Source organism: Yinghuangia sp. YIM S09857 (assembly GCF_051388915.1).
Lineage (GTDB): Bacteria > Actinomycetota > Actinomycetes > Streptomycetales > Streptomycetaceae > Yinghuangia.
The window spans coordinates 65565-123077 of record NZ_JBPKBH010000027.1 but is presented as its reverse complement, the minus strand read 5'-3'; the positions used below and the strand labels follow the sequence as shown (position 1 = coordinate 123077).

The following is a 57513-nucleotide window of genomic DNA, read 5'->3' as shown; positions in this document are numbered from 1 at the left end:
GGCCCGCGGGGTCCGGGGACACCGCGGGCCGGGCAGGGTACGTCAGCGGTTGCGCGCCGGCGCGATCCGCTTCAGCGCGAGGCCGGCGCTGAGCAGCGTGAACGCCGCCACGAAGGCCCACATCAGGCTGACCGCTCCGGTCGCGGCCAGGGCGCCGCCGGTTCCGGCCGCTGCGGCCCCAGTGCTCACGTTGTACACGTCACCACTTCCTTTCCTTGTTGCGTACGGCATCCCAGAACGCCTTCGCCTGGGCGGCTTGGAGAAACAGGTCGAACGCCATCTCGACGACGATGAGCGCGCCGAGAAGCATCTGGAGCGGTCCGCGGCTGCGCACGGTCACCGCGCGTTCAAGGGAGAAGATCGCCGTCACGGCCATCCAGACCGGCTGCACCGTGACGTGCCCGGTGGCGATCAGCGAATAGGCCAGTGACGACAGGTAGATGACGATGACCAAGAGGCCGATGAGGGACAGGAGTTGGCGTCCCCAGTAGCCGCGGGTGACACGTGTCCACCCGTAGTCGGTGAGGTTCTCCAGGGCGCCGCGCTTCCACCGCAGGCGCTGGTTGAACAGGTCGCGCCAGGTGAGCATCACCTCGGTCTCCAGCGTGCACTTGGGCGGGCAGATGATCCGCAGCCCCAGGTGCAGGATGGCCAGCGTGAGCTCGTTGTCCTCGGTCAGCACACGGGTGTCGTAGACCTGTGCGCTGCCCGGAAGTTCGCGGGTACGCCGGGCCTCGACGACCTCCTGGAGCGCGACCGCGCGGAACAGCGTGGCGGTGCCGGTGAGCACGAGCGCTTTGCCCTGAAGACGCTGCACGTCGCGGACGTACCTGGCGTACTCGTTGCGCTGCAACATGCCGACGAACCCGCCGCCGGGCTTGCCGGTGAAGGTGCCGCCGACGCCGCCCCAGTTGCCGGTGGCCAGGCGCTCCAGGCCGTGGCTGAGGAACTCGCGGCCGAGCGTCGAGTCGGCGTCCATGACCAGGATCGCGTCGAGCGGGCCGAGTTCCGGCAGGATCCTGTCAAGGACCTGGTTGAGGCCGCCGGCCTTCTTGTGCTTGTTGTCGACCGTCTCGTAGACCTCGACGCCCATGCCGAGGGCGATCTCGACGGTCCGGTCGGAGCAGTTGTCGGCGATGACGATGATGCGCTCAGGAGGGCGCTTCTGGGAGAGCAGCGACTGGATGGTGTCGCCGATCTGGTCCTCTTCGTTGTGCGCGGGCACAAGCGCGGTGATGCGCATCTCCGCGACGTCGACGGCGGGCAGCGAGCGCCGCCGGCGGCGCTTGGTACGCAGCCGGAACGGCTCGGCCCGGCGCGGCGCGTGCTTGCCGCGCGAGCCCCGGGGCTTTGCCGCAGCGGCGTTGGGGGCACTCGGCGCCTCAGCCTCGGGCAGGGAGGCCGGGGGGCTGTCGAGTCCGACGGGGCGGGTCAGGACCGCAGTGGAGGTGTCCTCCGACAGTCGGGGGACTGCGGGGCGGGTCGCGCCCGCGCCTGAGCCTGGCCGGAACCAGGCGTCAGGTATGGAGTCGGCGACAGGCTGCGTGCCCGCCGTCTGCGCATTTTGGTCCACGTGTCTGCCCCACCCCGGTGATGCGACCGTCCAGTTGGAAGACGGTCGAGAAAAGCCGGGGAATCAGGAAAAGCGGACATGCGATGCACAAGCCCCACAACATGTGCAAAGAAACGAACGATGCCCCACGCCCTCGGGGCGCTCCCCAGGAACATCAAACAGGGGAAAGTATGCGGGTGCCCAACGCTCATGTAAACGTGATCGCGATCACCGGCATCGGAAGGCGGCGCGGTCCACGGTGCCGCGACTCAGGCACGGGGCCACATTCCGCACACAGGAACGGTCGGCGTCACCGTTGACCACAACCGCCAGGGTCGTGGAGGCGCGAACTCCAACCGACGTCCGCGCCACGGTCATTGAGCCCAGGGCCAGGGGCCGGGTCATGGCCTGCTGGGCGCCTGGTGCCGGGTCGCGTGCGGCGGTACGACCAGCAGCGCGACGAGGCCCCGGTCCTCGCGCGTGAACAGCACCGTGTCGTCGCCCGGCGGAAACCAGTCGACGTGTCGGTGAGTAAGTTCCCGGCTTCGGCGACCCGTTGCAACCGGGCGGATTCTCGTCGGTTGTGAGAGGGCGGTTCGTGAGTTGATGTGCGTTTCAGGGCTTGCGGGTGATCGCGAGGTGTTCGAGGGGGGTCTCGGCCTGCCCCGGCACCGGTCCGGCCCTGGTTGAGGACCGCGTTGACGATCTCCCGCCATCTCATACGCGCCCTGGTGGCCGCCGGCCGAGCGGTGCCGGGCCTTCCACGCGGTGATCACCGGCTCGATCCCTCTCCCCGTCCGACAAGTCGCTCGGATACGGCTTGCGTTCACTCGCCCCGTCACCCCAGCGGACCGCACACGGCGGAGCAGCGACTGGCGCCCACCCCCACCCCGTCAGGCGACGAGAGAACCGCTCAATCACTCATGAACCGCCCTCTCAGGGGTGTCGCCGAAGCGCGCTTCCGGCGCTCCCACCTGTGTTCTGACGGAGGGTCCGGTGTCCCGTGCTTTACGCACCGGCCCGTGGGAACCGGCTGGGGGGCCGCGGCGTCCCACCCAGCGGCGGGTCCACGGGCAGTCTGTCGACGCGGCGCGGACCCGCCGACAGCACGCCATGCGAGGCCGGTCCAGGGGGGAACGGCCTGAAGTACCGCTTGGCGACACGACACCGAACTGGGGGGTACGGTGCCTGTCCTTACGTCTAATTCCACTGTCCGATCGCGCAATACGCGGTGGCCGGCTGCCGCAAGGCTCGCCGCCGTGCCAATGCTGGCGCTTGCGCTGTCCGGCGGAGTCCTCGTCGGCTGCGGGACGGATGACGACAAAGCCGCTCCGCAGGACGGCCAGTCGTCCCCGGCCCACGACCGCAACCAGGACAAGGCCCGGCAAACCGTCGCGCCCAGCACCGAGGAGCTGACGGCGATGCTTCTCGACAGCGGCGAAGTCCCGTCCGGCTATGAGGCGCAGGACGAACGCAAGCCGGACAGGCACTGGTCCGACGAAACCCACGTCACGCCGGACAAATGCCAGGCGGTGATCGACCACAGCTTCGGCAGCGGCGCGACCGCCGACATCGAGCGCGTCTATCGCGGTTCCGACGGCGTCACCGTCGTCAACCTCATCGGTTTGGGACACGGTGAACTCGTCGAACGCGTAGGCGCGCACACCGACACGCTGCGCGGCTGCGGTTCCTTCCACGAAGCCAACGGCAACGACTGGTGGGACTACAGGATCAGCGAGGTCAGAACCGGCACCCACGGGCCGGACAGCGTCTCCTGGCGGGTCGACTACATCAGCGAGGGTGAACTCGCGGCGTACGAGCACCACGTCTTGACCGTCAAGGACAGCATCGGCATCGAGGTGACGGTGCAGACGGAGCCGGAGAAGGGCAAGCCGAACGCCCCCACCGCTCTCGTCGACGCCCAGCTCAAGAAGATCGACGCGGCGGACTGGACGGGCGGCTGAAGACCCGGACGCCGACCTGCGCAGCACGTCTGGCATGTCCTCGATCGTCGGTTCCCGGCTGCGGCTGCCAATGGCCCTGACGGGTTCGGTGCTGGTAGCGGGCGGTGGCCGCCGCTGAGGCAGGTCGGGTGCCTCGGGATCCTCGGAGAGGTCCCCGTGGGCGGGGGTCGGGATCCCTGATGCCTGGGACTGTGGGAGCTGAACAGTGACAGGGTGCGGGCCACGCGGGGGCGCGGTCCGCACCCGTCAGCACCGGGTTGCGGGGGCAGGCGCGGCGGCAGAGGGGGGCCGAGCAGCGGCCGCCGGTGGACGTTCCAGGGGCCCGGCGGCGGCGTACCGACGTGTTCGTCACGCAGCGGACGGCACGCGCCTACTGGTCGGGGGCAGCGGCCGGAAGCGCAACAAGCGGCAGAGGAACAGCTATGGGTGAATCGGAAAAACCCCGAGAGCCGACCTTTCGGCTGCCGACGGTCTTGGCCTTCCTGTTCTTTCCCTTGGGTCTCGTGGACCTGGCACTCTGGGCATGGGCGCAAGCAAGGTGGGGCTGCGAGTACGCGGTCGGGACCGACGACGTGTGCGACGGTCCCATCACGAATCACAGGTTGCGCTTCTACGTTTCGCCCCTGATGTTCGTGCTCTCGTTCGCGCCGGTCGTCCGGTTGTTCTGGACCGACCTTGTCCGCGACCGCCGCCGTAGGCAGGTGGAACGCCTGTGCCTCCTGCTCTGCACGATCCTCCTCCAGGTGGGGGCTGTCACGTGGCTGTGGTGGGGCGCGCCCGACGTGTGAGGCTGATGGGCGACCGGTGGCTGCCGGACGCGAAGCTGCGCGGCCATGGAACGGTGCCGGGCCGGTCGCGGTGACCGGCTACTGCACAGCCGGCCTCCCGGCTGGGCCCATCGCCTCGGCGTACCCCGGCTGGGCGGTGCCATAGCGAACGGCCCCGGTGCCTGTGGCCGTTGCCGTGTCGAGCCCATGCGGGAGTCGGGAGTCGTGACATCGCGGGGCCGTCCACCGCGCCGTGCCACGACCGGCATTCAGTCGGCAGTCCACTGCTCCAAGGTCGCGTCCTCCCACGAGTCGGGTCCGTACACCGTGCGCGGGAGCGGGGTCATGATGTGCGTGTCACCGCCGGTGACGAACTTCGCCGAGAGTCGGTCCCATTCTTGGATGCGGTCGTCTCGGGGCTCGCCCTCGTCCGCGAGGCCGTATGTCGCGTCGCGGCTGCGGCGCAACCTGGTCTGCGCGGCGATGTTCGTTGCCCAGACCATGACGACCTCATGCCGGTTGCTCAGGACCTCGTACAGCCCGGTGGCCCGGTGACCGAAATCGGCCATGAGCGGTATGCGCTCGCGTGCCACGTGATCGAGGAACTCCAGTGTCGTGCCGGGGCGCACGGTCAGGACCTCGTGCACGAACAACGTTCCCGTGATTCCGGCGGCGGCGATCTCCTCGGTCGTCGGGCTGCCCGGGACTCCGCCCAGCAAGCGGTCGAAACCGCCGGTCCGCCACTTCGCAGCCTCGTCCCACCAGTCGCCGTAGAAGGCCGCGCGCCGCTTGAGGTTCATCCGGTCGACGTTTGACGCCCACCCTGCCCAGCCCTCCGCCCCCACATCCCAAATGTTGATCACCTGCGGCCAACGGCCCCCACCCGCCGCGCACACGTAGAACGAGCCCTGAAGGCTGAACATTTCCGGCATTCGCAGGACCGGATCACGCCAAAGATGTTCCATGTACTCATATTGTCCCTGACCGACGACGTCGACGGTCTCGTGAAGAAACAGGGAACGATTCGGCATGTGCCGCCCCTTCTGAATGTCGTCATCACCTGCGCCGCCACGTGGGGACGCGCTCTCTGTGGATGAATGCGGGGGATGACCGCCAAGCCCGTCACGAGAGACAACGGCCCGATGTTCTAAGGCCGGTTCGGAGGACGGACTCGCGGACGATCGGCGGGACTTGACAACAGATGGCCCGCCCACCGGGTACGGGCGGGTATGCCTCGGTCCGCGATCCGTCGGCCGCGGGCGCCGCTCGGGCTCACCACCGGGCGGTATGTCGGTGGATTTTGAAATACTGAAAACAATTCTCTGTTTTGAGAAGAATCATGCAGCACCTGACTTCATGGAACAAGGTCGCGTCCGGCGTGGTGGTTCTGAACGGTCGCAATGCGGCGGATCATCGGACCTGCTGACCATCGCCCGCAGTTCGCCGCGAGCAACCGTGTCAGTGGCCCCAGGACGTCCAGGTCTGTCAAAGGACACGACAAGCCGGTGCCACCGCTGTTTCGGGAGCCACGGTCAACAGTGACCAGACCCCGTAAGTCATCGAGATGTCGGGCAGCCTCACCGCACACCGCGCGAAAGTCCCGGCGGGGCAGCGGAAACCGACCGGCGACACCCCGACTCCGACGTCCTTGACCTGCCGGCGGGCGGCTTCGCTCTTAAGGGGGTTTCAGCATCGAGATACGACCGTGTCACCCGACACCGCTCGGCCCCGGTCGGGCGCGGGCTACGCGCCCTGTCCCAAACGGCCGGACGGCTCCGGCTCCGGCTCCGGTGGCGAACCGCGAGAGGTCCGGATCGGGGAGAACGGGTGCGCTGCGCCGTCTGGTGCCGCGTGCAGAACGGCGAGTCGGGCGACGGTGCGGGGGGCGCCGGGCGTGCGTCGCGCACCGTCTCGGGCCGGCGATTGCGGGGGCGGGGGTGCGGCCCGGTTGCGATACGATCTGTAATGTAACGGGCGATGTGGCAAGGCTCCGAGTGCGATTGCGAGAATCCCGGCGTGTCCCCACGAAGCGCACCTGCCGACCGGTCCCTCGGCGGCCGTCCTCGCGATCCGCAGATCGACGGGGCGATCCTGACGGCGGTGCGTGAACTGCTGGCCGAGGAGGGGTACGTCCGGCTCAGCTTCGAGACCGTGGCACGTCGCGCCGGGGTGACCCGCCCGACGATCTACCGGCGCTGGCCGTCGAAGGCGCATCTCGTGCACGACGCCGTCTTCCCGTCCAACGGCGCCGGCCTGGTGCTGATCGCCGACACCGGCGACTTCGCCGCGGACGTGCGCCGGATGATCTCCGACACCGTCACGTCGTACAGCCGTCCCGAGGCCCGCGCCGCGCTGCCCGGGCTGTTCTCCGACCTGCACCCGAACCGGGAGTTGCGGGCCGAGGTGGTCGACGGTCTGCGCAACCACGCGCTGGCCGAGTTCCGCGCCCTGGTCGCCCGGGCGCAGGAGCGCGGCGATGTGCGCGAAGGCGTCGACCCCGACGTCGTGTTCGACACGATCGTCGGGGCCGCGTTCACCCGGGTTGTGTCCGAGGAGGACGTTCCGGCGGGGTACGTCGAGGCGCTCACCGAGGCGGTCGTCCTCGGCGCGGCGAGCCGCCCGTAGCCGCGTGGCGGCGCCGGGCCGCCGCGGCGGTCATGCGAGGCCGATGCGGTCCATGAACACGGTGCCGACGTTGTAGACGGCGACGCCGGTGACCTTGTCGGTGTGGATCGGTCCGACGACCGAGGTCGAGTAGACGATCACCGGCAGGTCGGTGACGACCGCCTTCTGGAGGTCGGCGTACGCCTTCTTGCGCGCCTCGGGGTCGGCGGTCGCCCGGCCCGCGGTCAGGGCGCGGTCCGCGTCCGGGTTGTTCCAGCCGCTGAAGTTCTGCGGGCTGGCCGAGTGGTAGAAGGTGTACAGGTCCGGCTCGGGTTCGGCGAGCCACTGCTGGGTCAGCGCGGCCTGGAAGTCGTGCTGGATCGCGTACTTCAACGTGAACGCGTTGACCTCCAACGCCTCCATCTTCATGGACACGTTGCGGAAGCTCTGCAACCGGGTCTGGAAGTATTCGGCGACCCGCTTCGACTGCGGGGTCGCCGGGACCAGGTAGGTGAAGTCGACCGCCTTGCCCTCGCTCGCAAGTTCGTCGAACAGGCGTTGTGCCTCGGCCTGGTCGGCCGCGGGTTGCTTCGCGGTCGGGTCCTGGAACGGCGACGAGACGAACTGGCTGTCGGCCGGGTGGAAGCCGTTGTCGAGCGTCTTGGGGATCAGCGCCGGGTCGATCGCCAGCGCGAACGCGCGGCGCGCGCGGACGTCGTCGAACGGCGGGCGGCGCAGGTTGAACAGCACCATCTGCCCGCCCAGCTTGGTCTGTTCGATCACCTTCAGTTCGTCGTGCGCCTTGGTGAGGAAGCCGGGGTCGGAGCTGTGGTACAGATCCGCGCCGCCCGCCTTGACCGTGCTGTACTGCTGGGCGAGGTCGGACACCACCTTGATGGTGATCTTGTCCAGCTTGGGCAGACCCTTGTCCTTCTGCCAGTAGTTCGGGTTCCTGACGAACACCTGCTCGCTGCCGCGCGTCCAGCTTTGCAGCATGAACGGGCCCGCGCCGACCGGCTGGGTGCCGGCGGCGTCGAGGCCCTTGGCGATCGCGGACGGGGCTTCGATGTACGTCAGCTTCGTGGCCACCGTGCGGTCGAACGTCGGACTCGGCGCCGGCGGGGTGATCGTGAGGGTGAGCGGGTCGACGACCTGCGTCTTGACTCCGACCGCGTACGAGACGAGGTAGGAGCGGGTCTCCGGCTTGGCGTGCGTCTCCCAGTTCAGCTTCACCGCCGTGGCATCGAACGCGGTGCTGTCGGAGAACACCACGCCCGGGCGCAGTTTGAGCGTCCAGGTGGCACCGCCGTCGGCCGTCGTCAGACTCTCGGCCAGGTGCGGCTTGACCTTGCCGTCGGCCGGGTCGATGTACAGCATCGGGTCGTACAGCGCGGACATGCGCGGCTCGTCGGTGACGGCGAGGTAGAGCGTGCGGAACGGGTCGAGCGACTTGGAATCCGACACCGCGACCATCGTCATGGCGCCGCCGCCGTCGGACTTGCCGCCCGTGTCCGACGAGCCGCAGGCCGCGAGGGTGAGACCGAGGGCGAGCGCGCCGCCGAGTGCGGCGCCGCGCGTGCGGAGTCTGCCGAGCAGCGAGCGACTGAGCGGGGTGGTACCTGGTCTAGCCAAGGTGCTGCCCTTCGGGAGTCCGCGTGCATCGCCGCGAGGGATCGCCGAGGCGATGCGGAACGGAGCGTGAACGGACGGTTGAGTTACAGGTCGTGTTGTAACTCAACCGACATGCGGAGTCAATGCACGCAGGGGCGGTCGACCGTTCGCCGGACCTCGCGGATTGGGCGGCAGCCCGCCCCGACGTGAAGATCACCGGCGTCCACGCACGCCGAGACGCGTACCGCGCGAGCCCGCGGCCCGTTCTCACCGTGGAGGCGCCGTTCGAGAAACGGCAGATCCTGGTTCGGGATCAGGTAGGCCGATACGGCCGCATCAACTGTCCGGCTAATGTGGGCACATGGTCAGCCTCCGGCAACCGCGGCTGTCCGGGCTGGGGCGAAACCCGGCCGCCGCGGTGGACGTCCTGGTGCGCTTGGCCGCCCACGCGGCCGGCCGACACGGACTGAGAATGCGCAGCGGGCCGGTCGCGGACACGGTGGCCGAGGCGATGCTGACCCACGGCGGGGGCGATTCGGCAGTATCCCTGAGTTGGCGCCAGGTGTCCCCGGCGATACGCCGCCGGATCGCCGAGTACCCCGACCCGGCGGTCCGCGACGCCCATGCGGACTTCGTCAAGAGGATGGTCGAGCGTGGGGCGGCGACCAGCATCGAGGACCTGGCCGAGGCCTACGGCCGACCCCCGGCGGAGCTCGCCGCCGCGTCTGACCCCAAGCTGCGCGCGGCGGTCGCGCACACCTGGCGGGACCGGCCGATGACCATCCAAAGGGCTCTGCTCACCGATCCGGACCCCACCGTGCGTGCTGCGGCCACCAGGGACGCACATCCGGGCGTCCCTGCGGAGTACCACGAGCGTTGCCTCGCCGATCCGGCCGTCCAGGCCAACGTCGCTCGCCGTGTTCCGCTGACGTCCGACCAGTTGACCCGCCTGCTGGCGACCGGAGACGACGACGTGCTGTGCGCGGTCGCCTCGAACCCGCACCTGACCGCCGATATGGTGGCCCGCCTTCAGGACAGCGAGATCCCGGTCCTGCGCGTCGCGGTCGCCTACAGCCGCCACTGCTCCCCCCAGACCCGCGACCGGCTGCTCGCCCTGGTGGAGGCCGAGGGCGCCTCCGGAAGCGACGCCGCCGCCATCGCTCTGCACTGGCTGGGCTTCGAGCCGCGCTGGCTGCGGGACGCACCACTCGCCGAGCGGCTGACCTACCTGGACTGCCAACACGCGGTGTTCCGCCGCGTGTTGGCCACCAGCCGGGATCTGCCACGGCACGCCTGGCAGCAACTGGACGACGACCCGGACGTGTCCGTCCGCCGCGCCGCCGCTCGTCGGCCCGACGCACCACCGCAGGTCCTGCTCCGGCTGGTCCGCGCCCACGGCGAGGTGCACCACCGCCCGCCGCTGCTGGTGGACCACCCCAACTTTCCGCGTCAGGCGCTGCGCGGCTTCGTCGACGAGCCGGACCCGGCAGTGCGCTTCCTGGCACTCGAAGACGCCACGCTGCCCGTCGCGGAGCTGCGGCGGCTCGCCGACGACAAGGAGTGGTTCGTGCGCGCCGGCGCCGCGCGACACCCCAATGTCACCGCGGTACTGCTCGAACCGCTGCTGACGGACCCGGAACCGCGTGTCGTCGACGCAGCAGCTGCCAATCCCGCGCTGCCGATCGCCTGGATGTACCGCATCCTCGCCGAAAGCGGCCTCTGACAACCACGGGCGCACGCTGCCGACGGTGTTCGCGCTCGTGCGGCATGCCCCAGGCACCTTGGCGGACGGGGGCGTCGGTGTGTTCGCGGGGGCGGGCAGGCGCAAACACTACTGGCGGCACCGGAGTTCGGAAAGCAGTAGACGTCCATGCCCATCAAGGGGGACCACACCTTCACATACACGGCCGTGATCTGGCCGATGAACGCCTCGATGCGCCGGACCGCCGGGTCGTCTTCCACAGTGCCTGCCACGTCTCCAGTCATACATGCATCAATACAACTATAAGGCGGGGTGGCGTGGTGCCCGGGGCCGGACGGCTCAACATTTTGCGCAGCGCGTACGAAAAAACTGACGAGCGTCATTGATGTCATGCATCCATGCATGTATGTGTTGCCGTGTGAGCCGCAGCCGACATTCGGTCCGCACCAGCCGCCCGCCCCGTCGCATGACCGTCAAGGCCGATTCCGCACGACTACCCGAGGAGCAGCGCGTGACGGCCCACGACCAGCTTGCCGCACACCAGCTCGTCAACCGCTGCCCCTTCCCGCCGCAGGAGGTACCGACAGTGTCTCTCGGACGAACGCACAGTCGCAGAACGGGCGGAACACGCCGTGGCTGCACGGCGGTTGCCGTTCTGGTGGCGATCGGCCTGTCCCTCGGTGCGTGTGGGGGCGGTGGTGAGAGTTCCGACTCCGGCGGCGACGGCTCGCAGCCGCCCGCGAAGGCCGGCGGCAAGTTGACCATGCTCGCGGTGCAGGACTCCACTGTCCTGGATCCCTTCCGGGCGGTGAACTCCGCCATGGCGGACGAGCCGCGTCTGTCCGCGCTGTACGACCCGCTGTTCTACGTCGACGGAACGAGCCGCAGTGTCAAGCCGCACCTGGGGGAGTCGCTCACCAGCGCGGACAACGGTGCGACGTGGACCATGAAGCTGCGGCCCGGCGTGGTGTTCAGTGACGGGACACCGTTCGACGCGGCGGCGGTCAAGCTCAACTACGACACGCACGCCAATCCGGCGACCAGGTCGGTGCACATCGCCGCGGCCATGGGTTTCAAAGCCGAGGTCGTCGACAGCCTGACCGTGAAACTGACGGCGGTCGGCGCACCCAACCCGAACCTCGATCGCGCGATCGCTTCGGAACTCACGTACATCATGGCGCCTTCGGCGATCGCCAAGGGCCCCGAGACCTACGGCGCCCAGCCCGTCGGGCCGGACCGTTCGTGTTGAAGGACTGGGTGCGGGGCTCGCACCAGGTGTACGGGCGCAATCCGAATTACTGGCAGAAGGACAAGGGTCTTCCCAAGCTCGACGAGCTCACGTTCAAGAGCGTTCCCGACATCAAACAGGAGTTCAACACCGTCAAGTCCGGCCAGGCCGACCTCTTCCTCAGCTCCGACGGCAAGGTGTTGGAGCAGGCGGAGGAGGAGTTGCGCCTCAAGCGTTTCACCACCGACGGTGGCCAGATCGTGCAGTTCAACCTGCGCAAGGCACCCTTCGACGACGTGCGCGCCCGCCGGGCGATGACCCTCGCGCTCGACCCGGCCGACATCCCCAAGACCCTGAACAACGGGTACGTCCCGGCGAAGAGCTTCTTCACCGCGTCCAGCCCGTTCTTCGACCCGGCGGTCACCCAGCCCGCGCAGAACAAGGCCGAGGCGCAACGGTTGTTCGACGAGCTCGCCGCGGAAGGCAAGAAGGTGGACTTCAGCTATCTCGTCCCGCAGAACCCTTCGTCGGTGGCGGTCGCCGAGTACATGCAGAGCAGGCTCAAGGAGTTCTCCAACGTCACGATGCGCATCGAGCCGTTGGAGATCGGCACGTACATCGTCAAGTACGCCATCCAGCGCGAGTACCAGGCCACACTGACCCAGATCTGGGCCGTCGACCCCGAGCCGATGCTTTACGCCTACTGGCAGTCGCAGAGTCCGTTCAACCTCAGCGGCTGGAACAACCCGCAGGCCGACGCCGCCCTTGCCGCCGGACGTGCGAGCACCGACCCCGCGGTCCGCAAGCAGGCGTACTCCGAGCTCCAGAAGGCACTGGTCGCCGATGTGCCCTTGTGGTCGTACGCCGAATCCCTGACCGGCGCGATCCACAGCGACAAGGTCACCGGACTTGAGCACTACAACGCCGGAGTGATCTTCATGGACCGCGTCGGCCGCAAGTAGCACGGGGCAGCGTCCGGCTGTGTCAGGCGGTGGTTCTGTGGTGCGCGCCGTCGCCGAGTTGGGCGCGCACCGCAGGGCACCCCACCTCGGCACAGCGCACGATGCGCGTCGCGCGGTGCCGGGGCCGGTTCCAATACAACGCACACACCGAGGAGTTCGCCGATGGGCAGCAGCAAGCGACTGGACGGCAAGCGGGTGCTGGTCACCGGTGCCAGCCGGGGGATTGGAGCAGCCGTCGCGCACCGTGCCGCGGCCGAAGGGGCCGACGTCGCCATCGTGGCTCGCACGGTCGATCCCGAAGAGGCGTACCTGCCGGGCACGCTCGGCGAAACCGCCGAAAGCCTACGGCAGTTCGGTGGCCGGGTGACGCTGATCCAGGCGGACCTGACGCAGGAGGAGGCCCGTGCGGGCGTCATCCGCACCGCGGAGGCAAACCTCGGCGGCCCCGTGGACGTGCTGGTGAACAACGCCGCCGTCGCCCTGTACGGCACAGTCGCCGACTACCCGTTCAAGCGCATGCGGCTGATGCACGAACTCAATTGTGTGGCGCCCCTGCACCTCGCGCAGGAGGTCGTCCCGGGCATGGCCGCGCGCGGTGAAGGCTGGATCGTCAACGTCTCCAGCGGCACGGCCCGGCACTGGCAGGGGCCCCCGTTCCAGCTCGGCGGCACCGGGACCGGCACGACCGTGTACGGCGCTTCCAAGGCGGCGCTCAACCGCGTCAGCAACGGTCTGGCCGCCGAACTGCACGGCACCGGAATCCGCGTCAACACGGTCGAGCCGCGGGCTGCGGTGATGAGCGAAGGGGCCAAGGACCTCGTCGGTCACATTGTCCGTCCCGACCAGATCGAGTCCATGGAGGAGATGGTCGAGGCCATCCTCGCGCTGTGCGACTGCCCGGCCGACCACACCGGCCGCACCCACGTCAGCCTGGACCTGATCGACGAACTCGGCCTGACCGTACACAACCTCGACGGCACGCCGGTTTGACCGGAGTTCGCCGGCGGATCTGGGCACCCGTCGGACGCATCGGACTCCCGGGCGACGCCGGCTCGCTGTGCGCCAATTTGGCCTTCGAGCAGGGTTGTACCTGAAGCGGTGGAAGGATCACGCCGCGGCCGGTGTGCTCGGCCCGCGCCCCGGTCGGGTGCGGGTGGCGCCCCGGGCACTGGCCTCGGGGCGCCACAGTTGCGGTCAGACGCCGAAGGCGGCGGGATAGTGGATGGTGCCGGGCGGGGCCGGGCGGTTGTCGAGGGTCATGGCCATCATGGCCTCGTCGGGTACCTCGAAGGACGCTTGGATGCCGAAGCGGGAGGCGGGAGTGAACCCGAACCGCGGGTAGTAGTCGGCGTGGCCGAGGACGAGGACGAGGTTCTCGTCCATGGCGCGGGCGGCGTCCAGGGCGGCACGAATGGCGGCGGAGCCGGCTCCGGTGCGTTGGGCGGAGGGCAGTACCGCGCACGGGGCCAGGGCGAGGGCGGGTGTGCCGTCGACGTGGCAGCGGGTGAGCAGCGCGAACCCGACCGGGGTGCCGTCGGGGGTCGTGGTGATCATCGACAGTCCGTCGATCCACGCGTCGGGGTCGGCGCGCAGGGCGTCGACGAGGTCGGCTTCCTGGACGGTGGGGAAGGCCGCGGTGAGGATCTCGCGGATGGCGGGGACGTCGTCGGCGGTTTCGGGGCGGGCGATCCAGGTCGTCATGGGTCCGCTCTCGGTGGTGTCGGTGGCTGCGGGGGCGTGGTCGAGGGGGCGCAGGACGTACGCGGCGTAGTTGTAGTCGCTGCCGTGTTCACGCCGCATGGCGATCTCTGTCCGGTGCGCGGCCAATGCCTCGGGCATGCCGGGGCGCCCCGGGTCGGCCCGGTCGATCCGCTGGATGAGCGGGATGTAGTACTCGTCCCACCAGTCGCTCTCAGGGAGCGGCCAGTGCGCGGTCACCCGGTAGCCGGCGCCTTGCGCGGCGGCGGTGTTCGCGGCGTGGGTTCGCAGAGGGTAGACCGTGTTCCAGTAGGCGCGCGCCGGGGCGGCAGGGTTCGGCACCGTCCATTCGACTTCGGTGACGGCGACGACGCCGCCCGGGGCGAGCAGGCGTCGCCAGGCACGCAGGGCCGCATCGAAACCGATCGTGTACACGGACCCCTCGGCCCAGATGACGTCGAAACTGTGGTCGGGGACGGGAAGTTGGTCCATGGAGCAGTTGACGGCCACGACTCGGTCACCGAGGCCGCGGCGGGCCGCCTCGGCGGCGAGGTGATCCAAGAAGGGCTGGTGCACGTCGACGGCGGTTACGTGCGCGCCGAGTTCGTCGGCCAGCAGCAGGGCGGATCGCCCGGGGCCGCAGCCTGCGTCCAGGACGCGCGGGTGTTCGGGCAGCGGACCGGCCATCTCCAGCATGCGGCGTGTGGTGGTGTCCGAGCCCGGGCCCTGCCGGGGCAGGTCGCGGTGCAGGGTGAAGAAGGCCCCCGTCACCGGGTCGCCGGCGAACGCGTGGCCGGGGGTGTCGGTGTCGTTCACTTCCGGCCCTCCCGGAATCGGTAGGTGGCACGCAAGTGCCGCGTGATGTCCTTCTTGACGGCTTCGCGATCTGCGCGCATCCGCGCGTCGGTTCGGGAGGCGGCGTAGGCGTTCTCCCGCATCAGTTGGTGGTAGCTGTCCAGACGGCGGCGGGGAATCTCACCCGCCTCGACCGCGGCCAGCACCGCGCAGCCGGGCTCCCTCAGATGGCTGCAATCCGCGAACCTACAGTGCTGTGCGTGCTGTTCGATCTCGGCGAAGGTCTGCTCCAGCCCGTCCTGGGCGTCGTGCAGGCCGATCGCACGCAGACCGGGGGTGTCCAGAAGGACTCCGCCGCCAGGCAGCGGAAGCAGTTCCCGCCAGGAAGTGGTGTGTCGGCCCTTGCCGTCCACCTCGCGCACCGCACCGGTGGCCAGCCGGTCCTCGCCCAGCAGTCGGTTGCCCAGGGTGGACTTGCCGGCTCCGGAGGGGCCGAGCAGGACGATGGTGCCGTTCAGGGCGGTGGCCAGGGCGTCCAAACCCTGTCCGGTCGCGGAACTGGTGACCAGCACCTCAACACCGGCGGCCACGGCGGACATCTGCTCCAGCGCCGAGGGAACGTCCGCGCACGCGTCGGCCTTGGTGAGCACCACCACCGGCTGGGCGCCGCTCTCCCAGGCCAAGGCGAGCATGCGTTCGGTCCGACCGTGCTTGAGCGGGGCCGCCAGCGACACCGTCACCACCACGGTGTCGATGTTGGTGGCCAGGACCTGACCGTGCGAGGTACGGGAGGAAGACGCACGCACCAGAGCGGTGCGGCGCTCCAGCACCGCGTGCAGTACGGACGTGCCACCGGCGAGAGGGCGCAGCGCGACCCAGTCACCCGTGCACGGCGCCGAGAGCGGATCGCCGTGACCGGCGGTGCCGGGAACCTCTGCACGGGTGAACCCGGCGTCGGTCACCGCTTCGCACGAGCCGCGTTCGGCCCGCACGACGCGGGCCGGGGTCAGCCCGGCGGCGCGATGGGGTGCGAAGGCGCGCTCACACGCCTCGTCCCAGCCGTAGTCCGTCAGGGAATGCGGTCGGGGATGTTGGGAAATGGGTTGAGACAACGTAGAGACCCTTGAACAGGGGCCCGGTCGGCACGAGAGGAAGCACTGCCACCCGCGAGCGTCACAGCTCTTGCGGGGGCACCGACGTCAGGTCAGACCGAGGCCCGGGACGTGAGGATGATCCGGCGGGCACTGCACACGGCAGCGGCCTTTGCGACGGTCATCAACTCACCTCCCACTTCTGTCCCGCAGTCGACCTGGTTGTCCCTGCACCCCAGACCCTAACACCCCCCGACCGTGTTCAGCGCCGAAGCCTCGCACGCGGTCAACGCTCAGGTGATCGGCTGCGCCCCCGCCCTCGTCGCCCGGCACTTTCTCGTCCACGGCACCCTCATCCCCGACAGGTGAACGCCGCCGCGCCTTACCCGCGGGCTGGGCGCGATGGACTTGTCCGGACGCTCAGCGCACAGCTGGTGCCCCTGGTCTGCGGCGGACGGCGGGGTCGATAGCCTGGCCTGCCTTGCGGGGGCGGCGCGTGGCAGGCAGAACGCGTCGACGCGACGATGGATGGGTGCGCGGTCCGATGAGCACGACTCCGAGTCACGAGAGCTGGTCGGCCGCGGCGTCGCCGCCCACGGAGCGCGTGATCGCGGTCGTGGAGTTCCTCGCCTCGCGGCCGACCGAGCCGGCCACGGTCGCCGACGTGGTTCGCCACCTCGGGTTGAGCCGTGCCACCTGTCATGCGATTCTCGCGTCCCTGGTCGGTGCCGGCTGGGTCCTGCGTGATCCGGCGAAGAAGACCTTCTCCGCCGGCCCGGCGCTCATCGCCGTCGGCCGTGCCGCGGAGTCGGGGGCGCCGGCCGCGCACGCGGCCGACAGTGAGCTCGCGGCCTTGGCGGCGGATCTGGGCATGCCGGCCACGATCAGCTATCCCATTGGGGACCGGCTCGTGATCGGTTCGCGCAGTCCCGCGGCCGTCGCGGCGGACGATGAGGTACGCGTCGGCCAGCGCTTCCCGTTCGCGCCGCCCTTCGCCGCGGGCCTGGTGGCATGGGGCGCGCCCGGCGATTTCGAGCGGTGGGTCTCCCGCGCGCCCGACGGGGGCCTGGAAAGCGTCGAACATCTCCGCGGTGCCCTGGCCGCCGTTCGACGCCGCGGCTACAGCGTCATCAGCATGTCCGCCGCGGCTTGGCGCCTACGCGCTCTGCTGTCCGAACTCGACGCCTTCCCGTCCCGGAAGCGTCCTGTGATCGCCGGGCTCCTGCACGACATCGGCGCGGTGGATCATCTCAGCGAGGACCTTGCGGAAGGGATGTCCTGTCCCGTCGGCATCATGGCGACGCCGGCGTTCGGCGTGGACGGGACCGCCGTCCTCAACATCAGCGTGCATGTGTGGAGGGAGCGCGACGCCGCGGCCATCCGCGCTCTCGGCGATCGGCTTCTCGCCGCGTCGAGAGCGGTCACGCGGCAGATCGGCGGTCGGATGCCCGACGACTTTCCCATCTGAGGGTTCCCCGGGGGACTCGACAGCATGTCGAATATTCGACAGGCAATTGTCGAAGTTCCGTCATCTTTCTTTGCTTTGTTAGTCATCATGGCTATAAAAGGCGGGTAGCGACGCGCCGGGCCGGGGAGAGCCCCTGGCCTGCGACGTCCGACGGAGGCCCCCATGACAAATCAGAGCCCGGTCACCGGACTCACCGCGGAGGAGGTCCTCACCACCACCCGCACCGTCCGTCGCAGGCTTGACCTGGGCCGGCCGGTGGAACGGGAGGTCGTCGAGGACTGCCTGCGCATCGCGTTCCAGGCGCCGAACGGTTCCAACGTGCAGAGCTACCGCTGGATCGTGGTGGACGACCCGGCGACCCGCAGGGCGATGGCCGAGGTGTACCGGGCCGCCCTCGGCGACCAACTCGCCGCCTCGGAACGCGCTCGCGCCGCGGGTGCGCGCTCGGTCTATCCCACTGGGGCCGCACAGGACCGCATCTCGCGATCGGTGACCCACCTGGTCGACCACATGCACGAGGTGCCGGTGCTGGTGGTCCCCACATTCACCGGACGATTCGACGCGGCCGGGATGTTCGACCAGGCCAGCGCATGGGGGTCGGTACTGCCCGCGGTGTGGAACTTCATGCTCGCCCTGCGCACCCGCGGTCTGGGCAGCGCGTGGACCACGCTGCATCTGCACCGCGAGCGGGAGATGGCCGAGGTTCTGGGAATACCGCACGAACACACCACCCAGGCCGGGCTCTTCCCCGTGGCGTACACCCTGGGCACCGACTTCCGTCCCGGTCCGCGAGCCGACCTGGAGCGCCTTGTCCACTGGAACCGTTGGCCCAACGAGGACCGGCCGGAAGCGGTAGCTTTCGGGCACAAGGAAGGCTGACCATGGAACGGCTCGATCTGATGGACCCCGGCCTGTTCGTGTCCGGCGTCCCGCACGACTACTTCGCCTACCTGCGCGAGCACGACCCCATCGCCTGGCACGACGAATCCGACGGAACCGGATACTGGCTGATCACGCGGTTCGACGACGTGGTCGACGTCAACCGCGACTGGCGGCGCTACTCCAACTGGCTGCGCGCCTCATCGCTCGAAGACCCGGCCACCGAGGAGGAACTGCGGGTACGCCGCCTGGTGTTCGTCAACCAGGACCCCAAGCAGCACACGCGCACCCGCAAGCTCGTGCGCGGCGCGTTCACCCCGCGCCGCCTCCAGCAGCTGACCGACCAGATCGAGACCATCTGCACGGACCTGGTCGACGAACTGCTCGCCGCGCGCGAGGTCGACTTCGTCACCGACGTCAGCCGCCACCTTCCCTTCCGCATGGTCGCCCGCATGTTCGGCGTCCCGGAGGAGGACTGGGACATGGTCCTGCCCTGGGTCGAGCAGATCACCAACAACCACGAGCCCGAGCACAATCCGGGACTCGCGTCGCGGTTCGAGGTACAGCGCAAGGCCCTCGACTACGGGCACGAACTCATCGCCCGCGCGCGGCGGGACGGCGGCGACGGCATCCTGGCCGAACTCCTCGACGCCCGCATCGAGCGCGAAGACGGAACCGTCGACCGGCTCTCCGACGACGAGATCGCCTCCTTCATCCTCATCGTCGTGATCGGCGGCGTCGAGACCACGAGCCACGCCGTCGCCGAAGCGGTCGGCCTGTTCGCCGACCACCCCGACCTGTTCGACCGACTGAAGCGTGAAGGCGGCTGCCCCGGCAGCCTGGTGGAAGAGATCGTGCGCTGGGGCAGCCCCGCGATGAACTTCCGCCGCACCGCCACCGAGGACCACGTCCTGCACGGCCGGCGGATCAAGGCCGGGGACAAGGTGGTCATCTCGTTCTCGTCCGCCAACCGCGACGAACGCCACTTCCCCGACCCGCACGCCTTCGACCCCTGGCGCACCCCCAACGACCACATCGGATTCGGCGGAGGCGGCCCGCACTTCTGCATCGGCGCCCAACTCGCCCGCCTCGACATCCGCCTGATGCTCGACGAACTGCTGCGCCGCGTGGACCGTTTCGAGCGTGCCGGGGAGCCGGTGCGCCTGCGCTCCAACGCCTTCGCGGGCTGGCTCCACCTGCCCGTGACGGCCGAATAGGTCGTTCGGTCATGGTGCCGCCGACCTGCCCGCGGCGGGGCGGTGGCCGCGCCGCGGGCAGGTGAACTGCTTGTGGTGCCGGCTCTATTCGGCCTGCACGGTGACGGTGGCGTCGTGGCAATCGGCCGCTGTGGCGGTCACGGTGATCTCGCCGGGGCCGGTGGGGCGGATGACGGCGAGGGCGCGGCCTTCGTACGTCGTGTGCGTGTCCGCGGTGAATGGTTCCCGGGTCAGCGGGTCGGCGCTGCCGAGCCCTTGGAGGACCGCGGGGCCGGTGACCCGCACGGCGACCTGCCGGTCACGGTCGCGGTGGACGTTGCCGTCGGCGTCGGTCAGGGTCAGGGCGACGTACGCGAGGTCGGTGTCGTCCGCCCGAAGCGTCGCGCGGTCGACGTCGGCCACGAGAGCGAGGGGTCCGGTGGCGGTGGCCAGGCGGTGCCGGCCTTGCTCGACGCCGTCCTTGTAGGCCACCGCGATCAGTTCCCCGGGGTGATAGGTGGTGTCGAACTCGGCGCGGAAGCGGTGGAGTTCCCCGGCCGGGGCTTTGCCGACGACATCGCCGTTGCACAGGATCTCGACCTCGTCGGCGTCGCTGTAGACCTCGACCTTCACCGGCGATCCGGCGGGGTGGTCCCAGGTCCAGCTCGACACCGTGTCCGTCCACGCCCACGGCCCGGAGACGGTCTCGCGTCCGTACCCGGACGGGGGCTGTACCGCGATGTAGGGGTCCTTCCGCAGCCCGAACACGATCTCCCGGTAGTACGAGGCCGGGCGCCGGTGGCCGGTGATGTCGATGTCCCCGGCGCGCGCGGTCAGCAGCAGGAACTGCGCCGGCGAGGTCTCGGCGGTGATCCGGTCCGCGTAACCGACCATGCCCAGGCCCGGTTCGCCGAGGTAGTCCCAGCCGGTCCAGGTGAAGTCGCCCAGCACGTGGCTGTTGTCCAGGACCAGGCGCCAGTTGGTGTCGATCTTCTTCGCCACCGTTTCGCTGCCGACGATGATCCGGTTGGGGAACAGCTCGCGGTCCAATTCGTACCGGGAGTCCGCGTAGTTCATGCCGGCGACGTCCAGGACCGCGAACGCCTCCGCGGTGCGGGTGGTCACCATCTCGGACGCGCTGACGGTGTTCACCGCATCATCCATGGCGGCCATCATCGCGTTGAGGTTCGCGTGCTGCGCTTGCGCGGGGGCGCCGTCGTTGACCATGGCGACCACCTCTTTGAGGAACGGCAGCATGAGGTTGACGCCGTTGGTGACGTAGCGGGTGTCGTCCAGGGCGCGGACCTTCTCCGCCAGACGCCGGGCCCACGCCGCTCCGGAGGGGTTGCCGAGTTCGAGGATCTCGTTGCCGATCGAGTACATGACGACGCTGGGATGGTTGGCGTCCTTGCGGACCATGGCTTCCAGGTCGCGTTCCCACCAGGTGGGGAAGTCCAGGCCGTAGTCGCCGTCGGTCTTGTTGTGCGTCCACATGTCGAACGCCTCGTCCAACACCAGCATGCCGACCCGGTCGCAGGCATCGAGCATCGCCCTGCTCAGCGGGTTGTGGGCGCTGCGAACGGCGTTGAAGCCGGCGTCCTTGAGCAACTGCACGCGGCGTTCCTCCGCGCGGGCGATGGTCGCCGCGCCGATGACGCCGTTGTCGTGATGGACGCAGGCGCCGCGCAGCTTCACCGGCACGCCGTTGATCCGCAGTCCGTGGTCGACGTCCAGGCGCAGCGTGCGGACACCGAAGACCGCCTGGTCCCGGTCGACTTCGCCGGAGCCGTCCCGCAGGGCGACAGTCGCCGTGTAGAGGACGGGAGTGTCGACGCTCCACAGTTCGGGACGCTTGACGTAGAGGCGCTGGCGGACCGTGGCCGGCTCCCCGGGGAAGACGGAGGCGACGCTGCGGTCGGTGGCCACGACGGCGCCCGCGGCGTCGCGGATCTCCGTGACGACGTCGACGGTCGTCCGGGTCGGGCCGTCGTGCTCGACGAGCGTGGCGACGACGACCACGGCCTGGTCCGTGTCGACGTCCGGGGTCGTGACCCGGACGCCGTCCAGGGGGATGCGCGTCATGTTGCCGACCGCGAGGTGCACGTCGCGGTAGATCCCGGCGCCGCTGTACCAGCGCGAGTCGTGGTGGGTGCGGCACTCGACGCGCACTTCGTTGTCCTCGCCGTAGCGCAGGAAGTTGTCCGCGGGAACCACGAACGCCGAGTATCCGAAGGGCCGTTGCCCGGCGAACTCGTCGTTGATGTAGACCATCGCGCCGCGGTAGACGCCCTCGAACTCGATCGCGACCCGCTTGCCGCGGTACTCCTCGGGCACGTGGAATGTCTTGCGGTACTCGTAGGCCCCCTCGGGAAAGAACCCCAGGGTCGCGGTGCCGCCGGGGCTCCGCTCCCGGGCGAGCATCGCGTCGTGCGGGAGCGTGACCTCGACGTACGGGTCCGGAGGTCCCATGAACTCCGCGAACGGTCCCGACCTCGGCCGGACTTCCCAGCCCCGGTTGAAGGCACTGCGAATCATGCTTTTCCTCCCTGCGCTTCGAAGCGACTTGGTACTGGCCCGGTCCGCCGACCGCGCAACCGCACGACGGTGCCTCGGCCGGGCACCGGTGCTCGGCGAGCCGAAGAACGTCGGCTCACTGCCGCCGGAGATCCGCCGTCAAGGTGGGAAAGTGGAAGCGTTCGGCGATGCGGCGGTAGCCCGCGCCGTCGGGGTGCAGGCCGTCCGGCAGGTCGGCGGCGTCGGCCGGGCCGAACAGGTCGAGGCCGTCGATGATTTCGAGCGCGGTGTCGCCCTCGCCGCGGCGTATCCCGGTGTGCTGGTGGAGCAGCTTGCGGATGCGGTCCAGGGAGAGCGCACCGACCGCGAGGGCTGGGTCCCGTTCGACGGTGCCGATTCGGTGGTCCGTCGCGGCCGTCGTGCCGGTGGTGGGGCCGGGGTGATCCTCCACGACGGGGCAGACGATCGGCGTGATGATCGAGATCGGTGTATCGGGGTGCTTTTCGCGGATGGTGTCGAGGAATCCGTGGAACGCCGCGACGAACGCACGCTCCCGCATGGTGTCGCCGTTGACGATGTTGATGCCGACGCAGACGCTGATCGCGGCCGCGGGCAGGTCGCGGATGGCCCGCGCCATGAACGGGTCCAGGTGGCACTGCCCGCCGAGGCCGAGGTTCAGCAGTGACGCACCCGTGCGGCGCGCGACGATCGCCGGCCAGGTCCCGGTGGGGCGGTCGGCTTCCGAGCACTGGCTGATGGAGCTGCCGTGGTGCACCCACAACGGCCCGCTGGCCGGTGCCGGCCGTAGCGACGCGTCGGCCGGGATCCGCACGTCGAGGAGCCGGAGGTGCGCGGCGGCGGTCAGCCAGATCTCCACCCGCCGTTCCGCCGGTGTGCCGTCGATTTCGAACCGCAGGGTCGCCGGGCCCGCGGGTTCCAGGTTGAAGGCGCCGGTGGCGGCGTCCATCCGGACGAGGGTTTGCCGCGCTGTGCCGACGGGCTCACGCAGGACGCCGTCCACCACCAGGTCGAAGACGGTCTCCGACGCGGGGAGGCCCGCCGGAACCGTCTTGGTCAGCGCGACGTCCAGTTCCACCTCCGTGGCGTCGGTGAGCATTTCGATGCGTACCCCGGACGGGGTCGCGCTCATGAAGTCGAGAGCCACGTCAGCCATGCGGGCTCGCGCCGCGGCCGGCGCGCGGTGGAACGTGACGCCGGTGGCGTCGACAGCGATCTCCAGGGCTCCGACGACACAGTCGAGCACCGGCGTGAGGACGGACGGCATGGCGGGTCCTTTCGAGAGAGCGGCCGGGATCGGGAGACCGGACCCGAGCGTTTGCCGATGACCGATGACCGATGACCGATGACCGATGACTGCGGCGCCTCGCTCATCTGACGCATGCCGTACAGGCCCACCGCACGCCGCGCTGCCGCCGGATTCGCCACGTGGGCGTACAGCGCCGGCTGCGACACTCCGAGCCTGCGGGCGAGATTGGTGGTGGTGAGCGCGGCGCCGCCCTCGCTGTCGACGAGTTCGACCGCGGCGCGGGTGATGACGTCGGGGTCCAGGCGACCCTGCGCGGTGCACGCGTGGCCGGAGTGGTGGCGTCGCCCGAGGTACTGCTCTTCGTGGCCCTCGGCACTGCCGGCCCGGTCCATGTCCGGTGAACGGCTCGGTTGCCGCCCGTCCGGCCATCTCATAGGCGTTGAGCGCACGGGCCTCACTCGGGCGGCGCGGTGAGCGGGGCGTAGCTGAACTCGGCGAGCACGGCCCGGGTTGCCAGTGCTTCGACGCCGATGACGCGGCCGGTGAAGCCGCTGGCGACTTCTGTGGAGAGGTAGCGTCCGTCGATGTCGGCGAGCCGTTGGAATTCGTTGCCGACGAGGTAGCCGAATTCGAGCCTGTCCGGGCCGTTGTGCGGAGTGGGGATGTCCTGGTGGTCCACGCTGCGTACGGCCAACGGATGCTCGGGGGAGACGCCGGTGGCGGTTGCGAGCCGTTGGTCGAAGGGGCCGACGACCGCGCGTGCGGTCAGGACGTCGCCGACCCGTTCCACACCCGCCCAGTGCGCGTCGTCGATGCGTACGACGAGCGCCGCGTCGCCGGCGGGGAGGGCGGCGGCGGCCTGCCACCGGGTGTCCCGGGCACGGACGGCGAGCAGGTGCCGTGCGTCGCGTGTTTCGGGAGAACGTCCTCCCGCGAGGACGATCCCGGCCGGAGTACCGGGGTCACGGCTGACGAACGTGCGCGGGTCGGTGCCGGGCGAGATCCACCGCGGGTGCAGGTGGACGCCGGTGAAGTGGTCGGTGAAGGACGTCTGTTGCGGGGGCACGTCGAAGGCGTCCTCCGCCACGACGGGCCAGTCGTCGACCCAGTCGACGCCGGCCAGGAACGTCTCGCGGCCGTTGACGTGGAACATCGGGGTGCTGCCTCGCGGGCGCACCCCGAGATATACCGCCGCCCAGCGGCCGTCGAACAACTCCACCAGGTCGGCGTGGCCGGTGTTCTGCACCGGGTGGTCGGTGCTGCGGTGCGACAGGATCGGGTTCGCCGGGTGTGCCTCGAACGGCCCGCTGATCGCCCGCGAGCGCGCGACGGACACGCCGTGGCCGCGCTCGGTGCCGCCCTCGGCGATCACGAGGTACCACCACCCGTTCCGGGCGTAGAGGTGCGGCGCCTCCGGGAAGGCCAGTCCGGTGCCGCCCCACAGCACCCGCGGTTCGGACAGCAGTCGGCCGGTGTCCGGATCGACCGCCACCTGTGTGATCCCGTCCGGACCGGCCCACGTCAGATGGCAGGTGCCGTCCTCGTCCCAGGCCAGATCCGGGTCGATGCCCGTCGCGCCTTCGGCGTACACCGGGTCGCTCCAGCCCTTGGCCGGGTCGGTGGTGCGCACGATCAACTGGCCCTTGCCGTGTTCGAGCACGTTGGTGGTGACCAGCCAGAACACCCCGTCGCGGTAACGCAGCGTCGGCGCGTAGATCCCCGTACTGGCCGCGAAGAGACCGCCCATCACCCGCAGTTGCTCCGGACGGTCGAGGGCGTTGCCGACCTGCTCCCACCGGAGCAGGTCCGTGCTGCGGAACACCGGGACGCCGGGGAAGTACTCGAACGTGGACGTCGCCAAGTAGTACGCGTCGTCCGCCCGGCAGATCGTCGGGTCCGGGTAGAAGCCCGGGAGGATCGGATCGACGTTCACACGTATCTCCTTCGCGGTGGCGCGGACGGGCTGCCCGGCGCCCTCGAACTTGAGGCAGGCTACGCGCTACAGGTAGCGCGCGCAACCAGCGGACTGGCATGCTCCTTCGTGCGGCGTCGAGAGGATGCAGCGGGACGGGCGGGCGCGTACGGACGTGGGCGCCGGCGGGCTTGCCCGGCTGGTGATCGCGACGATGGACGGCATCCAGATGCAGGGGCTGGTGGACCCGGACGCCCGAACAGGCAACCCCCTGCGGGTGGTGCCTCGGCGGGACGTGCGAGGGCGAAGCCGCGTGGTGAGCGTTTCGGCCGCCGCGCACACTCGCGATGCAGTGAGGCTACTCACTAGACAATATGTCCAGTGAATCGTTTACTGGTGCGGGCTGACTGGATCATGTTGTGACCATGTCGGCGCTACATGACTTCGAATGCCGCGTGCCACGGGCGAACTCAAGTCCGGGCGGTCCCGGACTGTGCGCGTCGTGTGGGATGCAATGACGAACAGAGGATCACATGTCACGACTCGCCGGAAAGGTGGCGCTCGTCACCGGCGCGGGACGGATGGGGAACATCGGCGTCGCCGTCTGCGAGGCCTTCCTGCGGGAAGGCGCCGCGGCGGTCGTGGGGACGGACATGCGCGACGACGAGGCGTCGGCGATCGCGCGGCGCCTGGCGGACGTCTCGGCCGGCGGCCGCTTTCTCGGGCTCCGCCACGACGTCACGAGTGAGGAGAGCTGGCGCTCGGTCGTCGACGAGACGGTGCGCGAGTTCGGCGCACTCGATGTGCTCGTCAACAATGCCGGCATTTCGGTGCACGGCAGCGTGATGACGACGTCGCTGGAGGACATGCGCCGCGTGATGGCCGTCAACCACGATGCGCTGTTCCTCGGCATGAAACTGTGTGCCCCGGAGCTTGAGAGGAGCGGCACCCGCTTTTCGGGTGGGGGCTCGATCATCAACAACCTGTCCATGGCGTCGTTCATGCCCAGTGACGCCAACCTCGGCTATCAGGTCTCGAAGTCCGCCGCGCGCATGCTGACGCTGTGCGCCGCAGTGGAGTTCGGGCCCAAGCGCATCCGGGTCAACTCCGTGCACCCCGGTCTCACGATGACCCCTCTCATCGAGGAAGCGGTGGAGGACTATGTCGCGCAGGGGCGTTGGGCAAGCCGGGAAGCCGCGGTGGACGGCATCTCGCAGCTGTCCCTGTTGAAGGCGTCCAGCAAGCCGGAGGACACCGCGCATGCGTTCGTCTACTTCGCATCCGAGGAGGCGCGTTTCGTGACCGGGGCGGCGCTCTACCACGACGGCGGCATCGGACGGCACTACTGAGAGATCCGCTCCGGGGCTGCGGACCGGTGCGGGCAGCGCGGCTGTCGCGCTGTCCGCGCCCGCCCGAGCGCCCGCCCGCCCGAGCGCCCGCCCACGATAAGGGGCGCCCAGAACCGATGATTGCGCGTGCTACTTGGGGTGGGTAATCTGCCGCTCAGTAGCGCGCGCTACTCGCGCTGCGGACGACTCGGGAATGGGACAGCCAGGAAGTCACGAGGTTGAGCGACGAACCGCTTCGCCGACATCACGTCCGTGGCAATCGCCGCTGCCTGCCTTCCTGCTTGCCCGACACGGCACGGTCGTCCGGGGCACAGCCCCCAGTGAACGACAAGGGAGACAGCCGTCCATGACCCGTACCTTCCCGAAGGGCTTCCTCTGGGGGGCGTCGACCGCGGCGCACCAGATCGAGGGCAACAACATCAACAACGACTGGTGGCAGCTCGAACACGCCGCGGCCGACTACGGCGTCCAGTTCAGCGGTGACGCACTGGACAGCTATCACCGGTACGAAGAGGACATGACGCTGCTGGCCGAAGCGGGCCTGAACGCCTACCGCTTCAGCCTCGAATGGTCGCGGATCGAACCGAGCCCCGGGAAGTTCTCGCGCGCCGAACTCGCCCACTACCGCCGCATGATCGAGGCCGCGCAGCGGTTGGGGCTGACTCCGGTCGTGACCCTCCACCACTTCACCCACCCCGTGTGGTTCGGGGACAAGGGGGGATGGCTGGCGGACGATGCGACCGCGGTCTTCACCCGCTACGTGGAACAGGCGTGCAGCATCCTCGAAGGTGTCGCGTGGGTCTGCACGATCAACGAGCCCAACGTCGTGGCGGTGAACCACGGCCAACTGCGACGGGTCGCAGAAGGCAAGGAGTACCAGTTGACCGGTGCGCTGCCCGACTCCGAATTCGGTGAAGCCCTCATCACCGCGCATCGCGCCGTCGCGCCGCTGGTCCGCGAACGGACCGGCGCGAGGGTCGGCTGGACGGTGGCCAATCAGGCGCTCGTGCCCGTCCCCGGGAGCGAGGCCATGCATGCCGAGGTGCAGCAGGTCTGGGAGGACATGTACCTCGAACCTGCGCGCGACGACGACTTCGTCGGCGTCCAGTCCTACACCAGCCAACTCGTGGACGACGAGGGGGTCGTGCCGCACCCGGAACACCCCGACAACACCTTGATGGGTTGGGCGTACCGGCCCGACGCGCTCGGCATCGCGCTGCGGCACACCCGTGACGTCGTCGGCGACGTCCCGATCATCGTCAGCGAAAACGGTATCGCCACCGCCGATGACGAGCGGCGCATCGCGTACACGACGGGGGCCCTGACCGGCATGCACGACGCCATGCAGAGCGGCATCGACGTGTGCGGCTACCTGCATTGGAGCTTGCTGGACAACTTCGAGTGGGGGCGCTGGGAGCCGACCTTCGGGCTCGTAGCGGTCGACCGGACGACGTTTGAACGCCACCCCAAGCCCAGCCTCGCGTGGCTCGGAAAGATCGCCCAGGCGAACGCCATGTGAGCGAAGGAGGGCGCCGCGGGACACGCGGCGCCCTCCTTCGGCTGTGGCGCCCCGCGACTGCCAGGAGTCCGTCACGATGCGGACCCGATCCGCGTACCCGCTCTGGGGTCAGGTCGGAGAATGAGAGGACCGCGACGTCGTGCGCCTTGTCCTTCAGTCGACTTCGGCCGTCGCATCGGCGAACTGCGCGGCGTAGAGGCGGCTGTAGGCACCGCCGGCGACCACCAGCTGGTCGTGGGAGCCCTGTTCGACGATGGTGCCGTTCTCCATCACGACGATGGTGTCGGCGTCGCGGATCGTGGACAGGCGGTGGGCGATGACGAACGCCGTGCGGCCTCGGCGCAAACGGGCCATCGCCTGCTGGATCAGCACCTCGGTCCGGGTGTCGACGGAGCTGGTTGCCTCGTCGAGTACGAGGATCGTCGGTTCGGTCAGGAACGCCCGTGCGATCGTGAGTAGTTGCTTCTCGCCGGCGCTGATGCCGGAGCCGCTCTCGTCGTCGACCACCGTGTCGTATCCGTCGGGCAGCGTGCGGATGAAGCGGTCGGCGTGCGCGGCCTTCGCGGCGTCCACGACGTGATCGCGCGTCGCGTGCTCCGATCCGTACGCGATGTTCTCGGCGATGGTGCCGCGGAACAGCCAGGTGTCCTGGAGGACCATCCCGATTCGCGAGCGCAGGTCCGCGCGGGACATGGACGCGGTGTCGACCCCGTCGAGCGTGATGCGTCCGCCGGTGACGTCGTAGAAGCGCATGAGGAGGTTGACCAGCGTGGTCTTGCCCGCGCCCGTCGGGCCGACGATCGCGACGGTGTGCCCTGGTTCGGCGACCAGCGAAAGTCCTTCGATGAGCGGCGTGTCGAGTACGTAGCGGAACGACACATCCTCGAAGGCGACGCGGCCGACGCCCGCGGTCGGCCGGTCCGGTTCGGCCGGGTCGGGCGCCTGGTCGGGAGCGTCCAGGAGCTCGAACACGCGCTCGGCTGAGGCGACTCCGGACTGCACCATGCCGAGCATGCCGGCGAGCATGCCCAGCGGTTGGCTGAACTGGCGCGAATACTGGATGAACGCCTGGACGTCGCCGACCGTCAGTGCTCCCGAGGCCACGCGCAGCCCGCCGACCGCGGCGACGAGCACGTAGTTGAGGTTGCCGAGGAACATCATCAGGGGCTGGACCAGCCCGGACCTTTCCTGGGCCCGGCGGCTCGCCTCGTACAGGCGTTCGTTCTCCGCGTCGAACGCCGCCTGGGACTGCTCCTCGCGGCCGAACGCCTTGACGAGCGAGTGCCCGGTGTACATCTCCTCGATGTGCGCGTTCAGGCGTCCGGTGTGCTGCCACTGCCGGGTGAACTCCGGCTGCGACCATCTGCCGATCCACGCGACGGCGAGCACCGACAGCGGGACGGTGAGCAGCGCGATCAGCGCCAGCAGCCACGAGACCCAGAACATCACCGCCACGACCCCGACGATGGTCAGTACCGAGACGACGAGCTGGCTCAACACCTGTTGTACGCATTGGGCGAGGTTGTCGATGTCGTTGGTGACCCGGCTGATGATCTCGCCGCGGTGCCTGCGGTCGAGGTAGCTCAACGGGACACGCGCGAGCTTGGCCTCGACGTCCCGGCGCAGCCGCTCGGCGGCGTCCTGTACGGCCACAGTGGCCATGCGGGCCTGGAGCACGCCGCACAGCCCGGCCACGAGGTAGACGGCGATGGCGTACGCCACCATCCGGGCGACCGCGGGGAAGTCGATGCCCTTGCCCGTGTCGTCGAAGGAGCCGGACACCACGAGGTCGGTGGCCCGGCCCAGGAGCACCGGCCCGGCGACGGTGAGCCCGACGCTGAGAGCGCCGGTCGCCAGCACCCCCGCGAACAGTCCGCGCCTGCGCGTGACCAGGGCCGTGATCCGCCGCGCCGTCGCGCGAAAGTCGGATGACTGGTCGGGGCGTCGAGGCGCGGCACCGGACTTGGGCGGGGTGGCCGGAGGATCCTCGCGCCTCGGGGACCGCTCGCCGTCGCTTCCGTCGGTCATGCCGCCTCCGCCTCGGTGAGCTGCGACAGGACGATCTCCCGGTACGTGCCGTCGGATTCCAGGAGTTCGGCATGGGTGCCGACGCCGACGATCCGGCCCTCGTCGAGTACGACGATGCGGTCCGCGTCGCGGATGGTGCCGACGCGTTGGGCGACGACGATGACGGCCGCCTCGGCGGTCTCCTCGGCCAGCGCCGTGCGCAGCCGCGTGTCTGTCGCGTAGTCCAGGGCGGAGAAGGAGTCGTCGAACAGGTACACGTCGGGTCGGCCGACCAACGCGCGTGCGATCGCCAGGCGTTGCCGCTGGCCGCCGGAGACGTTGGTGCCTCCCTGCGCGACGCGCGCATCCAGGCCGTCGGTCAGCGCCTCGACGAAGTCCCGTGCCTGCGCGACTTCCAGGGCACGCCACAGATCGTCGTCGGACGCGTCGGGGGCGCCGTACCGCAGATTGGAGGCGATCGTGCCGGAGAAGAGGTACGGCCGCTGTGGGACGTACCCGACGGTGCGGCTCAGCAGCGCGGGATCCAGGTCGCGTACGTCCACGCCGCCGACCAGGACCGTCCCGGCGGTGGCGTCGGACAGCCGGGGGATCAGGCTGAGCAGGGTGCTCTTGCCGCTGCCGGTGCCGCCGATGATCGCCGTGGTCTCGCCGGGCCCCGCGGACAGGGTGATTCCGTCCAGGACACCCGTTTCGGCGCCCGGGTAGTGGAAGCCGACGCCGCGCAGCTCGACGTGGCCGCGGCGGGTGAGGCGGCGCACCGGACAGGACGGGAGAGCGACCGAGCTTTCGGTGTCGAGGACTTCGAGGATGCGGCCCGCGCAGACCTCGGCCCGGGGGATCCACAGCAGCATGTACGTCGCCATGACCGCGGCCATCAGCAGTTGCAGCAGGTAGCTGATGAAGGCGGTCAGCGCGCCGACCGTCATCTCGCCGGAGTCGACGCGCTCGGCGCCGAACCACAGGACGGCCGCCCCTGCGATGTTCACGATGGTCATGACGGCCGGGAACATCAGGGCCATCAGCCGGCCGACGCGTACCGAGACGTCGGTGAGTTCGGCGTTGGCCGCGGCGAAGCGGCGGCTCTCGTGGTCCTCCTTGACGAAGGCGCGGATGACGCGGAGCCCGGTGATCTGCTCGCGCATGATGCGGTTGACGGAGTCGATGCCGCGCTGCATGGCGTTCGACAGGGGGGCGAGGCCGCGCAGGATCGCCCCGATGGCGATGCCGAGCAGCGGCACCAGCACGACGAGGGTCAGTGACAGGGGAGGGTCCTGGTCGACGGCGAGCACGATCCCGCCGACCGCCATGATGGGCGCGGACACCATCAGGGTCAGTGTGAGGAGCACCAGCATCTGGACCTGCTGCACGTCGTTGGTGCTGCGGGTGATCAGCGACGGTGCCCCGAATCTCCCCATCTCGCGCACCGAAAGCGACTGGACCCGCGCGAACACGGAACGCCGGATGTCGCGGCCGAGCGCCATCCCGACCCGCGCGCCGATCCGAACGGCAAGGTAGGAGCAGACCAGTTGCACCGACGCCACCGCGACCATGACCGCGCCGACGCGGACGATGTAGCCGTGGTCGCCGTGGACCACGCCGGTGTCGATGATGTCGGCGTTGAGGTTGGGCAGGTAGAGCGTCGCCGCGGTCTGTGCCAGCTGGAGCAGGGCGAGCACCGCCACGGGCCGACGGTAGGGCGTGAGGTGGGCCCGGACGAGGCGGATCAGCACGCGGCCCTCTCATGACGGCTCGGTCCTGCGCGCGGCAGGGGGTTGGGATGGGGACCTGGGGTGGAGACGTGTCCGGTGGCCCACACCACGGCGGTGACCCGCCCCCCGAGTGGCCTCGCCTTGGGTAGCGCGCGCTACCGAGGGGCAGATTACCCGGGCCCGACAGCCTCCGCAACCGTCGGGGCGGCGCCGATCGCGGAGCGCGGGGCCATGCGCGTGGGGAAATAGTAGATCTCATACGCTAAATTGTCCGCGTCCGAAGGCGGTCTTCTCGTCGAACCGTGGGCGACCGCGGTGGATTCGAGCATTGGGATACGTGCCGGCCGCGGGACGGGAGGTACGAACCGAGCACCCAGAGGGCCCGCGCCGACGCAGGGCCCGGCATGCGTCGTGACGACCCATCAAGTTGCTTGTGACCTCTAGGAGTTGACCATGCGGTTGAGTACCACCCTGAAGTTCACCGGCGACGCGGCCGCGCTGCTCGACAGGGCTGTGGAATTCGAGGAAGCCGGCGTGGACGCGGTGTGGGTGACCGAGTCCTACGGGTTCGACTCCGTGGCCGTTCTCGGTGCGATCGCGGCGCGGACGAAGCGGGTCCAGGTGGGCCCGGGCGTGCTGAACGTCTTCTCCCGCACGCCGGCCTTGCTGGCGCAAACGGCGGCGGGCCTGGACGCGGCCTCGGCGGGCCGTGCGGTGCTCGGGTTGGGCACGTCAGGTCCCCAGGTCGTCGAAGGTTGGCACGGACTGCCCTATGACCGGCCGCTCGCGCGCACGCGGGATGTGGTGGAGATCTGCCGGGCCGCGTGGCGTCGCGAGGTGGTGGTCCACAGCGGCGCCACCACGCGCGTGCCCCTCGGACCGCAGCAGGGGACGGGCCTGGCAAAGCCCTTGAAGATGCTCACCCGCCCCGTGCGCGACCGCATCCCCGTGTACCTCGCCGCGCTCGGGCCGAAGAACGTCGAGCTCACCGCCGAGATCGCCGACGGCTGGCTCACGTTCCTCTTCGCGCCCGAGCGGATGCCGGAGGTGTGGGGCAAGGCGATGGACGCCGGACTGGCCCGCCGGCCCGCGGAGTCGGCACGGTTGGACATCGTCGCCGGCGGCGTGCTGGCCATCGGCGAGGACCGCGCGGCCCTCCGGGACCTCGCCCGTCCGATGACTGCTCTGTACGTCGGCGGTATGGGCGCACGGGGCCAGAACTTCTACCACGCGCTCGTCTCCCGCTACGGCTTCGCGGACGCCGCCGACCGCATCCAGGACCTCTACCTCACCGGCCGCCGCGCCGAGGCCGAAGCCGCCGTCCCCGACGAACTCATCGACCTCATCCACCTCGTCGGGCCCGCCGACCATGTGGCGGGCCGTATCGAGGCCTACCGCAAGGCGGGCGTCACCACCCTCAACGCAACTCCGGAAGGAGCGGATCCCGTGGGAGACGTCCGGACTCTACGCGCTCTTCTCGACGCCGCGGCCGAGTAGCGCCTCGCGAACGTGCCGCGGCGGCGCGGGTCGGCAGGTGAGCCTCAGCGCCGCAGACCGATGCGGTCGAAGAGGACCAGCCCGTCGTTGTACGCCTGTACGCCGGCCACCGCAGGGGCGAAGACGACCGTGCCGGCGGCTTCCTGGTAGACCCAGAAGGGCACGTCCTCATTGAGTCGGACCTGCACCCGGGTGTACGCCTCCCGGCGGGCGTCGGCGTCCACGGCGAGGCGGCCCGCGGTCATGGCGGCGGTCACGTCGGCGTTGGAATAGCCGCTCACGTTGGTGGGACTGCCGGGACGCAGGAAGTCATAGAGCACCGGCTCCGGGTCGGTCATCCACATCCCGGACACGGCCATGTCGAAGTCCCCGGACAGCGTGCGCCGGATGAGTGTCGGGGTGTCGACTGCGTCGATCTGCATCTGCACGGCGGGGAAGCGTTCGACCTGCTGTTGGGTGTAGGTGGCCTGGGACTCCGGCCCGCCGCCGACCAGCAGGAACGAGAATCGGAAGGGCCGAGTGCCGCCGACGGTGAGCGCGTCGAACGCCGCGCGAGCCGCCTCGGAGTCGTTCTCGCGCGGCATCAGTTGGCTGCTGGCGAGCCGCGACGCACGGTCGAACACTCCCCGGGCCGGGGTGCCCAGGCCTTGGAAGAAGCGGCGGTTCATCTCGTCGGCACTGAGGCTGAGCACGACCGCCTTGCGGGCCGCCGGATTGTCGAAGGGCGGCCTGCGGGTGTTGAAGACGAGCATGAGGCCGCCACCCAGTTCGAGGCGGATGACACCGAGCTTCAGGTCGGCTGCTTCCTTCGCCTGCGCGGGGTCGCTGAACGAGACGAGGTCGGCGTCCTTTGCCGCCACCATGCTCGGCGGGGTGGTTCCCGCCGCGGCTACGCGTACGTCGACCTCGTCGAGGAACGGGCGTCCCGCCTGCCAGTAGTGCGGATTTCTGCGCAGCGTCAGGCGCCGGCCGGGAACGCGTTCGGCGAGGACGAAGGGTCCCGCGCCCACCGGGTTCGTGCGAAGGGACGCCGGATCGGCCAGCGCACGCGGCGACGCGATGTAGGCCAGGTTGTTCGCGACGGCACGATCGAAGTTCCGGTTCGAGCTGGGTAGTTCGATGTCGAGGTGGAGGGGGTCGACGACGGTGAGCTTGAGTCCGGCGGCCACGACCGCTCCGGCGGAGCCGGTTGCGGGATCGGCGTGGGCCTGCCAGTTCGCCTTGACCGCCGCGGCGTCGAACGGCTGCCCGTCGGAGAACGTCACGCCGTTGCGGAGAGCGAGCGTCCAGGTGCGGGCGTCGCGGTCGGGTGTCAGCGATTCCGCGATGTGTGGCCGAACGGTCCCCGTGGCGGGGTCCGACCACACCAGCGGGTCGTAGATCGCCGAGAGCACGTTTCCGTAGGCGACGGCATATGCGGGTGTGGTGAACGGGTCCAGGGACGGCGGGTCGGCCGGAAGGGCCAGCTTCAGGACCCCGCCTGGTCGAGGTGTCGCAAGCGCGTCGGGGTGGGGCCGCGTGTCGGAGCCGCAGGCTGTCGCGACGAGCAGGGCCGCGACGGCGACGGCGAGGCCGCGCACGCGGCCGTCGCGAAGAGGACGGAGCAAGGAACGAGACAAGGTTCGCCTGCCAGGGACGGGTCGGGGGTCGACGCGTCGACGGCTCCCGAGTGAATGATTGACCCCGCGAGTCCAGGTCGGCGCACCGACCGGGAAGGCTGCAACGGGTGCGCGGCCGGCGATGCCGACCACTCCGGGGGCCGGAGCTTAGTCGGGGCGGTCGGCATTGTTTGCTCCAAGCATTTAGTGTATGTGTTACGAATTTTTGTCCGCCGCCACGTGCGGATGCGGCGCCGGCCGGCCGGGCGGCGGTGAATCCGTGGAAATTCGACACGTGTCACCAGCGTCCGCGCTCTCGACTTGTCGAGTCGACAGGCTCACCTACTGCGTGAGCATCACGCGCCACGCGAGCATCTCGGCACGGCCGGTACCGCCGAACGGCTCACGCGTCCGTGCGTCCGTGCACGACGATCTCGCCGCCACGGTTCCGGCACTGCCCGGTCTCCCCCTCCGGGATCACCGCGTACCTTCAGGGCTACCGCAACTGGTCCGGCGAGACACGGGTCGACGACGTGGACCTGCGCCCCCGCGACTCCCGGCGACGTCGTCTCCTGCGGTGGTTGGTCAAGAGCGCACAGGGAGTGGTCACAGGCGCCGATCGGCCTCGGGCGCGACGCGTGTGAGGGCGAGGAGCTCGTCGAGTTGCGATTGCGGGAATCGGCCGCCGCTGAACGCGACCATCTGCGTGAGCGTCAGCCCGTACGCGGGTTCGAGCAGGTCCTCGACATCCCCGTCGACGCCCTCGAACACGGCCCGCAGGGCCGGGCCGCCGACGGGGTGTTCCAGCCATTCCAGGACGGTGTTGTCCTGCGTGACGGGCGTGTCGTGCGCGTCCGTCACGGTCGCCGCAGACTCCGTGCCGTCGCGGAAGGACGCGAGCGCGGCTTCGCTGCCGTCGACGCCGACGCTGCTGGACAGTGGCCTGTCCGGCCCGGGCAGGTGGTTCCCGCCGGTGAGGGTCACGCGACCGCGCAATGTCGCGGCCGTGGACGACCCGCCGATGAAGAACCGGACCAGGCCGGGTTCGACGACCCAGCCCTCGTCCGCGTCCCAGAGCGCGAACATACTCGTGGGGACCTCGACCGTCACCCGGGTCGCCGCACCGGCCGCGAGCCGGATCCTGCGGAAGGCGACCAGGACGCGGCGGCGCCTGGTCGTCCGGCCGATGACGTCCTGGCCGTAGACCTGCACCACTTCGTCACCGTCACGGGCACCGACGTTCGCGACGGTGAACGAGAGCCGTACCACGCCATCGGTCGGTACCTCCGCGGAAGCGACGGACAGGTCGCGGTACTCGAAGTCGGTGTAACTCAGTCCGTGCCCGAACGGGAAGACGACGGCGGACCCGACATCGACGTAAGCGGTCGACCGCGCAGCCGCCCAGTACGGGAACGGCGCCGCTCCGGCGGAGCCGAGCATCGCGATCGGCAGGCGGCCTGCCGGGTTGACGTCGCCGAACAGCACGGATGCCACCGCGCTCCCGGCCTCCTCGCCGCCGAAGAAGGAACTCACGATGGCGGGGACGGCGTCGGCCATCCAGCCGAGGACGTAGGGCCGGCCGTGACTGAGGACGACGACCGTGGGAGTTCCCGTGGCGACGACGGCCTCGACAAGCTCGCGCTGCACACCGGGCAGCGCGCATTCGGCGCTGTCCAGGCCCTCGCCCACGGTGCCGAAGGCGTTGATGCCGGACTGGTCTCCGACGACGACCACGGCGACCTCCGCGGCGGCGGCCGCCCGGACCGCCGCGTCGAAGCCCGAGCGGTCGTCGGCGGCGATCCGGCAGCCCGGCTCGTACGTCACCGCGGCCGAGTCGCCGGCGCGCCGACGGATGCCGTCCAGGAACGTCACCACGGGCACGGACTCGACGAGCAACTCGGCTCGGTCCGCGCCGAGTTCGCCCGCGAATTCCTCGGCGTCCTCCGGCTTCGCCTCCGGGTCGGCCGCCAGCGCGAACCGCTTGGTCATGCTGTCGAGCACCTGGTAGCTGTAGTTGCCGAGCTGTCCCATCGGGCGGTGCGCATTGGGGCCGATGACGGCGATGGACTTCACCGACGCGGCGAGGGGCAGCAGGGGTGAGCCGTCGACCGGTCGGTTCTGTAGGAGAATGACCGACTTCTCGGCGATCGTGCGGGCGAGCGCCCGTTCCCGGGGCGAATCGAACGTCTCGGGTACGGCGTCGAGATCGACGTAGGGACGTTCGAACAGGCCCAGGCGGAACTTGGCGCGCAGTACATTTGCGACCGCCCGGTCCAGCTCCGGTTCCGGGAGGACGCCGGTGCGGACGGCCTCGATCACACGGTCGGAGGAGACCTTGTTGTCCAGGTCCAGGTCGACGCCGGCGCGGATCGCCTGGGCCACCGCCTGGAGGGTGCCTTCGGCCGTGCCGTGTTTGGTGTGCAGGTGCCCCACCGCGCCGAGATCGGAGATCACGAGGCCGTCGAAGCCCAGTTCTTCGCGCAACAGGCGTGTGAGGTGTGCCTTCGAACCGGTCACGGGGACGCCGTCGATGTCGTTGTACGACGGCATGACGCCCCGCGCGCCACCCGCCCGGATGGCCATCTCGAACGGCACTGAATGGATCTCCCGCAGCTCACGCGGGCCGAGCTGCGCCGGCTGGGTGTTCCTGCCGCCCTCGCTCGCGCTGTAGCCGACGAAGTGCTTCAGCGTGGCGATGACCGGGAACCCGCCGTCGGCGTTCTGGAGTCCCCGCACGTAGCCCGCGGCCATGCAGCCGACCAGGTAGGGATCCTCGCCGTAGGTCTCCTCGACCCGTCCCCAGCGCGGGTCGCGGGCGACGTCGGCGAGCGGCGACAGCGCCTGGCGTACGCCGAGACGGGCCATCTGCGTTCCGATGGTCCGGCCCATGGCCTCGACCAACTCCGGCTCCCACGTGGCCGCCTGGGCGATGGCGTCGGGGAACGTCGTGGCGTCGCGGACCTTGAGGCCGATGAGCGCCTCCTCCGCGAGCAGCACCGGGATGCCGAGGCGGCTGTCCTCGACGTGCTTGCGTTGCAGCTCGTTCGCCCGCCGCGCGGTCTCGCGAGGGGGCAGCCCGAGCGTGCACAGCGCCGCGACCGCCCCACCCCACCCGGTCCCGGGCGGTGTGTGTACGTCGACGGCCGAGCCGAAAGGCGCCGCCGTCTGCGCAGCCTTCTCCTCCAGCGTCATCCTGCCCAGGAGGTCCCGGACGCGTTCTTCCACCGGAAGGGACGCGTCACGGTAGGGGAGGTGATCCATCGGGCTGCTCCTACTTCGGGGTCGAGGGCGTTGCGCGCACGGGAGTCCGTCGGTGGCCGTCGGGCTCCCGCGCGCCGGTGAAGACTCGGGCGGCCGCCCGCGGTTCAGCTGACATTGGTGTCGAACCGCTGCGTGGCCGGTCTCCCCGGCGGCGGCCGCGGCGAGGGCGAACGCGCCGCGGTGTCTGGTGCGGTGGGGGTGAACATCTGACGTGGTCCGTTTCTGGTCGTAGCGCGATGCGGCGCAAGGACGGGGCGGGCGTAAGGCCGCGCGGGCGGCCGGGTCAGGCGGGCACGGTGGTGTCCGCGGGGGTCAGGCCGGGGCCGGGGGTGTCGGGCGCGGTGCCGCTGCGTTCGATGGCGCGTTCGTCGGTGCCGAGGTAACTGGCGATGACCTTGGGGTCGTTGCGGACTTCGGACGGTTGCCCCGCGGCGATGACGCGGCCGGTCTCCAGGCAGTAGACGCGGTCGGAGATGCCCATGATCAGGGGCATGTCGTGTTCGATGACGAGCATGGACGCGCCGAGTTCGCGGCGGATCTCCTGGATGAGGGGGCCGAACGCCTCGGTCTCGCGCTGGGCGACGCCGGCGGTCGGTTCGTCCAGGCACAGCACCCGGGCGTCCAGCGCGAGCAGCCCGGCGAGTTCGACGATGCGGCGGGTGCCGGTGGACAGGTCGGAGATGAACGCGTCGGCGTAGCGGCCCAGTCCGAGGAAATCGATCAGGTCGTCGGCCTCGGAGTGCTTGGCGCGCTCCCGCTTGAAGGTGTGTGGCAGATGAAACGCGGTGGCCAGTATTCCGGTTCGACCGCGTGCTTCGAGGGCGATCTGCACGGTCTCACGGACCGTCAGCTCCGGGAACAGCGTCGCGGCCTGGAAGGTTCGGCCCAGTCCCAGCCGGGCCCGGGCGGCGGGAGCCAGCCCGGAGACGTCCTTGCCCAGGAGTTCGACGGTGCCCTTGGCCGGGACGAAGCCGCCGACGGCGTTCATCAGCGTGGACTTGCCGGCGCCGTTGGTGCCGATCAGGCCGACGATCTCGTTCGCCTGTACTTCGATGGTCACGCCGTCGACCGCCGCGCGGCCGCCGAAGCGCACCTTGACGTCCGACGTGGCCAGGACCGGCCGGTCGTCCGGTAGCGGTTCGTGTGCGGAGCGGGTGAGCGAAACGGGCGGTGCCGTGGCCGTCTTCGCGTCCGGGGCCGGGGTGAGCTTCGAGTTCGCCCAGGAGAGCAGTGCGTCCCGAGCGCTGTAGCCGATCTGGACCAGGCCGCCGGGGAAGTACAGCAGCAGGATGAGGAGACCGAGGCTGGACGTCAGCAACGGCACGAGTTCGTTGCCCGGCATGAACGCCGGCAGGCCGATGACCCACAGGGAGCCGAGTACCGATCCGGACACCGAGCCGAGGCCGCCGATCACGACGATCGAGACCAGCGTCAGGGAGTCGGCGCTGAGGAAGTACTTGTCGGCGTACGGCACCGTCTGTACCGCGCCCGCCAGTAGTGCGCCGCCCAGCCCGGCGATGCCGCCGGCCAGCGCGAACGTCTGCAACTTCACGCGCGTGGCGCCCACCGTGTACGCGGCCGCGGTGGCGGGGTTGTCGCGCACGCCGATGGTGGTACGGCCGACACCGGACTTGCGCAGCCGGGCGACCACCAGCAGGACGACGACCAGCACGACCAGCACCAGGTAGTAGTAGGCGCGCTGGGTGGACACGTCGATGCCGAACACGGTGCTGCGCGGGAAGGACGCGGTGGTGGTGCCCTCGTCGTGGAACACGTCGCGGCGGTACAGATACTGCTCGGCGGCCACGGCGAACGCGAAAGTGCTCACGGCGAGCAGGAGCCCGCGCACCCGTAGTGCGCCCGCACCGACCAGCGCCGCGAGCCCCGCGGTGAACAAGCAGGCCACCAGAACCGCTACCGGGAACACCAGTCCGCGGAAGCTGTAGGTGGTGTCACCGATGTCGAGCCTCAAACCACGGTTCAGGGACGCGGCCGTCAACGCGCCGAGACCGGCGAACGCCATTTGTCCGAGGGAGAGTTGGCCCGCCCAGCCGGTCAGGATCGTCACCGACGCGGCGCAGATCGCGTACCCGAGGATGACGGTGTAGAGCAGGTGCCGGGACGGCTGGGTCACCAACAGCGGCAGGATCACCGCGATCAGGCCCAGCAACAGGAACCCTCCGCGCTCCAGATTCCGGACCCACCACACCCCGCGCAGCCGCTCGGGGACCGGCTTGACCTTCGGCGCGAACGAGAACGAGGACGCCTCGGTGTCCCGGCCGCGGCTCACGAAGAACACCGCGACCAGCACGATGACCAGGACGGTCAGGTCGCTCAGGCCCGGTTGGTCGAGCCAGTTGAACTGCACGAACGACTGGAGCAGGCCCAGCCCCACACCCGCCGCCAGGGCGATGCGGAACGAGACCATGCGGGCGATCACCGCCGCCGCGAGCGCACGCAGCAGTGTGGTCGGGCCGAGCGTGGCGATCTGGGTGAGCGACTTGGTCTGCGCGGATATCAGGATCAGGCACAACGTGCCGAGCAGACCCGCGATCGCCCAGACCGCCGTGGAGACGACCTTGGGGCTGATGCCGTTCAGCCGCGCCAGTTCCGGATTGCCGGCGGCGGCCTTGACCGTCTTGCCCAGCACCGTTCCGCCGAGGAACCAACCCAGCACGATCGCCGCGATCGGCACCGTGACCAGGACGCTCAACTGGGCTCCGCTGATTTGCAGGTCGTCGATCGGGGACCATGTGCCGGTCCACGGCACCGGGTACGACTCCGTGGTGTAGTCGTCCAGGTCCGGGTACGCGGTGACGACGGTGAGCGCGAGCTGTGCCACACCGATGGTGGCGACCAGGACGATGACGCGCGGCGCGGTGAACAACCGCCGTACCACGACCAGGTCGACGACGGCGCCGAACAGGGCTCCGACCGCCAGCGACACGATGAGAGCGAGCCAGTACGGGACGTCCCATCGCACCACGAGGAGCGCGAAGAGCACCGAGCCGACCAGGCCCATGTTGGCGACGGCGAAGTTGATGACGCGGGTGGAGCGGTGGACGAGCACGATGCCCATCGCGAGGAGGCCGATGACCAGGCCGGTGACGGCGCCGTCGAACATCAGTTGCAGGGTTGGCATTTCCATGGCCGGTCAGCCGCCTTCCTTGCCGAGGAAGACCGCGCGGGCGAGGTCGTCGCGTTCGGCCAGTTCACGGGCGGGTCCGGCGAAGCGGACCTGGCCCTTTTCCAGGAACACCGCACGGTCCGCGACGGCGAGGGCGATGTTCAGCGACTGCTCGACGATGACGATGGTCAGCCCGTCGGCCTTGAGGCGTTCGATGATCGCCAGGAGGTCCTGCACGACCACCGGCGCCAGCCCGAGCGAGAGTTCGTCGATGAGCAGCACCTCGGGGTCGTGCATGAGGACCATCGCCAGCGCGAGCATTTGCTGCTGGCCGCCGGACAGCGAACCGGCCCGCTGGGACTGCCGGTCCTTCAGGTCGAAGAACAGGCCGAGAACGTAAGCGAAACGCTCGTCACGGTGTGCCGCGTCCTTCCGGAAGCGGAAGGCGGCCATTTCCAGGTTCTCCCGGACGGTCATGTCCGGGAACACGCCCTTGCCGCCGGGCAGCAGGTGGATGCCGTACCGGCCGCGCTGCTCCGGGGCTACGTAGGTGATCGTGCGCCCGTTGAGGCGCACCACCCCTCGCGACGGTGTTCCGAGGCCGCAAACGGCCTTCAGGATGGTCGACTTGCCCGCACCGTTGGTGCCCAGCAGAGCCAGCGTCTCGCCGCGCTTGACGTCGAAGGCGACGTCGAAGAGCACCTGCACATGGCCGTAGGAGAAGTCGACGTTCTTGACCTGGAGCACCGGGATGTTCTCCGGGTCCTCCAACTGCCGGTCGCGCTCCGCCAGTTCCTCACGCAGCTCCTGCACCACCAGCGACAGGTCGTTCTTGATGAAATGCGAGCTGCGTACCAGCAGGTAGCCTCCGACCAGGGTCGAGGGGATCCCCACCACGAGCGTGGCGACGCGCGGGTCGTACGCGTTGCTGATCAGCCCGGCGAGCAGGGCGCCGCCGGTCGCACCGATGAAGAAGATGTAGATCGCGGACAGCGCCGCGCCCATTCCGCGCAGGCGGTAGGGGACCACGGACTGCAGCACCGGTCCGACCATGGCGAAGGTGACCGAGGACAGGATCGTGGCGGGGATGCCCGCCAGCATGAACGCCCAGCCGTTCGGCATGCTCCACTGGATCGGCATGAGCACCGCACCGGGAAGGATCATGAATCCCAGCAGCGCCATCGCTCGTGACGGGTCGCGCCGGTAGAGGCGGTCGTACCAGGGGCCGGCGAACGGGAGCGCCACGAGCATGGACGCGCCGCCGATCGAGCCCATGAGCCCGCGCTCGAACGTGGACATGTGGAAGTGGTCCTCGGCCCACAGGTTCGCCAGAACGCCCCCGGAGAAGAGGCTGAACCCGAGCGCGGAGAACGCGATGATGGCGCCCCTGATCGAGCGGATCTGCATCAGCCGTGCGAACGCCGCCTCCATCGAGATCGGCATCGGCTTCGCGTCCTTTACGACCTCGCCGAGCACCGACTTCATCTCGTACTGCCCGCGCGGGGGCTCCGGGAGCCGGAAGGCCCAGATCGCGACGAGCAGTGCGGGAAGTCCGAGGATGAGGAACGGCCAGCGCCAGCCGTCGTCCCCGCCCGCCAAGGCGGCTATCCCGCCGACCGCAAGGGGGCTGAGCGCTCCGGCGGTTCTCGCGGCCCCGGCACTGAGCGTGGCCAGGCGTCCGCGGACGCCGATCGGGTACGTGTCCGCGTTCATGGACCCGTGCACCGGCAACGTGCTGGACTTCGCCACCCCGACACCGAACCGGGCCAGGAAGAAGAGGAACGCGTTCGCCGCCAGCCCGCACGCGAACACCATCGCGGCGAACGCGACCCCGGCCCAGCCGACCACGCGGCTGCGACGGCAGCGGTCCGCGAGCCAGCCCATGGGCAGCGCACCGAGAACGAGGAACGCGCCGGACGCCGCGGAGATGAACACGATCGTGCCGTCGCTCATCCCGAACGCGTCCCGGATGTCCGGCGCGAGAACCCCCAGCGCCGCCGACTCCAACTCGTCCATCGACGCCAACGCCGTCAGGGTGATGAACGTGGCGGACCCACCCGCGGCCAGACCCTGGCGCAGGGAGAGTTGCTTGTCGCCCACACCGGGCAGCAGGTCGTCGGCGAACAAGACCTCACGCTGCGCCTCCGACTGACGTGCTCGGCGTTCCGCCTCCGCGTCGATCAGCCCGGCCGCCAGACCTGCCGCCGACGACGGCGCCTGCTCGGCGGCGACACCGTGTTCCAGCGCGGGTGGCGCGCTCATGAGCCCGGCCGTTCGGGCTGGGGCCGCAAGAGGGTGCACTTCAGCATGGGAGTCTCCGCAGGGGACGTTCTGAAGGGTTCTGTCGGGGGGCGACGATCGAACCTGGCTTGTGCGCGCCGGACATGTCGCCTCGGCCGCGTATCGGCGCAAACCATATGGAATCGCTGGGATGACGGCGTACCGCTCGGGCCTACATGTCGTGCGGGTTGGCTAAGGGAGTGTGTGGAGCGTAGCCGCAATGGGTTGCGCGCGCTACCAATCTCGCTTGAGGTTTTCGACGAGTTCTGATCATGTGCGGCGCTCGGCCGGGGCAATGCGGCACCACGTCTGGGTATGGCATGGCGCTGACGTGCGACGTTGCGTCCATGGGCGCGGTCGCCCGCGCCGGTGGCGACTCGTGCGCGAGAAAGAAGGAGGACCGCCGCAGGGGTGGCGGCGGTCCTCCTTCGGCGTGCGGCACGGGAGACCAGGCCGAGCATATTTTGCGTAAGCGTTACGCGCGTGATGCCCTGACGCGACCATCGGTGACGGTGCCGTGGACGGCGAGTGGCGCTCGTCGGCGAAACGGTCGGGGACGGGGGAACGGCATGGGTTGCCCCATCAAGTGCCGTCAGATTGCGGGGCTGTGCCTAGGCGGACGCGGACACGGACACGGATGCGGATGTGGACGCGTGTGCGAGGGCGAGCAGGTGTTCGCGGTCGTCGTCGGAGAGCGGGGCGTACAGGAAGAACTGGCTCATGGGCATGGGAGCGGCCATGCGCAGCAGCCGGGCGTTCTCCTCGGCCTCTTCCTCGTCCTCGGGGGCCGGGGCGGCCGCACTGAGCCTGGTGGTGAGCTCCGGGCCGACGACCGGATGGGCGAACCATTCGCCGAGCGAGGACTCGATCGTGAGCGGCCGGGCCTCCGGTGTGTCGCCGGGAAGAGTGATGACGGCTTCGGCCGTGACGTCGGTGGCGCTGTCGGCGATCTGGACGGTGTACTCGCCGGCCGCGACAGCCCATCCCGAGTGCTCGACGTCGTAGTAGGCGAAGGCACGTCGGTCGAGTGCGAACGCCACGCGCCGCGACTCGCCCGGTTCCAGCGCGACCTTGGCGAACGCGCGCAGCTCGCGGGCGGGCCTGCGGACCGGGCCGGCGGTGGTGGACACGTACACCTGGACGACGTGCTTGCCCGCGCGGGTGCCGGTGTTGGTGACGGTCACGGCCACTTCCGCGGTGTCGTCGCCGGTCGGGGCGGCCTCCAGGCCGGCGGTCGTGAAGGTGGTGTAGCCGAGCCCGTGGCCGAACGGGTAGCGGACCGGCAGCCCGATGCTGGCGTAGTGGCGGTAGCCCACCATGACGCCCTCGCCGTACCGCACATGCCCCAGCTCACCGGGGAAGTTCAGGTACGACGGGTTGTCCTCCAGGCGGAACGGGATCGACTCGGCGAGCCGCCCGGACGGGTTCGCGACGCCGAACAGCAGGTCGGCCAGCGCGCCGCCGCCGGCCTGGCCGAGCAGCCACCCTTCGAGGATCGCGTCGACGTCGTCGTGCCATCCTTCGAGCGAGACCACGCCGCCGTTGGAGAGGACCACGACGGTGCGCCGGGCGACCGCCGCGACGGCACGGATGACCTCGACCTGCGCGGCGGGCAGGTCGATCGTCTCGCGGTCGTAGCCCTCGGACTCGTCCGCCTCGGCCAAGCCGGCGAACACCACTGCCACATCCGCTTCGCGCGCGGCCGCCACGGCCTCCGTGCGCATGGCCTCGTCGGTGCCCTTGAGCGTGAAGCCCTGGGCGAAGCGCACCGTGTCCGGGCCCGAAGCGAGCGCCCTGATGGCGTCGAGTGCGGCGTCGGTGCGGGTCGCGTTGATGTGCGAGCTCCCCCCACCCTGGTAGCGCGGGGCGGTCGCGAACGAGCCGATCACCGCGATCCGCGCGGTGCTCGCCAGAGGCAGCGTACCGCCGTCGTTCTTGAGCAACACCGCGCATTCTGCCGCGAGTTGTCGGGCAAGGGCGTGATGGGCGTCCACGTCGAAGTCCCCGGACGACCCGGTCTCCGCTCCGGTCGCCGTGGCGGCCAGCGCAAGGATCCGCTGCACGCTCCGGTCGATCACGGATTCGTCCAGCTCGCCCGAGCGGACGGCTTCGAGCACCGAGGCCTCGCCGACGCCCCAGTCCATCGGCATGGCCAGGTCCAACCCCGCGTTGAGTGCCGCCACGCGGTCGTGCACCGCGCCCCAGTCGGAGACGACCAATCCGTCGAAGCCCCACTCGTCGCGCAGGACTTCGGTCAGCAGCCACGGATTCTCGGCGGCGAACACGCCGTTGACGCGGTTGTACGAGCACATCACCGTCGCGGGCTTCGCCTCCGTGACCACGCGTTCGAACGCCGGGAAGTAGATCTCCCGCAGCGTGCGCTCGTCGACGTCCGCGCTGACGTGGACGCGGTCGTCCTCCTGGTTGTTCGCCGCGAAGTGCTTCACCGACGCCCCGGCGCCCGAGGCCTGCATCGCCCGCACGTGCGCGGCGGCCAACACCCCTGAAAGCAGCGGGTCTTCGGAGTAGTACTCGAAATTGCGACCGCACAGCGGCGAGCGCTTGATGTTGACGCCGGGGCCGAGGACGACGTCGATGCCGTACGCCCGAGCCTCTCGCGCGACCGCCTCGCCGACCCGGACGGCCACGTCCGGGTCCCAACTGGACCCGACGGCGACCGCCGGAGGGAAGCAAGTTGCCGGTCGGCTCTCGTTGATTCCCAGGTGGTCCGCCGCCGTCCGGGGCGGCCGAACTCCGTGCGGACCGTCGACGAGCACGATGGGCGGTATGCCCGCCTCGCCGATCGGATGGCTGGTGGTGTGGTCCCGCCCGGTCAGGATCTTTGCCTTCTGCTCAAGGGAGAGGTCGGCGGGGTCGGTGGTCGGCACGGGGAGTCCTTTCGGTGGTTCGACGCGCTCCGCGATCGGGCGTCACGCGAGGCAGGCCGGTGCTCCGGACATGGGTGTTCCCAGGGAGCCGACACGAAGGTAGCGCGCGCTACTCGGTGGCAGGCTATGATGCGCGAGTAGCGCGCGCAACATGCGCCGAGGTTTGGAAGGGGAACCAGTGCCGGATCTGGCCGCCGCCCGCCGTGTCACGGCCGTGGACATCGCCAAGGAGGTCGGGGTTTCCCGCGCCACCGTGGGTTTCGTCCTCAACAACACCCCCGGCAAGAAGATCTCCGAGGCAACGCGCGCCCGCGTTCTCGACGCGGCCACCCGTCTCGGCTATCAGCCCAACCGTGCCGCGGCCGACCTCGCCCGTGGACGCAGCAAGATCATCCTGCTGGTCCTGCCCGGTCGGCTGCTCGGGCCCAGTTTGCAGGCATCTCTCGACGAGAGCGCACGTATCCTGGCCGAGGCGGGATATGCGCTGGTGACCCAGACCGGTGCGCCCGGCGGCGCCCCGCCGCTCTGGGAGACCCTGAACCCGGACATCGTCATCGGATGGACCACCTTCAGCGACGATGAAGTGGCCTCCATGCGCGTTGCGGGCGTGCGGCGCGTCCTCCCGCCCCCCGGCGAGTCCGCACGCTACGACCAGGCCCCGGGCGTCTCCGAAGGTGCGCGGATGCAGGTCGATCACCTGCACGAGCTGGGACACCGGCGGATCGCCGTCGCCTCGCTCGCCGATCCCCAGATGCTCGACCTCCAGCGCACGCGCGCCGAGGCCGCGGTGAAGCGCGCCGAGGAGCTGGGCATGGAGATGGTCGGAGTCCGTTCGGTCAGCCACGCCGACGGATCGTCCGGCGAAGCCGTGCGCGCATGGGCCGCCGACGGCGTCACCGCCGTCGTCGCGTACAACGACGATGTCGCGGCGACGGTGGCGGGAGCGGCGATCGACGCGGGCATGCGCATCCCCGCGGACCTGGCCGTGATCGGCCATGACGACAGCCCCATCGCCGAGTTGTTCCACCCGCCGCTGTCGAGCGTGCGGATGGACATCATCGAAGCCTCCCGGTACCTGGCGGCCGTCGCCCTGCGCGAAGCCGACGGCCGACCCATGACGTCCACGTGGACCGAGCTCGACTCGACGGTGGTCCCCCGCGCCTCGACCGTCGGCCGACCCCAGACCGGGTGACCGGCCGCGTGGGCGCGCTGAGTCCGTTCCGCGGACCGCGTCAGCACGACTCCGGGGACGTCGCGCGTTGAGGTGGTGCCGCCGCAGGTCGGGCAGCGGCGCCGGCACCGCGCCGCGCTGATTCCGGTTCGCCGCGGCAGAGGCTTCGGCTCGACTCGCGAACGACCAGTTCGGGGCGCAGCACGACCTCTCGGTGCCGGTGGCCGGAAGGCGCGTCTTCCCGGGCTTCCGACAGGAGCAGTTCGGCGGCCGTGCGGCCGATCTCAAACGCCGGTTGGCGTACCGAACTGAGCGGGACGGCCGCGGCCGCCGCGAACTCGATGTCGTCATAGCCGACAACGGCGATCTCGTCCGGGACACGTACGCCCGCAACAGACAGCGCCTGCAACACGCCCAGTGCCAGCAGATCGTTCGCGCAGAACACCGCTGTCGGTCTCGATGGCAGGCCCACGATGCGGGCGCCCGCGTCTCGACCGGCGGCCACGTTGAGGCCGTACGAGTCGACGGCCAGCAGGGCGTCGTCGGGGAGACCGGCGTGTCGGACGGCGCTCCGGGCTCCGCTGAACCGGTCGAGTACCTGGGGGAGCGCCGTCGGGCCGCCCACGTAGGCGATGCGCTCGTGCCCGGCGGACAGGAGGTGGCGCGCCACCTCGGCACCGCCATGAGCGTTGTCGACTGAAACGGAACAGCCTTCGTCCCGCGGCATCGAGCGGTCGACGAGGACGAAGGGGATGCCGTGGCCCTGGAGGGCGTCCACGGCCCGGCCGCGGCCGTCGGCGGGAGTGAGCAGGACGCCGCGTACGCCCTGTTCGGCGACCAGGGACAGGTACTCGGATTCCTCCGACCGACTGCCGGCGCTGTTGCAGACCATGACGCCGAGCCCTGCGCCGCGCAGCACCTGCTCGGCGCCTCTCGCGACCTCGGCGAAGAACGGATTGGCGACGTCCAGGACAAGCATGGCGACGATGCGGCCGGATCCGGTGCGGAGCTGGCGCGCAGGCTCGCTGCGGACGTATCCGAGGCGCTCGATCGCCTCACGGACGCGTTCGCGGTACTCGTCCGAGACCGCGTCCGGGTTGTTGATGACATTCGAGACCGTGCCGACCGAGACACCGGCCAGGCTCGCCACGTCCTTGATGCGGACCCTTGCCGCCATGCTCCCCCCACGGGCTGTCGACGCGAATACTCGGTCGAATCACTGGGAACGGCGGCGCGCCGCGGCACGGCGCGAATCTGCGTGTTCGCTTTCCCGGCGCGGAACAGCCGAGACCTGGTAGCGCGCGCTACTTCCGGCCGTCACCATACGCATTTGGTCCGATCCCGCGCAAGGGCGCTCCGCGGCCGGTGCGGTTGCCGCATGCGGAGACCCGACTCCGCTCGTGCTCAGTGAGCGATCGAGGGCTCTGCGAACAGGGGCTGCTCGGCCCAGATGGTCTTGCCGGACTGCTGGTATCTGCTGCCCCAGCGGCGGGTGAGCTGGGCGACCAGGAACAGCCCGCGACCGCCTTCGTCCGTGCTGCGCGCACGGCGCAGGCGCGGTTGGGTGTTGCCGGGGTCGGACACCTCGCAGACGAGCACGTTCCCGCGGATCAGCCGCAGCGTGATCGGGCCGCCTCCGCCGTAGCGGACCGCGTTGGTGACCAGTTCGCTGACCACGAGCTCGGTGGTGAAGGCGAGTTCGTCCAGGTCCCAGGCGGTGAGCTGGGCGGCGGTCAGATCGCGAGCCTGCGCGACGCACGCGGGGTCGGCGGGCAACTCCCAAGCGACGCTGTCGTCGTCGGCCAGCGGGTGGACGCGGGCCATCAGCAGCGTGGTGTCGTCGTCGCGCGGGCTGTCGGCCGCGGCCTCGACCAGGTCGTGGCCGGCTTTGTCCAAGTCCCGGTGCGCGCAGTCGAATCGCTCGATCTGCTTCAACAGCCCGCGCATGCCGCGGTCGAGATCACGGTCAGGGCCGGTGACCAAGCCGTCGCTGTACAGCACCAGGACGCTTCCCGGGGCCAGTTCGATGTCGGTGACCTCGAACGGCATGCCGCCGACTCCCAGCGGTGGTCCGGGCTCCAGGTCCACGTACCGCGCCCGCTCGTCCGGCGCGACCACCGCGGGGGGAGGGTGCCCGGCCGAAGCCATGCGGCAGCGGCGCGAGACCGGGTCGTAGTCGACGTACAGGCAGGTCGCCCCCGCGATCGCGGCGGGGCCGGCGCGTTCGTCGGAAAGCCGCAGGATCAGGTCGTCCAGATGGGTCAGCACCTCGTCAGGCGGCAGGTCCATGTCGGCGATCGCCTGAACGGCGGTCCGCAGCCGCCCCATGGTCGCGCTCGCCCCCAGGCCGTGGCCCACCACGTCGCCGACGACGAAGGCCAGCCGCAGGGAGGACAGCGGGATCACGTCGTACCAGTCGCCCCCGACGCCCGCCGCGGAGGCGGTCGGCAGGTACGCGCCGAACGTCTCGGCGGCCGGCTCGTCCGTGCGCCCCTCGGGCAACAGGCTGTGCTGGAGGGCCAGCGCGACACGGCGCTCGCGCGTGTAGCGGCGGGCGTTGTCCACACTCAGCGCGGCACGCGACGCGACCTCTTCCAGCAGCCGGGCGTCGTCCTCGTCGAAGGGCTCCGGGCGTTCGGTACGCCACAGTTGCACTGCTCCGAGCAGGTGGCCGCGGGCGAACAGCGGAACCGCCAGGATGCTGTGGCCGCCCGGCGGTATGATCCGGCGCAGCATTTCCGGCGGCAGTTCCGGCGCCGCGACCAGGTGTGGAGCCAACAGCGTCACACCCCTCTCGAAGGCCATGATCTCCGGCCTGCCGACCGGGACCAGCGGCGCCTGCCCGACCTGGACGAGCTCGGCCGGCCATGACGGCCCGGTCTGGGCGACCGCCGTCCGGATCGACGGCGTGTAGCCCGTGTCCGGGTCGCGCATGGGCTCCTCGCCGATCAGGACCGCCTCGGCCAGGTCCACCGCCGCCAGATCCGCCCAGCGCGGCACCAGCAGGTCCGCCAGCCGCCGGGTGATCTCCGTGACATCCAGGGAGGCGCCGAGTGTCGCCGCCGCCTCATGCACCATCGCGGCCCGCGATTCGGCGCGCACCTGCTCGGTCGCGTCGTTGAAGGTGACCAGCAGCCCGAGCGGCCGACCGTCGTACGGAGGGATGCGGAAGACCGCGAGCCTCAGCTGCAACTCGCGGCCGTCCGTGGCACGGGCGGTGAACAGCTCCTGCCCGATCACCGGAGTGCCCGACGCCAACGTCTCCCGGAGGAGCGGCCGGGCGTCGTCGAGGCCGAAGGCGCCGAACACCGTGTCCGCGTGAACGCCGATGCGGACCGGAGCATCCCGGAAGAGCTCGGCGTCCTCGTTGGCGGCGATCACCCGCAGCTCGGCGTCCAGGACCAGGAGCCCGATGGAAGCCTGCGCGAACACGGCCGCTGCAAGGTGCTCCGCCCACTCGGGCGGCAGCCCGAGGCCCGCTACCAGGCGACTCTGTTCGTGCACGATCAGACTGCTTTCACGACCCCGCCGGAAACTTTCGGACATCCCCAGTATCGTCCCGTGGATCTCGACGGGGCAGGCCAAGCAGGTGCGGCCCCACCCGTTCGCTTCGCGCGCTACCCGAAGGCGCGGGTGCCGATGGCGTGCCGGGCGTCCTCAAGGATGCGCATGAGGGCCACTGAGGCGTCCAGAGGCACGGTCGCGCTCTCCGTGTGGCCTCGGAGCACTCGATCCCGAACCTCACAGGCTCGTGCGGCGAACGCGGCGTCCGAACTGTCGATCAGATGCCGTTCTTTCCGTCCATCCCGCAAGACGGTGAGGCGCGTCGCCGCGTGGAACGGCGGCGCGATGACGAGTTCGCCCGCCGAGCGGACGATGCGGCCCCTCATGGGCAGTCACTGGGTGAGCGACGTGCGCAGGTCGGCTTCGGCCCCTTCCGTACGCGGAGGGGGCACCGAGTTTGGAAGCCAGGCCTTCCGCCCTCGACAGGTCCCGCGAGCCGACCGCGGCAACGCGCATGCCAGGTTGCCGGGCGATGATCACGCCCACTTGCTCGGCGACGGTCGCGGTCGCCGCTATGCCCCAGGAGAATCTGCTGTGCCCGGCGGTCTTGGTGTGCCTTTCGGTTCGGCCGAACTCGCTTGTGTGAGCATGGGTTGCGCGCGCTACCTGAGCATCGTAATCTACCTGCGATTAGCACGCGCTACCCGTGAAGACCGCCGCTGTCCGCGGCCTCGCCGGGAACGACCGCCGACAAGTGAAAGCCATCTGAATGAACCCAGACATTCGTGAGTCGTCCGGCCGGGAACCGTGGGACGCGCCCGAACTCACGTCCCTGAACCGACTGCCGATGCACGCCGTTCCACATCCCGAGAGGCTGCTCCTCGACGGGGTCTGGGACTTCCAGCTTCTGCCCGACCCACGCGCGGAACGCGCCGCCGCATGGCGGAGCATCGATGTACCCGGCCTGTGGACGATGCAGAGCACGGAAGACCGGCCGCACTACACGAACATCGCCATGCCGTTCGACGCGCCGTACCCGCACCCGCCCCGGGACAATCCGACCGGTGTGTACCGCCGTCGGTTCACCACGGGGGAGTGGGCCGGCCGACGCGTGGTCCTGCACGTCGGTGCGGCGGAAAGCGTGCTGCTGGTCCGGCTCAACGGCGTGGACGTCGGGGTGGGCAAGGACTCGCACCTGGCGGCGGAGTTCGACGTCACCGATTACCTGCGCGCCGGTGACAACGAGGTCGAACTCACCGTTGTGAAGTGGTCGGACGCCAGTTACGTCGAGGACCAGGACCAGTGGTGGCACGGTGGCATCCCGCGCTCGGTGTACATCTACACCACCGGCACGACCTACCTCGCGGACCTGCACGCGGTCGCCGACTTCGACCCGGAGAGCGGCAAGGGCGCCCTCTGCGTCACCGTGGACGTCGCCGCGCGGCTCGGCGCCGTCCCCGACGGATGGACGGTTCGTGCGCGCCTCGCCGCTCGGCCTGAACCCGTCGAGGCGACGGTTCCGCCCACGCGCTCGGTGGTCGTGCCGCCCCGGGAGTCGCCCGGGGACTACCCGGACGATCCGCCGGCGTCCCAGGTTCCCGACGGGGTGTTCGACCTGCTGACGCTGTATCCGGCGGGTGCGTCGCTGACGGACGAGGAGCGGGCCGTCGCACGTATGGTCCACGAGAGCGCATTCCCGCCCAGGGGAGGGCACGTCCGCCTGCGCGCCGACGACCTCGATGTCCGGCCCTGGTCCGCGGAAGACCCGCAGTTGTATCCGCTGGACGTCGAACTCGTCGCCCCGGACGGGGAGATCGCCGAGCGGGCGACGATCCGGGTGGGGTTCCGGCGGGTGGCGGTCCGCGGCCGGGACCTCCTGGTCAACGGCCGCCGCGTATGGATCCAAGGGGTCAACCGGCACGACTTCGATCCGCGTACCGGCCGGGTGGTCTCCGAAGAGCGGATGGCGTCGGAACTGGCCCTGCTCAAGCGGTTCAACGTCAACGCGGTCCGCACGTCGCACTACCCGAACGACCCCGTCTTCCTGGACCTGTGCGACGAGTACGGCCTGTACGTCGTCGACGAGGCGAACATCGAGGCGCACGGCCACGCCGCCACGGTGTGCGCCGACCCCCGGTACCTGAGCGCCTTTGTGGACCGCGTCTCGCGCATGGTGCGCCGCGACAAGAACCACGCGTGCGTGATCATGTGGTCGCTCGGCAACGAGAGCGGCTACGGCGTCAACCAGGACGCCGCGGCGGGGTGGGTGCGTTCGTACGACCCGACGCGTCCGCTGCACTACGAAGGCGCGATCAGTGCCGACTGGCACGACGGCCACCGGGCCACCGACGTGGTCTGCCCGATGTACCCCACGCTGGACGCGCTGCGGGCGTACGCGGCGCATCCGCGCGCCGACCGCCCGGTGATCCTGTGCGAATACGCGCACTCGGAGGGCAACTCCACCGGCGGACTCGCCGACTACTGGGACCTCTTCGAGTCCACGCCCGGTCTCCAGGGCGGATTCATATGGGAGTTCGCCGACCACGGCCTCGACCCCGCCGGCGACGGCCGCCACCGCTACGGAGGCGACTTCGGGGACCTGCCCAACGACGGCACCCAGTGCATCAACGGCGTGGTGTTCGCCGACGGCAGCCCGCAGCCCGCGCTGTACGAGGCCCGCCACCTCTTCGCCCCGGCGCGAGTGGTGTCCACAAGGACCGAAGCGCAGCAAGGGCGGGTGGTCCTGCACAATCGCCGGACCTTCCGTGACCTGGCGAACCTGACGCTCGACCTCCGGGTCGAAACCCTCACCGGCCCCGGAAGCGTCGTCACGGTCCCGGCTCCGCCGATCCTTCCCGGCGACGAAGGGGCAGTGGAACTCCCCGCTTCGGTGGTCGCCGCGCTGGTCGAACCGGACGCGGTCGCGCTCACCCTGACGCTGCGTCTCGCGGACGCCGAAGCCTGGGCCGTCGAGGGTACGGAGATCGCCTGCCTCCAGGTGCCGCTGGGCATACCGGCCGCCCTGCCCGCCGTCGGCATCCCCACGGGCCGTGTGCTCGTCGACGAAGAGGGTTTGCTGACGCACCCTTTGCTGAGTACGCCGCCTGCCCTGTCCTTGTGGCGGGCGCAGACCGACAACGACCTGTCGCCCTCGCTCGACCGGCGCGCCGTCCGCTCCGGGCTCTTCCGCGTCACCCGCACCCTGGCGGACCTGACCGTCACCGGCCCGACCGCGACCGTCGTCAGTCGGTACACCGCGGCATACGGCGCGACGATCGAACACCGCCGGCGCATCACCGCGGTCACGGACACCTGCTTCCGCTTCGCCGAGACGGTGGTCGTCCCCGGCGAACTGGACGACATCCCCCGGCTCGGGATCACCTTCGCCACGATCGCCGGATTCGAGCAGGTGTCGTGGCTGGGACTCGGACCCCACGAAACGTACCCCGACCGCAAACGCTCCGGCCTGCTCGGCCGGTTCACCTCCTCGGTCGACGCGCTGGCCGTGCCGTACCTGCGTCCGCAGGAGAACGGCGGCCGGGCCGACGTCACCGAACTCGTCCTCACCGCCGAGGGGAACCGGCGCATCACCGTCACGACGGACCGGCCCATGCAGATGAACGTCTCCCACTTCCAGCCCGCCGACCTGGAGGCGGCGCGCCACACTTGGGAACTCAAGCCGCGCCCGGAGACCTTCGTCCACCTCGACCTCGCCCACCGCGGCCTCGGCACGGCCGCCGTCGGCCCCGACACGCACCCGAACCACCGCGTGCGTGCCGGGGAATACCACTGGACCTGGCAGCTCGAACTCGGGTGACGCCGAACACGCGCGGGGCGGTGCCCTTCCGATGTGGAGGGGGACCGCCCCGCTCGGTGTGGAGGTGTGGAGGTGTGGAGGTGTGGAGGTGCGGACGTGTGGAGGTGTCGAGGTGTGGCGGTGAGGCCGTGCTTTGCGTGTGGGGCAACCGCTTCAGCTTGAGGCGGTGCGGAAACCGATGCCGGCGTCGCAACGCTCGGTTCCGGTCACCCGCGGCCGCGGTCCGCGGTCCGCGTTCTCAACTGACGATGTGCTCCTCGGGCTTCGGCCCGCGCATCACATCGTCCAGGAGTCGACCAGTAGCCAGGGGTTGGAGACGACGACGCGACCTTTGCTGTTCTGGTAGTAGCTGCCGACGCTGGGGTGGCTCCACACCCGCTGTTCCAACGCGCGCTCGACGATCTCGTTGTAGGTGTCGCGGGCGTCTTTGCGGGGTTCGATGGCGCGGGCTCCGCGTTCGTGCAGCCGGCCCAGACAGCCCAATACGTGGTCGGCCTGCGCCAACGCGGTTCAGGCCCCGGCCGTGGCCGATTCGATTGCGGTGAGCAGGTCCGGTGACAGCACGGTGAGCGCCTCGGCGTTGGCGGCGACCTGCGCGGCGGATGTCGCGCCCACCAGCACGGACGGCACCGACGGCTGCGCAGCGAGCCATGACAACGCCGCCCCGGCCATGGTCAGACCGGCCTGGTCGGCCAAGTCGCGCAGGCGCTCGACGACCGCGAAGTTCTCGGGTGTGGCCACGGATGTGAAGTACGGCAGCGACGCGAGCCGCGAGCCCTCGGGATAGTCGGCACCTTGCCGGTACTTGCCGGTCAGCAGTCCCGACGCGAGCGGGAAATAGGGGATGACCCCGACCCCGAAGTATGCGGCGGCGGGTACAAGTTCCCGCTCGGCGTCGCGCGTGAGCAGGTTCCATTCGGCCTGGACGGCGGCGAACTGCCCGAGACCGTTGGCGCGTCCCACGTGGACGGCGTCGGCGAGCTGCCAGGCGGCCAGGTTGGACGCCGCCGTGTAACGCACCTTCCCGGCGCGCACGAGATCGTCCATCGCGTGCAGGGTCTCGTCGACCGGTGTGTCGGGGTCGGGGTAGTGCTGGTAGTAGAGGTCGATGTAGTCCGTGCCGAGCCGACGGAGGCTCTGCTCGCAGGCCCGGACGATGTGTCGTCGTGACGACCCGCCGCCGTACGGACCGGGCGCGATCGGCGCCCCGAACTTCGACGCGATGACGACGTCGTCGCGCCGGTCGCCGAGAGCCTTGCCGAGAATCTCCTCGGATTGGCCCTTGGCGTAAATGTCCGCGGTGTCGAACAGCGTGACACCGGCGTCCAGCGCGGCGCCGACGACCTCGGTTGCCGCAGCCTGGTCGATCTTCATGCCGAAGTTGTTGCAGCCCAGTCCGAGGGACGACACCTTGAGGCCCGATTGGCCGACGTTCGAGTACTGCACATGTGCTCCTTGGTCAATGGCGGAACGGCTCGGCCCTGAACCTCAATCGGCGGCCAAGTGGTTGTAGGCACCCCGTAGTTCGCGTTTGAGGATTTTGCCGCTGCTCCGCGAACCCGGCGGCGGCCCGCGAGACCGGCGCGTCCAACTCCGCGAACGACTGCCGCAACCCCTCGAACACGACCGCCGTCTTGTCCGGAGTCTGCACGGCAGAACGCGCCGACCGGTCCGCAGGCCCGTGACGCCGGGCACGAACGGCGGGTAGCTGCAAGGGCGTTGTCGTCACGTGTAGGTACTCCTGTGGTGGGGACCGCTTGGCCGGTGTGTCGCGCAGTATATGTGTAACTCATACGCGAAACCTGGGTGGCGCTGAGTACCTTGGCATCTAAACATAGTCATGATAGCTATGAAAAGAAGCCGACCGGGTTCCCGGAGACTTTCGTGGAGGGCCGCGCGGCCGGCGCACCGGGACGAACTCGCGGAACTGCTCACGGCCGTTTTTTGCATCGCCCCCGTCCGGGGCTGGGAGAGCAGGCTGTCGGATGCGGGGATCGCGTGCGAACCCGTCAATCTCGCCAACGGAGTAACGAATGTTCGATCTCAAGGGCAGGACCGCTCTCGTCACCGGTTCCGGTCAGGGCGTCGGCGCGGGCATCGCCGAACTGCCGGTCGCTCAGGGGGCGCAGGTCGCGGTGAACGACATCGACCTCCTTCGGGCCGACGAGACCGTGCGGCGCCTTGGCGAGGCCGGACACGCGGCGGACTCCCTTCCGTTCGATGTGACCGACTACGACGCGGTGCGGGAAGCCGTCCACAGGTTCGAGCGGCGTGTCGGGCCGGTCGACATCCTGGTGAACAACGTGGGCAACGCGATCGCCCTCGGCCTGATCGATCCGGCGGCGAGTGGCCGCGAAGCGAAGCACACTCGCGAAAGGCCGCCCGGCTGCCGGTGGGACGCATGGGAGTTCCGAGCGACCCCGCTTCCCTGTGCGCGTACCTGGCCTCCGAAGAGGCGTCGTCGACCGGGCAGACACTGCGCCTCAATGGAGGGTCCCACACCTCCTGACGCGCGCCACGCCGCGGCGCCTGTGGTGGACGCCGCGCGTGGCCGG

The 57513-nt window shown here is 69.9% G+C and carries 39 protein-coding genes; 17 read left to right on the top strand and 22 right to left on the bottom strand.

Annotation, left to right across the window (positions count from 1 at the left end; translation table 11 throughout):
- Window positions 1–42: 42 nt before the first annotated feature.
- Together ACRX5S_RS37125 and ACRX5S_RS37120 are read right to left on the bottom strand one after the other, a co-directional pair.
- Window positions 43–198 carry a hypothetical protein gene (locus ACRX5S_RS37125; protein WP_436777653.1) on the bottom strand — a complete coding sequence of 52 codons (156 nt, stop codon included), beginning with the start codon at window positions 196–198 and terminating at the stop codon, window positions 43–45.
- 1 nt (window position 199) lies between these two features.
- Window positions 200–1573: a glycosyltransferase family 2 protein gene (locus ACRX5S_RS37120; protein ID WP_436777652.1), complete on the bottom strand. Its 1374-nt coding sequence runs from the start codon at window positions 1571–1573 to the stop codon at window positions 200–202.
- Between the two features lie 1238 nt (window positions 1574–2811).
- On the opposite strand from ACRX5S_RS37120, the gene ACRX5S_RS37115 reads away from it, so the two are divergent.
- Together ACRX5S_RS37115 and ACRX5S_RS37110 are read left to right on the top strand one after the other, a co-directional pair.
- Window positions 2812–3516: a hypothetical protein gene (locus ACRX5S_RS37115; protein WP_436777651.1), complete on the top strand. Its 705-nt coding sequence runs from the start codon at window positions 2812–2814 to the stop codon at window positions 3514–3516.
- A 422-nt stretch (window positions 3517–3938) separates the two neighbouring features.
- On the top strand, window positions 3939–4304 hold the full coding sequence (locus tag ACRX5S_RS37110) for a hypothetical protein (protein WP_436777650.1): 366 nt from the start codon (window positions 3939–3941) through the stop codon (window positions 4302–4304).
- A gap of 248 nt (window positions 4305–4552) precedes the next feature.
- On the opposite strand, the gene ACRX5S_RS37105 is transcribed toward ACRX5S_RS37110, so the two are convergent.
- Window positions 4553–5314 carry a hypothetical protein gene (locus ACRX5S_RS37105; RefSeq protein ID WP_436777649.1) on the bottom strand — a complete coding sequence of 254 codons (762 nt, stop codon included), beginning with the start codon at window positions 5312–5314 and terminating at the stop codon, window positions 4553–4555.
- Between the two features lie 985 nt (window positions 5315–6299).
- Between ACRX5S_RS37105 and ACRX5S_RS37100 the strand changes: the two genes are divergently transcribed.
- Window positions 6300–6908: a TetR/AcrR family transcriptional regulator gene (locus ACRX5S_RS37100; RefSeq protein WP_436777648.1), complete on the top strand. Its 609-nt coding sequence runs from the start codon at window positions 6300–6302 to the stop codon at window positions 6906–6908.
- Between the two features lie 30 nt (window positions 6909–6938).
- Here the strand turns inward: ACRX5S_RS37100 and ACRX5S_RS37095 are convergent, their stop codons facing one another.
- Window positions 6939–8519 (bottom strand): ABC transporter substrate-binding protein, encoded by a 1581-nt coding sequence (locus ACRX5S_RS37095; RefSeq protein WP_436777647.1) that lies wholly within the window; start codon window positions 8517–8519, stop codon window positions 6939–6941.
- Between the two features lie 340 nt (window positions 8520–8859).
- On the opposite strand from ACRX5S_RS37095, the gene ACRX5S_RS37090 reads away from it, so the two are divergent.
- From ACRX5S_RS37090 to ACRX5S_RS37075, 4 genes are all read left to right on the top strand, one after another.
- Complete coding sequence (locus ACRX5S_RS37090) at window positions 8860–10221, top strand: hypothetical protein (protein WP_436777646.1); 1362 nt, start codon at window positions 8860–8862, stop codon at window positions 10219–10221.
- A gap of 637 nt (window positions 10222–10858) precedes the next feature.
- Window positions 10859–11449: an ABC transporter substrate-binding protein gene (locus ACRX5S_RS37085; protein ID WP_436777645.1), complete on the top strand. Its 591-nt coding sequence runs from the start codon at window positions 10859–10861 to the stop codon at window positions 11447–11449.
- Window positions 11443–12390 (top strand): ABC transporter substrate-binding protein, encoded by a 948-nt coding sequence (locus ACRX5S_RS37080; RefSeq protein WP_436777644.1) that lies wholly within the window; start codon window positions 11443–11445, stop codon window positions 12388–12390. The genes ACRX5S_RS37085 and ACRX5S_RS37080 overlap by 7 nt, the downstream gene beginning before the upstream one ends.
- A 162-nt stretch (window positions 12391–12552) precedes the next feature.
- Window positions 12553–13380, top strand: a complete 828-nt coding sequence (locus ACRX5S_RS37075; protein WP_436777643.1) for an SDR family NAD(P)-dependent oxidoreductase — start codon at window positions 12553–12555, stop codon at window positions 13378–13380.
- 204 nt (window positions 13381–13584) lie between these two features.
- Here ACRX5S_RS37075 and ACRX5S_RS37070 read toward each other — a convergent pair whose 3' ends face one another.
- Together ACRX5S_RS37070 and rsgA are read right to left on the bottom strand one after the other, a co-directional pair.
- The gene (locus ACRX5S_RS37070; RefSeq protein WP_436777642.1) at window positions 13585–14904 is read right to left on the bottom strand and encodes a GNAT family N-acetyltransferase; all 1320 of its coding nucleotides are present in this window, start codon (window positions 14902–14904) and stop codon (window positions 13585–13587) included.
- Window positions 14901–15995, bottom strand: a complete 1095-nt coding sequence (rsgA, locus tag ACRX5S_RS37065; RefSeq protein ID WP_436777641.1) for a ribosome small subunit-dependent GTPase A — start codon at window positions 15993–15995, stop codon at window positions 14901–14903. The genes ACRX5S_RS37070 and rsgA overlap by 4 nt, the downstream gene beginning before the upstream one ends.
- Before the next feature lie 583 nt (window positions 15996–16578).
- On the opposite strand from rsgA, the gene ACRX5S_RS37060 reads away from it, so the two are divergent.
- From ACRX5S_RS37060 to ACRX5S_RS37050, 3 genes are all read left to right on the top strand, one after another.
- Complete coding sequence (locus tag ACRX5S_RS37060; protein ID WP_436777640.1) at window positions 16579–17442, top strand: IclR family transcriptional regulator; 864 nt, start codon at window positions 16579–16581, stop codon at window positions 17440–17442.
- A 162-nt stretch (window positions 17443–17604) separates the two neighbouring features.
- The gene (locus ACRX5S_RS37055) at window positions 17605–18321 is read left to right on the top strand and encodes a nitroreductase family protein (RefSeq protein ID WP_436777639.1); all 717 of its coding nucleotides are present in this window, start codon (window positions 17605–17607) and stop codon (window positions 18319–18321) included.
- Window positions 18322–18323: 2 nt separating this feature from the next.
- The gene (locus tag ACRX5S_RS37050) at window positions 18324–19538 is read left to right on the top strand and encodes a cytochrome P450 (RefSeq protein WP_436777638.1); all 1215 of its coding nucleotides are present in this window, start codon (window positions 18324–18326) and stop codon (window positions 19536–19538) included.
- An 84-nt stretch (window positions 19539–19622) separates the two neighbouring features.
- Here ACRX5S_RS37050 and ACRX5S_RS37045 read toward each other — a convergent pair whose 3' ends face one another.
- From ACRX5S_RS37045 to ACRX5S_RS37035, 3 genes are all read right to left on the bottom strand, one after another.
- Window positions 19623–22052 carry a glycoside hydrolase family 2 TIM barrel-domain containing protein gene (locus ACRX5S_RS37045; RefSeq protein ID WP_436777637.1) on the bottom strand — a complete coding sequence of 810 codons (2430 nt, stop codon included), beginning with the start codon at window positions 22050–22052 and terminating at the stop codon, window positions 19623–19625.
- 115 nt (window positions 22053–22167) lie between these two features.
- Complete coding sequence (locus tag ACRX5S_RS37040; protein WP_436777664.1) at window positions 22168–22998, bottom strand: SGNH/GDSL hydrolase family protein; 831 nt, start codon at window positions 22996–22998, stop codon at window positions 22168–22170.
- 179 nt (window positions 22999–23177) lie between these two features.
- Window positions 23178–23585: a TetR family transcriptional regulator gene (locus ACRX5S_RS37035; protein ID WP_436777663.1), complete on the bottom strand. Its 408-nt coding sequence runs from the start codon at window positions 23583–23585 to the stop codon at window positions 23178–23180.
- Between ACRX5S_RS37035 and ACRX5S_RS37030 the strand changes: the two genes are divergently transcribed.
- Window positions 23478–23699, top strand: a complete 222-nt coding sequence (locus tag ACRX5S_RS37030) for a hypothetical protein (protein WP_436777667.1) — start codon at window positions 23478–23480, stop codon at window positions 23697–23699. The two genes, ACRX5S_RS37035 and ACRX5S_RS37030, sit on opposite strands and share 108 nt — an antisense overlap.
- Window positions 23700–23752: 53 nt before the next feature.
- Here the strand turns inward: ACRX5S_RS37030 and ACRX5S_RS37025 are convergent, their stop codons facing one another.
- Complete coding sequence (locus ACRX5S_RS37025) at window positions 23753–25231, bottom strand: family 43 glycosylhydrolase (protein WP_436777636.1); 1479 nt, start codon at window positions 25229–25231, stop codon at window positions 23753–23755.
- Between the two features lie 512 nt (window positions 25232–25743).
- Between ACRX5S_RS37025 and ACRX5S_RS37020 the strand changes: the two genes are divergently transcribed.
- Window positions 25744–26559 carry an SDR family NAD(P)-dependent oxidoreductase gene (locus ACRX5S_RS37020; protein WP_436777635.1) on the top strand — a complete coding sequence of 272 codons (816 nt, stop codon included), beginning with the start codon at window positions 25744–25746 and terminating at the stop codon, window positions 26557–26559.
- A gap of 346 nt (window positions 26560–26905) precedes the next feature.
- Window positions 26906–28078 (top strand): glycoside hydrolase family 1 protein, encoded by a 1173-nt coding sequence (locus ACRX5S_RS37015; RefSeq protein WP_436777634.1) that lies wholly within the window; start codon window positions 26906–26908, stop codon window positions 28076–28078.
- A gap of 153 nt (window positions 28079–28231) precedes the next feature.
- Here the strand turns inward: ACRX5S_RS37015 and ACRX5S_RS37010 are convergent, their stop codons facing one another.
- Together ACRX5S_RS37010 and ACRX5S_RS37005 are read right to left on the bottom strand one after the other, a co-directional pair.
- Entirely contained in the window at window positions 28232–30106 is a 1875-nt protein-coding gene (locus ACRX5S_RS37010) for an ABC transporter ATP-binding protein (protein WP_436777633.1), read from the bottom strand.
- On the bottom strand, window positions 30103–31836 hold the full coding sequence (locus tag ACRX5S_RS37005) for an ABC transporter ATP-binding protein (RefSeq protein WP_436777632.1): 1734 nt from the start codon (window positions 31834–31836) through the stop codon (window positions 30103–30105). The genes ACRX5S_RS37010 and ACRX5S_RS37005 overlap by 4 nt, the downstream gene beginning before the upstream one ends.
- A 432-nt stretch (window positions 31837–32268) precedes the next feature.
- Between ACRX5S_RS37005 and ACRX5S_RS37000 the strand changes: the two genes are divergently transcribed.
- On the top strand, window positions 32269–33312 hold the full coding sequence (locus ACRX5S_RS37000; RefSeq protein WP_436777631.1) for an LLM class F420-dependent oxidoreductase: 1044 nt from the start codon (window positions 32269–32271) through the stop codon (window positions 33310–33312).
- A 44-nt stretch (window positions 33313–33356) separates the two neighbouring features.
- On the opposite strand, the gene ACRX5S_RS36995 is transcribed toward ACRX5S_RS37000, so the two are convergent.
- From ACRX5S_RS36995 to ACRX5S_RS36975, 5 genes are all read right to left on the bottom strand, one after another.
- Window positions 33357–34919, bottom strand: a complete 1563-nt coding sequence (locus tag ACRX5S_RS36995) for an ABC transporter substrate-binding protein (protein WP_436777630.1) — start codon at window positions 34917–34919, stop codon at window positions 33357–33359.
- 597 nt (window positions 34920–35516) lie between these two features.
- Window positions 35517–38171, bottom strand: a complete 2655-nt coding sequence (locus tag ACRX5S_RS36990) for a beta-glucosidase family protein (protein ID WP_436777629.1) — start codon at window positions 38169–38171, stop codon at window positions 35517–35519.
- A gap of 283 nt (window positions 38172–38454) precedes the next feature.
- Window positions 38455–41319, bottom strand: coding sequence for an ABC transporter permease subunit (locus tag ACRX5S_RS36985; RefSeq protein ID WP_436777628.1), 2865 nt, complete (start codon window positions 41317–41319; stop codon window positions 38455–38457).
- A gap of 6 nt (window positions 41320–41325) precedes the next feature.
- Complete coding sequence (locus tag ACRX5S_RS36980; RefSeq protein WP_436777627.1) at window positions 41326–43560, bottom strand: ATP-binding protein; 2235 nt, start codon at window positions 43558–43560, stop codon at window positions 41326–41328.
- Window positions 43561–44189: 629 nt separating this feature from the next.
- The gene (locus ACRX5S_RS36975) at window positions 44190–46466 is read right to left on the bottom strand and encodes a glycoside hydrolase family 3 C-terminal domain-containing protein (RefSeq protein ID WP_436777626.1); all 2277 of its coding nucleotides are present in this window, start codon (window positions 46464–46466) and stop codon (window positions 44190–44192) included.
- 178 nt (window positions 46467–46644) lie between these two features.
- Between ACRX5S_RS36975 and ACRX5S_RS36970 the strand changes: the two genes are divergently transcribed.
- Window positions 46645–47658: a LacI family DNA-binding transcriptional regulator gene (locus ACRX5S_RS36970; protein WP_436777625.1), complete on the top strand. Its 1014-nt coding sequence runs from the start codon at window positions 46645–46647 to the stop codon at window positions 47656–47658.
- Between the two features lie 40 nt (window positions 47659–47698).
- Here the strand turns inward: ACRX5S_RS36970 and ACRX5S_RS36965 are convergent, their stop codons facing one another.
- The 3 genes from ACRX5S_RS36965 to ACRX5S_RS36955 form a co-directional block, all read right to left on the bottom strand.
- Window positions 47699–48814: a LacI family DNA-binding transcriptional regulator gene (locus ACRX5S_RS36965; RefSeq protein WP_436777624.1), complete on the bottom strand. Its 1116-nt coding sequence runs from the start codon at window positions 48812–48814 to the stop codon at window positions 47699–47701.
- A 227-nt stretch (window positions 48815–49041) separates the two neighbouring features.
- On the bottom strand, window positions 49042–51141 hold the full coding sequence (locus ACRX5S_RS36960) for a SpoIIE family protein phosphatase (protein ID WP_436777623.1): 2100 nt from the start codon (window positions 51139–51141) through the stop codon (window positions 49042–49044).
- 113 nt (window positions 51142–51254) lie between these two features.
- Window positions 51255–51527 (bottom strand): hypothetical protein, encoded by a 273-nt coding sequence (locus ACRX5S_RS36955; protein WP_436777622.1) that lies wholly within the window; start codon window positions 51525–51527, stop codon window positions 51255–51257.
- A 383-nt stretch (window positions 51528–51910) separates the two neighbouring features.
- Here ACRX5S_RS36955 and ACRX5S_RS36950 point away from each other — a divergent pair, with 383 nt between their 5' ends.
- Entirely contained in the window at window positions 51911–54958 is a 3048-nt protein-coding gene (locus ACRX5S_RS36950) for a glycoside hydrolase family 2 TIM barrel-domain containing protein (protein ID WP_436777621.1), read from the top strand.
- A gap of 276 nt (window positions 54959–55234) precedes the next feature.
- On the opposite strand, the gene ACRX5S_RS36945 is transcribed toward ACRX5S_RS36950, so the two are convergent.
- Entirely contained in the window at window positions 55235–55441 is a 207-nt protein-coding gene (locus tag ACRX5S_RS36945) for a hypothetical protein (RefSeq protein ID WP_436777620.1), read from the bottom strand.
- Between the two features lie 27 nt (window positions 55442–55468).
- Window positions 55469–56404 carry an aldo/keto reductase gene (locus ACRX5S_RS36940; protein ID WP_436777619.1) on the bottom strand — a complete coding sequence of 312 codons (936 nt, stop codon included), beginning with the start codon at window positions 56402–56404 and terminating at the stop codon, window positions 55469–55471.
- A gap of 587 nt (window positions 56405–56991) precedes the next feature.
- On the opposite strand from ACRX5S_RS36940, the gene ACRX5S_RS36935 reads away from it, so the two are divergent.
- On the top strand, window positions 56992–57513 hold a 522-nt coding region (locus tag ACRX5S_RS36935), incomplete at its 3' end, for an SDR family NAD(P)-dependent oxidoreductase (protein ID WP_436777618.1).

Coding starts and splice junctions, on each gene's coding strand:
- ACRX5S_RS37105 (WP_436777649.1), bottom strand. CDS start 5,314: ATGCCGAATCGTTCCCTGTTTCTTCACGAGACCGTCGACGTCGTCGGT.
- ACRX5S_RS37055 (WP_436777639.1), top strand. CDS start 17,605: ATGACAAATCAGAGCCCGGTCACCGGACTCACCGCGGAGGAGGTCCTC.
- ACRX5S_RS37075 (WP_436777643.1), top strand. CDS start 12,553: ATGGGCAGCAGCAAGCGACTGGACGGCAAGCGGGTGCTGGTCACCGGT.
- ACRX5S_RS36955 (WP_436777622.1), bottom strand. CDS start 51,527: ATGAGGGGCCGCATCGTCCGCTCGGCGGGCGAACTCGTCATCGCGCCG.
- ACRX5S_RS37050 (WP_436777638.1), top strand. CDS start 18,324: ATGGAACGGCTCGATCTGATGGACCCCGGCCTGTTCGTGTCCGGCGTC.
- ACRX5S_RS36950 (WP_436777621.1), top strand. CDS start 51,911: ATGAACCCAGACATTCGTGAGTCGTCCGGCCGGGAACCGTGGGACGCG.
- ACRX5S_RS37110 (WP_436777650.1), top strand. CDS start 3,939: ATGGGTGAATCGGAAAAACCCCGAGAGCCGACCTTTCGGCTGCCGACG.
- ACRX5S_RS36965 (WP_436777624.1), bottom strand. CDS start 48,814: ATGGCGGCAAGGGTCCGCATCAAGGACGTGGCGAGCCTGGCCGGTGTC.
- ACRX5S_RS36990 (WP_436777629.1), bottom strand. CDS start 38,171: ATGGATCACCTCCCCTACCGTGACGCGTCCCTTCCGGTGGAAGAACGC.
- ACRX5S_RS37010 (WP_436777633.1), bottom strand. CDS start 30,106: ATGACCGACGGAAGCGACGGCGAGCGGTCCCCGAGGCGCGAGGATCCT.
- ACRX5S_RS37015 (WP_436777634.1), top strand. CDS start 26,906: ATGACCCGTACCTTCCCGAAGGGCTTCCTCTGGGGGGCGTCGACCGCG.
- ACRX5S_RS37040 (WP_436777664.1), bottom strand. CDS start 22,998: ATGGACGCCGCCACCGGCGCCTTCAACCTGGAACCCGCGGGCCCGGCG.
- ACRX5S_RS37090 (WP_436777646.1), top strand. CDS start 8,860: ATGGTCAGCCTCCGGCAACCGCGGCTGTCCGGGCTGGGGCGAAACCCG.
- ACRX5S_RS36980 (WP_436777627.1), bottom strand. CDS start 43,560: ATGAGCGCGCCACCCGCGCTGGAACACGGTGTCGCCGCCGAGCAGGCG.
- ACRX5S_RS37000 (WP_436777631.1), top strand. CDS start 32,269: ATGCGGTTGAGTACCACCCTGAAGTTCACCGGCGACGCGGCCGCGCTG.
- ACRX5S_RS37045 (WP_436777637.1), bottom strand. CDS start 22,052: ATGATTCGCAGTGCCTTCAACCGGGGCTGGGAAGTCCGGCCGAGGTCG.
- ACRX5S_RS36985 (WP_436777628.1), bottom strand. CDS start 41,319: ATGGAAATGCCAACCCTGCAACTGATGTTCGACGGCGCCGTCACCGGC.
- ACRX5S_RS37020 (WP_436777635.1), top strand. CDS start 25,744: ATGTCACGACTCGCCGGAAAGGTGGCGCTCGTCACCGGCGCGGGACGG.